This window comes from Streptomyces sp. NBC_00019, from assembly GCF_045041015.1.
Classification (GTDB): Bacteria; Actinomycetota; Actinomycetes; order Streptomycetales; family Streptomycetaceae; genus Streptomyces.
In genome coordinates this window covers 2,262,931-2,319,070 of the sequence record NZ_CP108302.1, presented here as the reverse complement: position 1 = coordinate 2,319,070, position 56,140 = coordinate 2,262,931, and the positions used below count along the sequence as shown (strand labels likewise).

Sequence of the window (56,140 nt, the reverse complement as noted above, 5' to 3'; positions counted from 1 at the left end):
CCACCGCCGGCACGGTCACCGTCGCCGGCCGGGACCTCACCGCCCTCGCGGGCCGCGGTCCGCGGGCCGGCCGGGAACTGCGCCAGGCCCGCAGCCGTATCGGCATGGTCTTCCAGCACTTCAACCTGCTGTCCTCCCGGACCGTCCAGGACAACGTCGAGCTGCCGCTGGAGATCCTCGGCACGTCCGGCAAGGACCGCTCCCGCAAGGCGCTCGAACTCCTCGACCTCGTCGGTCTCTCCGACAAGGCCAAGGCCTACCCCGCCCAGCTCTCCGGCGGCCAGAAGCAGCGCGTCGGCATCGCCCGCGCCCTGGCCGGCGACCCCAAGGTCCTCCTCTCCGACGAGGCCACCAGCGCCCTCGACCCGGAGACCACCCGCTCGATCCTCCAGCTGCTGCGCGACCTGAACCGCCAGCTCGGCCTCACCGTCCTCCTCATCACCCACGAGATGGACGTCGTGAAGTCGATCTGCGACTCCGCCGCCCTCATGGAGAACGGCCGCATCGTCGAGTCCGGCACCGTCAGCGAACTCCTCGCCATCCCCGGCTCCGAGCTCGCCACCGCGCTCTTCCCGGTCGGCGGCGAGGCCACCGGCGACGACCGCACGGTCATCGACGTCACCTTCCACGGCGAGGCCGCGACCCAGCCGGTCATCTCCCAGCTGTCGCGCACGTACAACATCGACATCTCGATCCTCGGTGCCGCCATCGACACCGTCGGCGGCCTCCAGGTCGGCCGGATGCGCATCGAGCTGCCCGGCCGCTACGAGGACAACGTCGTGCCGATCGGCTTCCTGCGCGAACAGGGTCTTCAGATCGACGTCGTGGGCCAGGAGCCCCTGCTGGTGAAGGAAGGTGCCAAGTGACCTGGTCCGAGATGCAGCCCCTGCTGGAGCAGGCGTGTTGGGACACCCTCTACATGGTCGGCTGGTCCACCGTCATCGCCGTCGTCGGCGGCCTCCCGCTCGGCATCCTCCTCGTCCTCACCGACCGCGGCGGACTGCTCCAGAACGTCGTCGCGCAAAAGGTCATCGGACAGGTGGTGAACGTCGCCCGCTCGATGCCGTTCATCATCCTGATGGTCGCGCTGATGGGCTTCACCCGCTCCATCACCGGCACGACCATCGGCCGCGAGGCCGCGATCGTCCCGCTCGCCATCGGCGCCATCCCGTTCTTCGCGCGCCTGGTCGAGACGGCGGTCCGCGAGGTGGACGGCGGACTCGTGGAGGCCGTGCAGTCGATGGGCGGCAACACCTGGACGATCGTCCGCAAGGTCCTCGTACCGGAGTCGCTGCCCTCGCTGATCGCCAGCACCACGACCACGATCGTCGCCCTCATCGGCTACTCCGCGATGGCCGGCACCGTCGGCGCCGGCGGCCTCGGCGACATCGCCATCCGCTACGGCTACCAGCGCTTCGAGACCGAACTCATGTGGATCACCGTCGCGATCCTCGCGGTCGTCATCTCGCTGATCCAGTTCGCCGGGGACTACGCCGCCCGCTCGCTGCACAGCCGCGGTGGACGCGGCGGTCCGGCGCCGAAGCTACGGCTGCTGAAGGCCTCGACGGCCGAGACCAACACCGCCTGAGCCTCGCGCAGGCCACCCTCCAGATGTCCCGTGCACCCCTTCACGGGACAGCTCCACCCAAAAGGAAAGGCACTTTTCGTGCGTAACACCGCAAAGCTCACCACCGCCGTCCTCGCCGCCGGAGCCCTCACCTTCGGGCTCACCGCCTGCGGCTCGGAGGACGCCTCCTCCACGTCCGCCTCCTCCGACACCAGCGGCCCGCTGGTCGTCGCCGCGAGCCCCGTCCCGCACGCCGAGATCCTGAACTACGTGAAGGACAACCTGGCGAAGAGGGCGGGCCTCGACCTGGAGGTCAAGGAGTTCACGGACTACGTCACGCCGAACACGGCGACCGAAGACGGTTCGGTGGGCGCCAACTACTTCCAGAACCAGCCGTACCTCGACGACTTCAACAAGAAGAACGGCACCCACATCGTGCCCGTCGTGACGGTCCACCTGGAGCCGCTCGGCCTCTACTCGAACAAGGTGAAGAGCGCCGACGGCCTCAAGAGCGGTGCGACGATCGCCGTCCCGAACGACAGCGTCAACGAGGCCCGTGCCCTCAAGCTGCTCGACGCCAACGGGATCATCACCCTCAAGGACGGCGTGGGCAACGACGCGACCCCGGCCGACATCACCAAGAACCCCAAGAACCTCGAGTTCAAGGAGCTGGAGGCGGCCCAGACCCCGCGCTCCCTGGACGACGTCGACGCCGCGGTCGTCAACGGCAACTACGCCATCGAGGCCGACCTCTCGCCCGCGAAGGACGCCCTCGTCCTGGAGTCCGCCAAGGACAACCCGTACGGCAACTTCCTCGCGGTGAAGGACGGCAACGAGGACGACCCGCGCGTGAAGAAGCTCGCCGAGCTCCTCACCTCCGCCGAGGTCAAGAAGTTCATCGAGGACAAGTACGACGGCTCCGTCATCGCGTCCTTCTGAGCGCACTGATCAACAGGGGGACCGATCCACATGCGCAAGCTCGTCATACCCGCGGCCGCCCTGGCCCTCGGCCTCACCGCCTGCGGCTCGGGCTCGGACTCCGGCGGGAGCGGTGGTGGTGACGACGCCCTGGTCGTCGGCGCCACCGCCGTCCCGGCCGGCGAGGTCCTGACGTACATCGAGGACAACCTCGCCGAGAAGGCTGACTTGGGCTGAAGATCAGGGAGTTCACGGATACGGCATGCGTAACGCAGCGTGCTGGTATGGTTACCACACCAGTCGCGAGCCCTTGAAGGCACGAACCGGGCATCCCGGGGACACGGTTGTAGTTGGCGCTGACCGGTCTGGTGTCGGCGTGGCCTCTAGGGGGCACGTCGTGGGGCCCAGTCAACGGTCCCGCGCTGTACGGTCCGTCAGGGCCGCACGGCGGATGCGATCCGTGGCCGTCCTGTCGTCGGGGGTAGCCGGAAGCGCGAATCGATGAGGGAGCGGCACCAGTTGCCGTGGCCCCGGCCGAGAAGTTGACGGACTACGCCCTGCCCAGCCGAGGCAGGTGACTGTGGCCCCGCGTCCTCACGCCAACTACGCCCAGGACGCGGGCTACAGCCCCACCGAGGACGCGATCCTCCTGGAGTCGGCGAAGGGCAACCCCTACGCCAGCCTCCTGGCCGTCAAGAAGGGCGACGAGGGCGACCCCCGGGTCGAGAAGCTCGCGAAGCTCCTCGTCTCGTCCGACGTGAAGAAGTTCATCGAGGACAAGTACAAGGGTTCGGTCCTGCCGGTCACCTCCGGCTGACCGCGCGTATACCGCGTATCGCCACGCACAGGGTCCACTCGCTCACCCCGGGTGGACCCTGTAGTGCGGTTCAGTGCTTTCATGCTGCATGCTGGGCAGTTCAGCAGGAGCTCAGCAGGACTTGAAGGTTTTCCGAAGGTTACGGAGCGGCGCATGACTAGCACCTTCCCCAACATCTCCATCAGCACGGAGCGGTTGGTGCTGCGTCCCCTCGACGAGGACGATGTGTCGGCGCTGGCCGAGATGATGAACGACGAGCAGGTCGCCGCCTGGACCCACGTCCCCCAGCCCTTCACCGAGGACGGCGCCCGCACCTGGATCACCGATCACGCGCCCACCGAACGCGAGGCGGGCCGTGGACTCGACCTCGCCGTAACGGAGTTCCTCACCCAGCGCCTGGTGGGTATCGTCCAGCTGACCAAGACGAACTGGTACATCCGCGCCACCGAACTGTCGTACATCATCGCCCCCTGGGCCCGCGGCGAGGGCTATGCCTCCGAGGCGGCGCTCGCCACGGCCCAATGGCTGTTCACGGATCAGAAGTTCGAGCGCATAGAGCTGCGCACGGCGGCCGACAACACCGCCTCCCAGCAGGTCGCCCAGAAGATCGGCTGCATCAGCGAGGGCGTCCTGCGCAACGCCTGCATAGCGCGAGTCCGCACCGAGGACGACACCTGGAGCGACGTCCGCACCGACTTCATCGTCTGGAGTCTGCTGCCGGAGGACATCGAGGGCTCGGGAGAGCAGCTGACCGATTCCGACGGTTTCACCTCGTACGGCGACTGGAACTGAACCAGGGGAGGCAGCGGGACCGCCGCCGTGTTCGCCGGGTCGACCAGGTACCCTCACGGAGCCCGCCCCTGACGACCTGCGCAAACCCTCTGGAGACTGACGACGATGGCCGACCGGGTCACGGTGATCGGCTGGGACGGTTCGCCGCTGACCGCCGCGGCACGCTCCGCCCTCGGTGCCGCCACGCTGGTGGCGGGCGCCGCCCACCACCTGGCACTGCCCGAGGTGCCCCCCACCGCCGAACGCGTCCGACTCGGCAGCGTCTCCCTGGCCGCCCGCCGGATCGCGGGCCATCGCGGCACGGCGGTCGTGTTCGCCGAAGGGGACCCCGGGTTCTTCGGGGTCGTACGAACCCTGCGCGCACCCGAGTTCGGCCTGGAGGTCGAGGTCGTCCCCGCCGTCTCCTCGGTCGCCGCCGCCTTCGCCCGCGCCGGTATGCCCTGGGACGACGCACAGGTGGTCGTCGCACACCGGCGCACCCTGCGACGCGCGGTGAACGTGTGCCGCGCCCACACCAAGGTCGCCGTCCTCACCTCACCCGGCGCAGGGCCCGCAGAACTCGGCCTGCTGATGGAGGGCGTCCACCGCACCTTCGTCATCTGCGAGGAACTCGGCACCGAGCGTGAACAGGTCACGATCCTCACCTCCGACAAGGCCGCCGACCACAGCTGGCGGGACCCGAACGTCGTCATCGTGATCGGCGGCCCGGTGACCGCGGGGGAGGGCGGCGGCTGGATCTCCGGCCGCGAGCCGGCCGCCGGACCCCGTGGCTGGGCACTGCCCGCCGAGGCGTACGACGGTCCGCTCGGCGAGGGCGAGTCGGATCTGCTGCGCGCGGCCCAACTCGCCCGCCTCGGACCCCGCGTCGGCGACCTCGTGTGGGACATCGGCTGCGGCAGCGGCGCCTTCGCCGTCGAGGCCGCCCGGGCCGGTGCCGCCGTCATCGCCGTCGACCGGGACCTCATCGCCTGCGGCCGCACCGACGCCGCCGCCCGCCGCTTCGGCGTCCAGCTCCAGATCATCCGCGGCACCGCCCCGCACGTGCTGGAGAACCTCCCCGAGCCGGACGTCGTCCGTGTCGGCGGTGGGGGAGCGGCCGTGGTCTCCGCGGTCGCCGACCGCCGCCCGCAGGGCATCGTCGCCCACGCCATGACGCGCGACGAGGCCGAACTCGTCGGACGCGACCTGACCGAACACGGCTACCGCGTCGAGTGCGCCCTGATCCAGTCCGTCGAACTCGACACACGGGCCTGGACGGAGAAGGAGCGGAGCGTAGCGTTCCTGCTCAGCGGGGTTCTGCCGGACCGTGCGACGTGACCCCATTTGTTGGTCCCGTGATCCTGTTGTCGTACTGCGCGCGGTAGGCTGGCCGACTGTTGTACCGCTTCGGTGGACCGGCCTTTCGTTCGTCAATGTCCGGAAAACGCGCCCGTTTTGGGGTGGGTGTGGTACGGCAGAACCGGAGGACGCGCAACGTGGCGCAGTCCACAGCGGGCTGTCGCGGATCAAGCTGTCGCGACGGGGGAACGGCCGGGACAATGCCAGTTAATGGCTTTGTCGTCTTTCTCGGCGGGACGTTCGTGCCGCTGGGCACGCACGCTCGTTCTTCACTGCGGGGGCGGTCGGTGCGCCGTCCCCGGTGAGCTGGTCGTAGAAGCACTAACCGATGGGCGAGGGGTACGCATGACCGACACCGGCCAGGTCCCGGGCGAGGGACTGCCGGAGAACGCAGGCATGGTGGAACAGCCGGGCGTTCCCGCGCACGGTGCGTACACCTACCTCTCCGAGACCACCGCCGAGGACGAAGACCTGTTGCTGCTGCCGGGCGCCCAGGGGGCTTGGGGCAACGAGGTCGCCCCACCCGCGCCGGAGCCGGTCGTCGAGACGGTCCACGCTCCCGGTCCGCACGAGATGGCCGGCCGCGACAGCGGCGCGCACGACCTCAGTGCGGTCCGCGCGCCCGACCCGGTGGCGGCCCCGTCGCTGCCGATCCCGCCGATCACCCCGCGCCGGCCCCTGCACCTCGGCCCGCCCATCCCCGACGCCTCCGCCAGCCCGGTCCGCTCCCTCGCCGACCGCGGTCCCGCGGGTGCGCCGGTCCGCCAGTCGGGCCCGCCCACCGCTGGCCCCGAGTACCTCGATGTCCCGCAGCCGCTGCGTGAGATGTCCCCGCAGGGCGCGGCCCCTTGGGGCGCCCCGACTCCGGTGGGCACCATGGCCCCGGCTGCCGAAACGGTTGTCCCGGTGCCGGAGCAGGGCCCCGAGCCGGTGGGCGCGGCCCAGGCAGCGGTGGCCCGTCTTGCGACGGACGCGGTCGCGGCGACCGGCGTACCGCAGCCCCAGGAGGACGTGTACGCCGAGCAGGTCATGGCGGGCGCCGACGGTGTGCCGGTCGCCGGGGTGGCGTACGGCGAGCCCGTCGTTGCCGAGCATGCGCCGGAAGCCGGGGGCGTTCCCGGCTCCGAGGGGCTCCCCGTGGCCGGGGTACCGGGCGCCGACGGGTTCCCGGGTGCTGAGGGTGTCCCCGGAGATTCATACGCGCCGGGTGCCGAGACTGTTCAGAGCGATGTGAACGTGCCGGGGCCCGTGGTGTTCCCGGAGGGCGGTGCCGTGAACGCGCCCGAGGCGAACGGCATCCCGGTCGCCGCGCACACGCCGGACGGAATCGTGCCGGAGGTCGCCGAGGGTCCCGCCGTGGTGTCCGCTCCGGAGGGCGGGGAAGCTCCCGCGGCCGGGCAGATCGACGGTCCCGAGTTCGCCGGTGAGGCCGGACAGGACGTCGGTGTCGCTCCGGCTCCGGAGGCCGTGCAGGTCCCGGGCGCCGTGGATGCCGCCGCCGCCGCTCAGGGTGCCGTTGCCGAGGACCTTGCCGGTGCCGGCCAGGTGCCGGGTGCCGTTGAGGTACCGGACGCCGCTCCCGTGCCGGACGCCGTGGAGGTGGCGGACTTCGCCCAGATCCCGGTTCCCGCCGCAGTGCCCGACGCCGATCAGGCCCCGACTGCCGTGCCGCTGCCGGACCTCGCGCAGACCCCCGAGGCGCCGCTCGCGCCCGAGCCCGCCGAGCTCCAGGCCGTACCGGAACCGGAAGCACCCGGTCCGGAGGTCGCTCAGGTCCCCGAGCCCACCGCCTTCGTAGTTGAGGTCGCCGAGCCCGCAGCCGTCCTGGCCGAGCCCGCCGAACTCCAGGCCGTGCCGCTCCCGGACACCCCCGGCCCCGAGGCCGGCCAGGTCGCAGCGCCCACCCCCGTCGTGGCCGAGACCGTCGTACCGGAGCCCGTGCCGGCCCCCGAGAACGTACTGGCTTCCGAGCCCGTGCCGGCCCCGGAAGCCACGGTTCCGGCACCCGCTCCCGAGCCTGTCGAGGCCGCAGCCCCGCCGGCCCCCGAACCTCCCCTCCTGGAGACCCCCGCTCCTGCGCCGTCCCCCGAGCCCACCGAAGCGGAGCAACTGCCGCACCCCGTGGACACAGAGGCCGCCGCGCAGCCGGAGCCGCCCGCTGCCGTAGCCGAACAGCTCGCACAGCCGGAGGGCATCCCCACCCCCGTGGACGTCACGCAGGAGCAGCCCGAGCAGCCTGCCCTCGTCGAGGCTGCCCCGCAGTTCGCCGACGCCCCCGGCCCCGCGCCGGTCCCGGAGGCGCCTCAGCCGATGCCCGCCGCGGCAGACGCACCCGCCGACGACCTGCAGGTCGTCCCCGCGCCTGTCGCACCGGTCGACCCGGCCCCCGCCCCGTCGCTCGTCGCCGAACCCGCGGGCCCCCAGGTCCTGTTCGTGGACCAGGACCAGCCGATCGCGGCGGCTCCGCAGCCCGTGGGCCAGTTCGTCCCCGTCGAGGGCTCGGTACCGACGACCCCGCACCTTGCCCCGACCCCGCCCCAGGCCCTCGTCCTCCCCCCGGAGGAGCACCCCGCCGTCCCCGCTCCTCGTGACGGCGACCCCGAACTCGTACAGCACGCCGACGACCTGGACACCCGGGGCGCGGATCAGGAAGAAAGCACGGCCCCCGTGGCAGAAGTACGCCAGTCCACCGGCCCGGCCGCGCCCGCCTACGACGACGCCGAGCGCGAGGCCGTCCTCAAGGTCATGCGCGAGCGCCGCGACATCCGCAACGGCTTCCGCGGCGACCCCATCCCGCACGAGGTCCTGCTCCGCGTCCTGGAGGCAGCCCACACCGCACCGTCCGTGGGCCACTCCCAGCCGTGGGACTTCGTCGTCATCCGCTCGGCCGAGACGCGCCGCACCATGCACGAACTGGCCATGCGCCAGCGCGACGCGTACGCCAAGTCCCTTCCCAAGGGCCGGGCCAAGCAGTTCAAGGAACTGAAGATCGAGGCCATCCTCGACACCCCGGTGAACATCGTCGTCACCGCGGACCCCACGCGCGGCGGGCGCCACACCCTCGGCCGGCACACCCAGCCACAGATGGCCCCGTACTCCTCCGCGCTCGCCGTCGAGAACCTCTGGCTCGCCGCCCGCGCCGAGGGCCTCGGCGTCGGCTGGGTCAGCTTCTTCGACGAGCGCGAGATGGTCCGTTCCCTCGGCCTGCCCGAGCACCTGGAGGTCGTCGCCTACCTCTGCGTCGGCTATGTCGACGAGTTCCCGGACGAGCCCGAGCTGCTGCAGGCCGGCTGGTCCAAGCGCCGCCCGCTGTCGTGGGTCGTCCACGAGGAGACGTACGGCCGTCGCGCGCTGCCCGGCGAGGAGCCGCACGACCTGCTCGCCGAGACCGTCTCCCAGATCCGTCCGCTGGACGCCAAGGCGCTCGGCGAGGCCTGGGAGCGACAGAAGCGGATGACCAAGCCGCCCGGCTCGCTCGGCATGCTGGAGATCATCTCCGCGCAGCTGTCGGGCCTGTCCCGGCAGTGCCCGCCGCCGATCCCGGAGCCCGCGGCAGTCGCGATCTTCGCGGGCGACCACGGCGTCCACGCCCAGGGCGTCACCCCCTGGCCGCAGGAGGTGACGGCCCAGATGGTCGCCAACTTCCTCGGCGGCGGCGCGGTCTGCAACGCCTTCGCCGCCCAGGTCGGCGCCGAGGTGTGTGTGGTGGACGTCGGCGTGGCGGCGGACCTGCCCGCCACCCCCGGTCTTCTGCCCCGCAAGGTCCGCGCGGGCACCTCCGACATGACCACCGGCCCCGCGATGACCCGCGAGGAGGCCAAGCAGGCCATCGAGGTCGGCATCGAGACGGCCCGCGACCTGGTGGCGGCCGGCAACAAGGCCCTGCTCACGGGCGAGATGGGCATCGCGAACACCACCGCGTCCGCCGCCCTGATCTCGGTCTTCACGGACACCGACCCGGCCGATGTGACCGGCCGTGGCACCGGCATCAACGACGAGACCCTCGCCCGCAAGACCGAGGTCGTCCGCCGCGCCATCGAGGTCCACCAGCCGGACCCGGCCGACCCCATCGGCGTACTCGCCGCGATCGGCGGCTTCGAGCACGCGGCGATGGTCGGCCTCCTGCTGGGCGGCGCGTCCCTGCGCACCCCGGTGATCCTGGACGGCGTCAGCGCCGGCGCCGCCGCCCTGGTCGCGCGTGCCATCGCCCCCGAGGTCCTCGCGGCCTGCATCGCGGGCCACCGCAGCGCGGAGCCCGGACACGTGGCCGCCCTGAACAAGCTCGGCCTGCGCCCCCTGGTCGACCTCGACCTCCGCCTGGGCGAGGGCACGGGCGCCCTGCTGGCCCTGCCCCTGGTACAGAGCACCGCGCGCGCGATGCACGAGGTCGCGACATTCGACTCGGCGGGAGTCACCGAGAAGTAGGCCGGAACCGGGGGTGGTCGGGGTACGCGTTCCTGCGAGCCCCCCACCCCCGCCGTACGCTGAATCCGAAGCTTAAAATCCGCACGTCAGGGCAGCTCCAGAGCCGTAGCGCCCATCGCATCGCCCGTACGAGGAGCCGCACCCTCATGGCCGAAAACCCCGCCTACCCCGTAGGCCTCCGCCTCACCGGCCGCAAGGTCGTCGTCCTCGGCGGCGGCCAGGTCGCCCAGCGCCGCCTCCCGGCACTGATCGCAGCGGGCGCGGACATCCTCCTCGTATCCCCCGAAGCGACCCCCTCGGTCGAAGCGATGGCGGACGCGGGTGAGATCACCTGGTCGAAGCGGCCGTACACCGAAGGCGACCTCGCCGACGCCTGGTACGCCCTCATCGCCACCAGCGACCCCGAGGCCAACACCGCGGCCTCCACCGAAGCGGAGCGGCACCGCGTCTGGTGCGTCCGCTCGGACGACGCCGACCAGGCGACGGCCTGGACCCCGGCCACCGGCCACAGCGAGGGCGTCACGGTCGCCGTCCTCACCACGAACGCCAAGGGCCGCGACCCCCGCCACACCGCCGCCATCCGCGACGCGGTGGTGGAGGGTCTCCGCGACGGAACCCTGGTGGCGCCCCACCACCGCAGCCGCACCTCCGGCGTCGCCCTCGTCGGCGGCGGCCCCGGCGACCCGGACCTCATCACGGTCCGCGGCCGCCGCCTCCTCGCCGAGGCCGATGTCGTCATCGCCGACCGCCTCGGCCCGCGCGACCTCCTCGCCGAACTCCCGCCGCACGTCGAGGTGATCGACGCGGCGAAGATCCCGTACGGCCGTTTCATGGCCCAGGAGGCCATCAACAACGCCCTGATCGAGCACGCCAAGCAGGGCAAGTCGGTCGTACGGCTGAAGGGCGGCGACCCCTATGTCTTCGGCCGCGGCATGGAGGAACTGCACGCCCTCGCCGAGGCCGGCATCCCCTGCACCGTCGTCCCCGGCATCTCCAGCTCGATCTCGGTCCCGGGCGCGGCCGGCATCCCCGTCACCCACCGCGGTGTCGCACACGAGTTCACGGTGGTCAGCGGCCATGTCGCCCCTGACGACGAGCGCTCCCTGGTCGACTGGCCCTCGCTCGCCAAGCTCACGGGCACGCTGGTGATCCTGATGGGCGTCGACAAGATCGGGAAGATCGCCGAGACGCTCGTCGCGCACGGCAAGCCGGCGGACACTCCGGTGGCTCTCGTCCAGGAGGGCACGACGGCGGCCCAGCGCCGCGTCGACGCCACCCTCGCGACGGTCGCCGAGACGGTCCGTACGCAGGAGGTCAGGCCGCCGGCCGTCATCGTCATCGGTGCGGTCGTGAACGTCGGCCCCGGGGCAACCGCGTAACCCCGGGTAACCCAACTCGTACCTAGCCGTTGGCACCGCACCCAGAGCAAGGCAGTATCACCCTGTGGCCGATCTCATCACCGTCGAGGACCCCGACGACCCGCGCCTGCGCGACTACACAGGCCTGACCGACGTCGAACTGCGCCGCAAACGAGAACCCGCCGAGGGCCTGTTCATCGCCGAGGGCGAGAAGGTCATCAGAAGGGCCAAGGACGCCGGGTACGAGATGCGTTCGATGCTGCTGTCCGCCAAGTGGGTCGACGTCATGCGCGACGTCATCGACGAGCTCCCGGCGCCGGTCTACGCGGTCAGCCCGGAGCTCGCCGAGCAGGTCACCGGTTATCACGTGCACCGCGGCGCGCTCGCCTCCATGCAGCGCAAGCCGCTCCCGACGGCGACCGACCTGCTCCAGACCGCCCGCCGCGTGGTGGTCATGGAGTCGGTCAACGACCACACCAACATCGGCGCGATCTTCCGCTCGGCGGCGGCCCTCGGCATGGACGCGGTCCTGCTCTCCCCGGACTGCGCCGACCCGCTGTACCGCCGTAGCGTCAAGGTCTCGATGGGTGCGGTCTTCTCGGTCCCCTACGCCCGACTCGACACCTGGCCCAAGAGCCTGGAGTCCGTCCGCGAGGCCGGCTTCTCCCTCCTCGCCCTCACCCCGGACGAGAAGGCCAAGACCCTCGACGAGGCCGCCCCCCACAAGATGGACCGGGTCGCCCTGATGCTCGGCGCGGAGGGCGACGGCCTCTCCACCCAGGCCCTGGTCGCCGCCGACGAATGGGTCCGCATCCCCATGGCCCACGGCGTCGACTCCCTCAACGTCGGCGCGGCGGCCGCGGTCGCCTTCTACGCGGTGGCCACGGGCCGCCCCGAGCTCTAGGAGCCCGATGCCCCAGGGCGAGGCGATCGTCGCGGTCCTGCTCCGAGCCGACCGACTGCTGGTCATCCGTCGCGGCCCCACCATCTCCCGCCCCGGCTACTGGCAACCCCTCAGCGGCCGCATCGAACCGGGGGAGACCCAACGGGAGGCGCTGCTCCGCGAGGTACGCGAGGAAGTCGGCCTCACCGCCGTACCGCTCGCGAAGGTCTGGGAGTCCGAGACCGACGACGGCCGCTTCCGCCTCCACTGGTGGACCGCCCGCGCCGACGACGGCGAAGTGGTCCCCGACCCCGTGGAAGTGGCCGAGGCCCGCTGGATCACCCCGCAGGAGTTCCCGGCCCTGGACCCGATCTTCGAAGGGGACCTGGAGTTCTTCGACCGGATCCTGCCGAGCCTGTGACCCGCTAGTCGGCCGACCGGTCCGGCGGTGTCACGTGCACCTGCTCATGGCGTACGACACCACGGTCGCCGTCGAGGCCTCGCGCCGGCCCCTGACATCCCTGGGCCGCGGCGATACCGAGCGCCGCCAGCAGCGTCACCACGACGAACACGAACAGCCGCTGACGCAGCAGCCGTGGATTGGCGGGCCGTCGCCCCGTCCCCGTCGTTCTGGGGCCCGGACGACCGGTACCGCTGCGGGGCGCCGGACGGTTGCCGGAGCGCGTCGTGTTCCGCGAGGCGGGCGTGGGCCGCGCCCCGCTCCGGGACGGAGAGCCGTTGCGCGACGGCGCGGGCCCGCGCGAGGACGTGCCGCGGGGCGCGGGAGTGCGCTGCGTGGGTCCCGGCGTCTGCCCCTGCGGCCGCCGCTGGGCGCGCTGCTGCTCCGGATAGCTCGGCTCGGCGAGCCGTCCCGTGGGCCGGTCGCTCTCGCCCGCACGCGGCGCGGGCGGCCGAACGTCGGCAAGCCCCTGAGCCTCCCGCGCGGCGATCTCCTTGAGCCGCAGCGACAGTTGGAGCGTGCTCGGCCGCTCCTCGGGATCCTTGGCCAGACAGGCACGCACGAGCGGAGCCAGCGCGTCGGGCACCCCGCCCAGATGCGCCTCCTCGTGCACCACGCGGTACAGCATCACCTCGGAACTGCCGTGCCCGAAGGGCGAGTCACCCATGGAGGCGTACGCCAGGGTCGCCCCCAGCGAGAACACGTCCGTGGCCGGGGTGACGGCGGCCCCGCGCACCTGCTCGGGCGCGAGGAAGCCGGGCGACCCGACGGCCGTACCCACATGCGTGAGCGTGGAGGCCCCGGTCGCCCAGGCGATGCCGAAGTCGATGATCCGCGGCCCCTTGGGGGACAGCAGGATGTTGGAAGGCTTGAGATCCCGGTGCACGACCCCCGCCTCATGCACCGCGACGAGCCCCTCCGACAGGGCGGCCCCGATGGCGGCGACCTCGGCCGCGCCCAGCGAGCCCTCGTCGGCGACCTTGTCGTGCAGAGAGGGACCGGGCACGTACTGCGTGGCGAACCACGGCCGTTCCGCGTCGAGATCGGCGGCCACGAGCCGTGCCGTGCACCCGCCGCGAATCCGCCGGGCCGCCGAGACCTCACGCGCGAACCGCGAACGGAACTCCTGGTCCTCCGCCAGATCGGGCCGGATCACCTTCAGCGCGACCCGCTGCCCCTTCTTGTCGGAGCCCAGATAGACGACGCCCATCCCGCCCGCGCCGAGCCGTCTGTGAAGCCTGAACGAGCCGACGACGCGCGGGTCCTCGCGCCTCAGGCGCATCATCGCCATGTTCATCCCCGCTGCCCGGTCCGTGTGACGAGCCACAGCTTACGTTTCCACGGCCGCCCGCGCGCAGAGGCCGCGCCCTCTCGTCCCGATGGATTGTCAGTGCTGGGTGGGAGAATTGAGGGGTGGTCAGGGAGCGGGAGAGCGGGGTGGGTTCGCTCTGCCGGTGATCCCAACCACCTTTCGTCGAAGGGGGATTGAACCCGTGAAGGGTGATCGCGTGGAGATAGTCGTGGACGCAGGGGACACGACGCGCACATACGAGGTGGTGGCGAGCAGGGCGGGCCGCTGGGTGGAGACAGCGGTACGCCGAGGCGTGGTGGAAGTGAGCGAAGTCACCCGCAACGGCTCCGTCGTCCGCACGGCCCGCTTCATGGCGACCCGGGTCCTGGCGCTGGTCGAGCAGCCGGTGCCGCGTGAGGACGGCTCGGAGAAAGCGGGATAGACCGGGCACCCCCTCCGGGAAGACCCGGAGACCTAGGTCTTCGTCTCCACCCAGGGGAGTACTCCCCAGGTCATGGCTCATCCTCCGGGAGGCCCGCCAATCGGTACGAGGGCATGACGTGCGGCGGGCGCCGTCCGCCTAGATTTGAGGTCAAGCGGCGGGTGCAGCACTCGTCCCCCGAGGTCAGACACCCGCCGCTGCCAAAGACAACGCAGAACGGTCAGGAGAGGGACCATGGCCCACACGGCACCGCGGACGATGATCCGCACCAAGGAGCGCACCGCGCTCCACCCCCGCCGGCAGGGCCGTCGCCACCCCTTGGTGGCGACGCTCATGGCCCTTCCCCTGGCGGCCCTGCTCCTCCTCGTCTTCGACGGCTGGGAGACAGTGGCCATACAAGCGTCGTCCGTGGGAGTGATGCTGGGGCGCTGAGCGGCGACCCCAGGCCCGGAAGAGCGGTCCGGGCGGGGACATCCACCCATGAAACCCCGTGGGGACGGGGGTGCGGCGGACGGCAAAAATGCCGGCGCAGCTGGGGAGCTGCGCCGGCATTGCTGTGCCCGCACCTTTCGGCGTCCCAGGACGGGGTCTGTCTTTCAGCCCGTCCGGCGTTTGAGGACGAGGCCCTTTAGGGGCCGACGGGGGTCCGGGGGCGGAGCCCCCATGGACGGGGTCGAAGGGGCAGCGCCCCTGGAGGATGGGACGGGTAGGGGCGGCGGGGGCGAAAACAGCCTGAGGCCAGCCACAACACCGAGCACCCGACGGCCACCCCGCGGCTCCCCGTACCCTCACGACCAGACAACGCACCACCGCCCAGGGAGTCCCGTGACCACCACCCCCTTGCTCTCCGAGCTCACCGCCCGAGTCAAGGCCAGGGCCCACTCCCACACCGCCACCTGCCCCTGCGGAGCAACGAGCGTCCTGGCCGACCGCCCCGACGCCACAGTCGTCCGCCACGCCGACACCGTCGCCAAGGCCCACGCCCCGGACACACCCCCCACCGAGCTGACCTCCCGCCTCACCACGGCGACAGCCCTCCCCGACGTCCTCCTCCCCCCACTCACCCCGACGCCGGTCACCCTGCACGGCCGCCTGGTCACGTTCTGGCCCTACGGCACCCCCGTGGACCCGGAGACCCCGGACAAGGCTCCCTGGGAGGAAGCCGCGACCCTCCTCGCCCACCTCCACCGCACCCCCGCCCCACCCGGCACCCCCCTCATGCGCGGCCCCGCCAAGGCGGCCCGGTCCATCGCCCGCCTCCGCGCCACACCCGCAGCCCCCGAACCCCTCGTACGCCCCGTCCTCGCCGCCTGGTCCGCCCTCCCCGCCTGGGCCCGCGCCGAGACCCCTATGCCGGACACCAACACCCTGTGCCACGGCGACCTCCACCTCGGCCAGCTCGTCCGCCACCCCGCCCCAGACGGCCCCTGGCGTCTCATCGACGTGGACGACCTCGGACGAGGCGTCCCCGCCTGGGACCTCGCCCGCCCGGCCGCCTGGTACGCCTGCGGCCTCCTCCACCCCGACGAGTGGACCCGCTTCCTCGACGCCTACCGCGCGGCAGGCGGCCCGGCCGTCCCCGCGGACGGCGACCCCTGGCCCGCCCTGGACGTCCCAGCCCGCGCCCTCACCGTGCAGACTGCGGCCCGCGCCCTGACCAAGGCCGCCGCGGCGGACCGCTCCCTGGACGAGGTCGAACAGCTCCTCGTCGACGCCTGCGCACGAATGGGTTCCGCCCCACCCGAGTTGACCCGCACCGACGCGAAGTAGGGTGCAACCGACCGGAGCCGGACAGTGTCTGTCCTGGCGTAACGCGAAGCAGGACCAACCGGCGAGGAGTTGAGCCGACGATGCAGTGTCCGAAGTGTCACGCACCCATGCACACGTACAACCGCAACGGTGTTCAGATCGAGCAGTGCAGCGGCTGCCGCGGGATTTTTCTCGACTACGGCGAGCTGGAGGCGCTGACCCGCCTCGAGACCCAGTGGACCCAGCCCGCCCCGCCGCCCCCGGCCGCCCCGCAGGCCTACCCCGCGGCGCCCGCGGCCCCCATGGCCCCCGCCTGGGGCGCCCCGCAGCACGGCGGTCACGGTGGCCACTACGGCCACAAGCGTCACAAGAGCTTCGGCCACATGCTGTTCTCCAGCTGACAGCCGGCAGGCACGAAGAAGCCCCCGGCCGCAGGGCCGGGGGCTTCGGTGTGTGGACGATACTGGGATTGAACCAGTGACCTCTTCCGTGTCAGGGAAGCGCTCTCCCGCTGAGCTAATCGTCCAGGTCAGCCACCCCGTGAGAGGGGCTGCGTGCGCGATACTGGGATTGAACCAGTGACCTCTTCCGTGTCAGGGAAGCGCTCTCCCGCTGAGCTAATCGCGCGGGTTCGGACCTTGCCGTAGGAGCTGGAAGATCCAGTGGACGATACTGGGATTGAACCAGTGACCTCTTCCGTGTCAGGGAAGCGCTCTCCCGCTGAGCTAATCGTCCTTGGAGGTGGAGACGGGATTTGAACCCGTGTAGACGGCTTTGCAGGCCGTTGCCTCGCCTCTCGGCCACTCCACCAGGAGTGTAGGGGGTCGGGAAGATCCCCTTGCTCTTTCGAGCGAACGACGAGGTTCGAACTCGCGACCTCAACCTTGGCAAGGTTGCGCTCTACCAACTGAGCTACGTTCGCCTGTCTTTCCGATCCGCTCTCGCGTCCGGGCGACGTGTTGAACTCTAGCGGATTCCGGGGCCAGCACAAAAACGCGTTTGTGCAGCGTGCTGCGCTGCACCCGCTCGCGCACATGGTCACAGGCTCCCGAGGGACATGACCAGGTCACCCGCAGGACACCCGCCATAGACTCGACGCGTGCTCGACCTCGCCCCTCTCGCCCGCTTCGGCGGCCGCACAGCCACCGGACTCCTCGATGTCACCAGCGACCCCGCGGCCCTGGACTCCAGCGGCTTCTGGGCGGTCTGCGCCGACTTCGAGGGCCGTCTGACCTGCGCCCGCTTCCAGGATGTACGGAAGGAGCGGGTGCCCGCCCCGGTGCCGGGGGCGTGGCACGGCCCGGCGGCCGACGGCTGGACGTCCTCCCTGGACCGCGCCGGATACACGGCGGGCGTCCGCCGGATCCGCGAGCACATCGCGGCCGGCGAGGTCTACCAGGCCAATCTCTGCCGGGTGCTGACCGCGCCCGTCGCGCCCGACGCCGACGTGGACGCGCTGACCGCCCTGCTGGCCCGCGGCAACCCGGCACCGTACGCAGGAACGATCCGGCTGCCGGAGCACGGTGTGGAGATAGCCACCGCCTCCCCCGAGCTGTTCCTGCGCCGCGACGGTCGGATCGTCGAGTCGGGCCCGATCAAGGGCACCGGGCGGACCGAGGCGGACCTCCTGGAGAAGGATTACGCCGAGAACGTGATGATCGTGGACCTGGTCCGCAACGACATCGGACGGGTCTGCGCCACCGGCAGCGTCAGCGTCCCCGACCTGTGCGCGGTCGAGAAGCATCCGGGCCTCGTCCACCTCGTCTCGACGGTCCGCGGCGAACTGCGCGAGGGCGCCGGCTGGCCCGAACTGCTCGACGCCGCCTTCCCGCCCGGCTCGGTCACCGGCGCCCCCAAGTCCAGCGCCCTGCGGATCATCGACGCCCTGGAGCCGGCGCCCCGCGGCCCGTACTGCGGAGGCATCGGCTGGGTCGACGCCGACCGGGGCACCGGCGAGCTGGCCGTCGGCATCCGCACCTTCTGGATCGACCGCGCGGAAGGCGTGCTGCGGTTCGGCACCGGCGCCGGCATCACCTGGGGTTCGGACCCCGAGGGGGAGTGGCGGGAGACCGAGCTGAAGGCGGCCCGGCTGCTCGCGGTAGCGTCGGGTACGTACGAGGTGAGTGAAGGGACCATCAGGTGAAGATCTGGCTCGACGGCGGGCTGCAGGACATCGGGTCCGCCCGTGTCTCCGTCTTCGACCACGGGCTGACCGTGGGCGACGGCATCTTCGAGACGGTGAAGGCGGTGGACGGCGAGCCGTTCGCGCTCACCCGGCACCTCGACCGGCTGACCCGCTCCGCGCGCGGTCTCGGCCTGCCCGACCCCGATCTCGACGAGGTGCGCCGCGGCTGTGTGGCCGTCATCGAGGCCAACCCGATGCCGCTCGGCCGGCTCCGCATCACCTACACCGGCGGCCACGGCCCCCTCGGGTCCGACCGCGGCGAACACGGCCCGACCCTGGTCGTCGCCCTCGGCGAGACCACCCGCCGCCCCGACTCCACCTCCGTGATCACGGTCCCCTGGACCCGCAACGAACGCGGCGCCCTCACCGGACTCAAGACCACCTCGTACGCCGAGAACGTCGTGGCCCTCGCCCGGGCCCGCGAGCACGGCGCCTCCGAGGCGCTGTTCGCCAACACCGTCGGGCAGCTCTGCGAGGGCACCGGGTCGAACGTCTTCGTCGTCCTCGACGGTGAGATCCACACCCCGCCGGTCGCCTCCGGCTGCCTCGCGGGCATCACGCGCGCGTTGACGGTCGAATGGACCGGCGCCAAGGAGACCGACCTGCCGCTGGACGTCCTGGAGCGGGCCGACGAGGTCTTCCTCACCTCCACCCTGCGGGACGTACAGGCCGTCCACCGCCTCGACGACCGGGAACTGCCGGGCACCCCGGGCCCGGTCACCACCAAGGCCATGCGGATCTTCGACGAGCGGGCCGGGAACGACCTCGATCCGTAAAAGCCCTCGAAATTGAGCTGACGCAGCGGGGCGCGGCGGGTAGAACACCCCTGATGACCACGACCCTGCGGCCGACCGAGCCGCTCCAGCACAACGCCGACGGCACGCGTTCACGCCACTACCAGGTGTGCGTGAACAGCCGCCCCGTCGGCGCGATACACCTCGGCACGTCCCCCTCCTTCGGCGACTCGGTGGCCCGCATCCACGAGCTGCGGATCGAGGAACCCGACCAGCGGCGTGGCCGAGGCACGGTGGCCGCGCTCGCCGCCGAGGAGGTGGCACGTGGCTGGGGCTGCCGCGAGATCGAGGCGGTCGGCGTACCAGCCTCCGCCGAGGCGGCCCTGCGGCTGGTCAACGCGCTGGGCTACGTCCTGCGCAATCGCGGCATGGTGAAGGAACTCGGCGACACCCCGCCGGAACTGCCCGCCGGCAGTCAGGCCCGCCCCATGACGCAGGCCGACTTCGACGCCTGGCTGGAGCACGAGTCGGAGGACTACGCGCGCACCTGGATGGCACGGGGCGTGCCGGAGCCCGAGGCGCGCGCCAAGTCGCAGCGCGACCACGACACGCTCCTGCCGCAGGGCCTCACCACCGAGAACATGCAGTTCAGCATCCTGGAGCACGAGGGCACACGCGTGGGTGTCCTCTGGCTCGCCCTGCGCGACGGCAAGCCCTACATCTTCGACGTCGAGGCGGACGAGGCCCACCGCGGCCGTGGACACGGCCGCACGCTCATGCTGCTGGCGGAGACCCAGGCACACGCCCTCGGCAGGCGGACCCTGGGCCTGAACGTCTTCGCGGGCAACACCGCGGCCGAGCGGCTGTACGAGTCACTGGGCTACGAGACGACGCAGTACGCCTTCTACAAGTCGCTGCTGTAGGCGTACGAGGGGTCAGGCGCCCGGCGCGGCCAGCAGCCGGTCCGCGATCCCCTCGATGCGCTCGCGCAGCCCCTCCTGGCTCTTGCCGCCGTCGAGGCGCTCGCCGTCGATGACGTACGTCGGGGTGCCGGTCACGCCGATCGCCTTGCCCTCGGCATGGTCGGCGTCCACGATCAGGATGTGCCGGCCGTCGATCAGCGCGGTGTCGAACTCCTCGGCGTCCAGCCCCAGTTCGCCGGCCACCTCGACCAGGAAGGGTTCTCCCTCGCGGCCCAGCTCCTCGACCCGGCCCAGTACGGCCTCGACGTAGTCCCAGCCCTTCCCCTGCTCCGCGGCCTCCTCTGCGGCCTGCGCGGCGGCGAAGGCGTGCTTGTGCTTCTCCAGCGGGAAGTGCCGCAGCCGCAGCTCCAGCCGGTCGCCGTAACGCGCACGCAGGGCCCGGACGTCCTCCAGGGCGCTCCGGCAGTCCGGGCACTGGAGATCGCACCAGACGTCGAGCACGGGGGCGACGGGACGCACGGGGGAGGAGTCACTCATGTCCCCAGTCTCCCAGCCGCGCCCCGGACGACCCAATCGGCCCCGGAACGCAGCAGGGGAGACACACCTCGACCGGCACCTACGGAGGATCCGACCCGGAGATGTCCCTGATGTCGGCTCGGAGCATGGCCCCGCGGGGTGGGGGCGGTGCAGGATGGAAGGGACGAAGTGCCCTGTCGAGCCCTGCCTGGAGGACCGGATGATTGCCGAGACCGTCTGTTCCGCCGCCGCCGTGGCCGGCCTGGGCATCGCGGCGGTGACGGCGTACCGCAAGCGCTTCCTCGCCGCCGCCCGTCTCGCCGCGTACTCTCTCGTGCCCCTCGGCCTGGTGATGACCGGTGTCGTCGAGTGGGTGGCGGACACCGCGTTCAGTCCGACGGCCTGGGCCGGCTTCGGTGTGCTCGGTGTCTCCTGGCTGCTCTTCGTGAGCACGCGCGCGGTGGAGCGCAGGCGCGGCGGCACCCGCAAGGAGCGCAAGGCGGCCCGGGCCGCGCAGAGCGAGGCGATCGCCCCGGCGGCCTCGGCGCCCTCGCTGGGCCAGGCCTCCCGCCCGGCGACCCGTCCCGCCGCCACACCCCGCGCCGGTGCCGGGGAGGACTTCAGTGACATCGAGGCCATCCTGAAGAAGCACGGCATATGACGGGTGCAGACGGACTGAAACGACACAGTCGGCCCGCACCTGTCCCGGAGCCGTCCACGTCTTGAACCGTTCGTCACGGGATCCGGCGAACTGCCGTTCTTTCCTGGCGTGTTGGTCACCCGACCGGTGCCGACTGCGTCATCATCGCCCGCGAGATGCTGGACACGACACAGAGCGACGCCGCGCCGCCGCAGGACGAGCCGCGCGGGTGCCTTTTCGCCCTTTCCCAGCCACCGCTGATGATCTTTCTTGCGGTGATCGGGTGTCTACTGCTCATGGCTGCGCTGCACGATCTGCTGCTGCTCTGAGCCGTACCCGCGGTGCCCGGCGTCACCCGCCGGGTACCGCGTCGACACCACCGTGGGCCGGAGCTCAGCCCGCCGCCTCCTTGCGGCGCGCCCGGTACGCGGCCACATGCAACCGGTTCCCGCACGTACGGCTGTCGCAGTAGCGACGCGACCGGTTGCGGGAGAGGTCGACGAAGGCGTGCCGGCAGTCGGGGGCCTCGCAGCGCCGCAGCCGCTCCTGCTCCCCGGCGACCACGAAGAAGGCCAGCGCCATGCCGCAGTCCGCCGCCAGGTGGTCGGCGATGGAGGCGCCGGGCGCGAAGTAGTGCACATGCCAGTCGTAGCCGTCGTGGTCGGTGAGCCGGGGTGTGGTGCCCGCCGCGGCCACCAGCTCGTTGATCAGCCCGGCCGCGGCCCGGGGGTCCGAGGCGGAGAAGATCGAGGCGAACCGGCCGCGGATCTTGCGCACCGCGGAGAGATCGAACTCCGAGAGCACCCCGACATCGCTGATCTCGTGCTTTTGTACGAAATCCGCGAGAGCCGGGACGTCCGGCAGCGCGTCCGGGGTCGTGGTGTCCTCCGGTGCGGTGTTCACCAGATCCACCACGGCATCGAGGGCGCACCGGGTGTCATGGGTGATCAGCACGTTTCGCTCCCTGGCCTGGGGGGTCGGGCGGGCGCCCGCCGATGCTGGCCGATGGTAGTGGCTCCACGAGCGCCCGTACCGGCCCCGGACCTCCCGAACCGGTGATAACGGGCACACGCAACGGCGCCGCCCCGCGAGAATCCGCGGTGACGGCGCCGGTGTGTACCCATATGCGGTTGTCTAGGCCCGAGCCGTCACCCCGAGTCGACGGCGCCGGGCGGCTTGGTGGGACCTCTCGCCCTAGCTCTCCGCCAGGATGTGCGAGAGCTCCTGATCGAGGTCGAAGTGCCGGTGCTCCGTGCCAGGGGGCACGGCGGCGTCCGTTCGCTTCAGGAACGACTCCAGGGCCCGGGCCGGGGCCTCGAGCAATGCTTCACCTTCCGGGGAGCTCAGGGCGATGCACACGACGCCCTGACCGTGACTGCGCGACGGCCAGACTCGGACGTCGCCGGTTCCGGTGGGCCGGTGGAGGCCCTCCGCGAGGAGGTCGCGGGCGAACACCCACTCGACGGTCTCCTCGGCTCCGGTGTGGAAGGTGGCGTGCACGGCGTAGGGGTCGGCCGTGTCGTACCGCAGGCCTGCGGGGACAGGCAGGGAGGACTCGCTCGACACAACGAGGCGCAGGTGCAGCTCGCAGCTGACCGTGGTGTTCATAAGCGCCAGGGCCTTTCGCTCAGTGTGCGCTCGGGGATTCGCACGTCGGCGAAATCGACATGCCACCTACGGTGCCGTTGTAAACCCCTCTGAGTGTTTTGCGTGCCTTTACGTAACTCTTCCGGCCGAGACCCTGTTCGCGAGGTACGACCATTTCGGTGACCGGTTTCCCTCGGGTAAAGTTTGGCCGTATGAATACGGGGAGTGACGAGCAGGCCGAGGTGGCCGTGGCATCGGACGAGTCGAAGACGAGCGGGGCGCAGAGCGGGCACGGGCTCGGCTCCAAGGCGCCGGAATTCATCAAGGCGCGCCGAGCGCTGCACCTGAGCTGGCAGGTCGGGATCTTCATCATCGGCCTTGCCGTCGTGGTCCTGGGCATCATCATGCTTCCGCTGCCGGGACCGGGCTGGGTCGTGATCTTCGGCGGCATGGCGATCTGGGCGACCGAGTTCGTCTGGGCCCAGCTGGTGCTGCGCTGGACCAAGCGCAAAGTGACCGAGGCGGCCCAGAAGGCGCTCGACCCCAAGGTGCGCCGGCGCAACATCATCCTGACGTCGATCGGCCTGGTGATCGTGGCCGCGATCGGCGCGGTCTACCTCTACAAGTTCGGCTTCGAGATGCCGTGGAACATCAAGAACCAGTGATCGGCGGCCCTGCGGGGGGTGCGGAAGCACCCCCTGACATGGGGTAATGTTCTTCCTGCGTCCGGGCGATTAGCTCAGTGGGAGAGCGCTTCGTTCACACCGAAGAGGTCACTGGTTCGAACCCAGTATCGCCCACCCGGACCGTCGGCCCGTCTGCCTCAGTGCAGACGGGCCGACGTCGTTCCGGGCCCTCCGCATCGCCGACGAGTTTCGGCCGGACAACGTCCGGGTGCGACAGGCCAGTTCGCGTTCGATCCGTCGAATTCCCGCGCCTCACCTGCGACTTCGTCCCCTTGACGGGATCACTCGGCCCCGACGTGTCGTCAACTCGCCCGGCGGCTCCACAAGAAAATCCTGTCCGAATCATTGACGCATTCCTAGGCCCCTCGTAGCTTGTGCCAGCAAGCGCTTACTTGAAACGATTCATGCAGGCGGCAATGACGCTGCGGGGAGGGGGCCCAACCATGGGAACCAGCAAGAATGTTGAGAGGCGTACGATCCTGAAGGTGGCCGGGGCCTCGGCCACCACCATCGGGCTGGGAGCAACGACCGCGTGCGGCGGTGACAGCGGTTCCGGAGACGGGACGGTGACACTCCGTTACGCATGGTGGGGTGGCGAGCCGCGCACCATCGCCATGAAGAAGGCGATCGCGGCCTTCGAGAAGAAGTACCCGAAGATCAAGATCAAGCCTGAATTCACCGACTACCAGGCGTTCTGGGAGAAGTTCCAGACACAGGCCTCCGGCGGGAATCCGCCGGACGTATTCCAGAATGCTGTCGGCTTCCTGCGCAAGTACGACAAGCGCGGCATTCTTCTGGACCTCAAGGCGCAGGCGGACGCCGGGAATCTGAGCCTGGAGAACTTCCGCAACGGCGTTCTGGCGAACGGTCAGGTCGACGGCAAGCAGCTCGGCGTCCCCGTCGGCGCCAACACCATGGCGCTCGTCATCGACCTCAAGGCCTTCAAGAAGGCCGGTGTCGAGGCGAAGATGGGCTGGACCTGGGACGAGTACTTCGACGCCCTCCAGACGATCCAGGACAAGCTGAAGATCGCCGGTGACACCGGCTACTTCGGCATCATGTACCTGTACGACCTGTATCTGCGTCAGAACGGCAAGGCGTTCTTCACCGACTCCGATCTCGGCTTCACCGAGGACGACCTGACGCAGTGGTGGTCGGACGGGTACAAGCGTGTGAAGTCCGGGCTTGTCACCGACCCCAAGAAGATCGAGCAGGTCCAGCCCAAGTCCGGTCTTTCGGCAGGGCTCGCCGCGTCCGAATTCACCTGGGACAACTTCTCCATCCGTTACGAGGGCGAGGGCGAGTCGGACTACGGGCTCGCGCCGATCCCCACCACGGACGGCAAGCAGACCGGCCAGTACCTCGGTTCGCTGATGCTCAGCGCCTTCTCCGGGACCAAGCACCCCAAGGAAGTCGCCCAGTTCATCTCCTTCATGGTCCACGACCCCGAGGTCGGCAAGATCATGGGCTACGACCGCGGCATCCTGCCCACCACCGAGCAGTACGACGCGTTCAAGCCCACCGACGCCAACAACAAGGGCGTCGCGGCCTACGAGGCCGAGGTCGCCAAGGCCGGTGTGCTCGGGAAGATCACCCCGCACCCGTCCGGGGCGGATGTCATCGAGGCGGCGTTCCTGCGCATCGGCGGCGAGGTCTCCCAGGGCAAGACCAAGCCGGCCGACGCCGCCAAGGCGCTGTTCAGCGAGGCCAAGGCCGCGTTCGCGGGCTGAGGGGACGTACCACCATGACGCTCGTCAAGGAAGCGCCCGCGCGTCCGGCGAAGAAGCGGTCCACCGCTCCTTCCGCCGGGCGGCGCGGGCGGCGCCGCGAGAACATCGTCGGCTATCTCTTCATGTCGCCGTGGATCGCGGGATTCCTGGTGCTCACGGCGGGGCCGATGATCGCGTCGCTGTACTACGCGTTCACCCGCTACAACCTCTTCACTCCACCGGAGTGGGTGGGCTTCGACAACTTCACGACCATGTTCCAGGACCCGCGCTGGCAGAAGTCGGTCGAGGTCACGCTGAAGTACGTCGTCGTGGCCACCCCGCTGAAGCTCCTGCTCGCGCTCGGTGTCGCACTGCTCCTCGCGCAGAAACGGCTCGGGCAGGGGCTGTACAGGGCCGCGTTCTACATGCCCTCGCTCATCGGCGCCAGCGTCTCCGTCGGCTTCGTGTGGCGGGCGCTGTTCTCGGACGACGCGATCGTGGATCGTACGCAGAAGGTCTTCGGGCTGGACGTGGGCGGCTGGATCGGCAACCCGGACTACGTCATCTACGCGCTGGTCGCCCTGAGCATCTGGCAGTTCGGCGCGCCGATGGTCATCTTCCTGGCCGGTCTCAAGCAGGTTCCGCAGGAGCTGTACGAGGCCGCCGAGATGGACGGGGCCGGACCCCTGCGGCGGTTCTGGAACATCACGCTGCCGATGATCTCCCCGGTGCTGTTCTTCAACGTGCTGCTGGAGTCCATCCACGCGTTCCAGGTGTTCGGGTCCGCCTATGTGGTCTCCAACACCCAGTGCGGGCCGGCCGACGCCACCCTCGTCTACACCTGTTACCTCTACCAGAAGGGCTTCAAGGAGGCCCAGATGGGCTTCGCCTCCGCGATGGCCTGGACGCTGGTGGTCGCGGTGGCGCTGGTCACGGCGGTCCTGTTCTGGTCGCAGAAGAAGTGGGTGCACTACGAGGAGGCCGCCAAGTGACCAGTGTCAGCACCCCCGCCGTGCGCACCGCGAACGAGCGGAAGCGCACCGGTTCGATCGCCTGGCACGTGGGCTCGCTCGCCGTCCTCGCGGTCGTCCTGTACCCGGTGATCTGGGTGATCGGTGCCTCGTTCAAGCCGAGCAAGGACATCATCGCCAGCATCGACCTGCTGCCCGTCAAGCCGGTCTGGGAGAACTTCTCCGCGCTCGCCGATGGCATATCCGGCATCTCCATCGGCACGTTCTTCACGAACTCGCTGATGTACGCGGGGCTAGCCGTGGCCGGTGTCGTGCTGTCCAGCTCGCTGACCGCGTACGCCTTCGCCAAGATCCGGTTCGCCGGGCGGAACCTGCTGTTCACGCTGATGATCGGCACGCTGCTGCTGCCGTATCACGTCCTGCTCATCCCGCAGTACGTGATGTTCCGCAAGCTTGAACTCACCGACACCCTGGTGCCGCTCGTCGCGGGCAAGTTCCTGGCCACGGAAGCGTTCTTCGTCTTCCTGATGGTGCAGTTCATGCGCGGCCTCCCCAAGGAACTGGACGAGGCCGCCAAGCTCGACGGCTGCGGGCATCTGCGGACCTACTGGTCCATCGTGCTGCCGCTGTGCCGGCCCGCCCTCATCACCAGCGCGATCTTCACCTTCATCAACGCGTGGAACGACTTCATGGGGCCGTTGATCTACCTCAACACCCCCGACAAGTACACCGTCTCGCTCGGCCTGATGATGTTCCGCGATCAGGAGGGCATCTCCAACTACGGCAGCATGATCGCGATGTCGCTGGTGGCGCTGGTGCCGGTCATCGCCTTCTTCATGGCCTTCCAGCGGTATCTCATCGACGGTATGGCGACGTCCGGACTGAAGTGAGCGGAAAGGACTGAGGCGGTCACCATGGCGGAAGCACGAGTGAAGGCCCGCTCCCGGCGCAGGGAGTCCATGTTCGGCGAGCGGTTCGCGGTCTTCGCCGAGTCCCTGCTCACCGGGGTGTGGATCGCCGTGGCCTGTCTCGGGGTCGTCAGCTATCCCGCGGCCTTCGCCGCCGGCGCACGGCATCTGCGGCGTCGTACGACGCACGAGAGCGGTGGCTGGCGGGAGTTCGTCGCGGACTTCCGTACGGCCCTGCGGGGTGGGTGGGTCGTCGGGCTCGCCGGATGGGCGGTGGCCGCCGCGGTCTGGGTGGACGTCCTGGCCGCGCGGGCCGGCCTGCCCGGCGGGCCGTTCGTCGGAGCCGTCGGCATCTTCGCGCTGATCGGACTCGCCGTGGCCCTGCTGCGCGCGGCGGCGCACTGGACGCCCGGTGACGCCTGGCGGCTGCTGCTCGCGGACGCCGTGCGGCGGACCGCGCTCGATCCCGCAGGGTCCTTCCTGATCGTCTGCGGGCTGGGCGTCGTGGCCCTGTCCGCCATGTTCATCGCACCGCTGGCGGTCCCCGTCCTCGGGGCCGTCGCGGCGGCGGCCGTCGCCGTCGAGGAGCGCTACCGGCGCCGCTGACGCGCGGTGCCCTCGCACCAGGTCGGCGCCCCGGGCGTCGCACCTCTCTCTGTCATGCCCCTGACCACCTGCACGGAAAAAGCTTCCCGCACGGAAGGAAAGGCAGGACCCCTATGTCTCCCATCCCCCGCAGGTCCATCCTCAAGGCGGCCGCCGTGGCCGGCGCCGCCGCACAGTTCAGCTGGGCCCTAGGAGCCAAGGACGCGCAGGCCGCGCCGAGAGCCGCGGAGGCCGACGCCGATCCCGTGCCCCTGGACTGGCTGGAGGACGGCGGGCTGGGTGCCGCACCCGGCTCCACCCTCGGCGTGCCCTGGCCCAAGGGCACCTACCAGGAGGACCAGACCTTCGCGCTGACGGACGCGGACGGCAAGTCCGTACCCGTGCAGTCCTGGCCGATCGCCTACTGGCCGGACGGATCCCTCAAGTGGACCGCCCACGCCGTGAGTTCGGGCGACGGCAAGCTCACCCTCGCCGCCGGCGAGGCCGCCGTACCGGACAAGAAGGTCACCGTCGACAAGAGCGGTGGCACCATCACCGTCTCCACCGGTGTCATCACCGCGAAGATCGGCAAGTCCGGCGCCACCCTGATCAAGTCGGTCACCCGCGGCTCCACCGAGATCGCCAAGAACGGCAAGCTCGTGCTGATCCGCCAGCCCGAGATCGAGGACGAGGACCAGGGCGCGGTCAAGACCGAGCGCTTCGACGGCGTCATCTCCGAGGTCACCGTCGAGCAGGACGGCCCGGTCCGCGCGGTGGTCCGCATCGACGGCAAGCACCGCAAGGGCAACCGGAGCTGGCTGCCGTTCTCCATCCGTCTGTACTTCTACGCCGGCGCCGATTCCTTCCGCATGGTGCACACCATCACCTTCGACGGCACCCAGGAGCCGGGCAAGGCCAGCGGCGACTTCATCCGCGGCATCGGCGTCCGCTTCACCGTGCCGATGCGCGACCAGTCCTACGACCGTCACATCCGCATCGGCGGCGACGGCACCGGTCTGCTGCGCGAGGCCGTCAAGGGCATCACCGGTCTGCGCCGGGACCCGGGTGCGGCCGTGCAGGCGGCGCAGTACGCGGGCGAGAAGCTGCCCGACCCGTCCACCTGGGACCAGCGGGTCACCACCCGGCTCCAGTACATCCCCGAGTGGGGCGACTACACCCTCTCCCAGCTCTCCGCCGACGGCTTCAACCTGCGCAAGCGCACCAAGAAGGGCCACGGCTGGATCGGAGCCGGCGGCGGCAAGCGGGCGTCCGGCTTCGGCTACGTCGGCGGCGCGAGCGGCGGACTCTCCTTCGGCCTGCGGGACTTCTGGGAGAAGTTCCCCGCCCAGCTCGACATCCGCGACGCCCAGACCGACGAGGCCGAGGTCACCCTCTGGCTCTGGTCGCCCGAGGCACAGCCGATGGACCTGCGCTTCTACCACGACGGCATGGGCCAGGACACCTTCGCCGAGCAGCTCGAAGGCCTCAACATCACCTACGAGGACTACGAGCCCGAGTTCGGCACGCCGTACGGCATCGCGCGTACGTCGGAGCTGTTGTTCTGGGCCAACGAGACGACACCGGCCCCGGCGAAACTCGCCGAACAGGTCGAGGCCGTCCGGGTGCTGCCGCAGCTCGCCGCGCCGCCCAAGCAGCTCATCAAGGCCAAGGTCTTCGGCCCGGGCCTGTACTCCGAGCCCGACCGCTCCACGCCCGCCAAGGCGAAGATCGAGGACCACCTCGACTTCCTCTTCACCTACTACAAGGACCAGGTGGAGCAGCGCCGTTGGTACGGCTTCTGGGACTACGGCGACATCATGCACACCTACGACACGGTGCGGCACCAGTGGCGGTACGACATCGGTGGCTACGCCTGGGACAACTCCGAGCTGTCGCCGGACCTCTGGCTCTGGTTCGCGTACCTGCGCTCGGGCCGCGCGGACATCTTCCGCTTCGCCGAGGCGATGACCCGCCACACCGGTGAGGTCGACGTCTACCACCTGGGCAAGTGGGCCGGGCTCGGCACCCGGCATGGAGTGCAGCACTACGCCGACAGCGCCAAGCAGCAGCGCATCGCCAACACGACGTACCGCCGCTACTACTACTTCCTCACCGCGGACGAACGCGTTGGCGACCTCATGCACGCCAACGTCGACTCCGACGAGACCTTCCTCGTCCTCGACCCGATCCGCAAGATCCGCACCGAGCCGTACACCCCCGACCGGCACGCGCTGTCGATCGGCTTCGGCACGGACTGGAGCGGGCTCGTGTCGGCGTGGCTGACGGAGTGGGAGCGCAAGGGGCCGAAGTGGGAGAAGGCCAAGGCGCGCGTGCTGTCGACCATGGAGACGATCGGCGCCCAGCCGAACGGGTTCGTGCAGGGGACCGGGCTGTACGACCTCGACACCGGCAAGTTCGCGGTCGCCTCGGCACCAGTGGTCGGGGTCTCGCACCTCTCCGCGGTCTTCGGGCTCAACGAGCTGTGCGCCGAGCTCATCGACCTCGTCGACATCCCGAAGTTCAACGAGGCGTACTTCGACTACTGCCGCTACTTCAACGCCACCAAGGCCGAGCAGGCGGCGCGGTACGGGTCCAACTTCGGCTCGCTGCTGCTGTTCCAGGGGCATTCGCGGCTCGACGCGTACGCGGCTGTGCAGACCGGGGACGAGAAGCTCGCCAAGCGGGCGTGGGAGAAGTTCTACAACTCCGACGGGTACAAGGAGTCGGCGCCCTGGAAGACGGAGAAGCTGAGCGGGCCGGTGGCGTTGGTGCCGGGTAGTGAGGCGGCTTGGGTGTCCACGAACGACACCGCGTTGTACGGGCTTGCGGCCATTGAGAATCTGGCGCTGCTCGGGGACAAGATGCCTTCGTAGGGGTTGAGGTCGTGGGGAACTGCGCGACCGTTGTGGCTGGTCGCGCAGTTCCCCACGACCCTGGGTCAGTTCATCCTCCCCAGGATCTCTCGCGCCCTGCGGACATTCCTGATGCGCTGCTCGTACGTCGCTCCCAGCGCGAGCAGCAGGAGGCCGGCGAGGGCGGGAAGTACCCAGCGGGGGAGGGCGTCGGTCACCTGGACGATGTACGGGGCGAGTTCGTGCAGCGCGTCCAAGGCGAGGACCGTGCCGCCCAGCAGGAGGGGTGCGCGGAGGTTGTAGCCGGCGCCCAGCAAGGTCAGCGACAGTGCGGCCAGGCCCAGCAGCAGCGGGCGGGTCCAGTGCGGGTCGGTCCAGGCCGCTGCGAGGCTCGGCAGGAGCGTGGCGGCGAGGCCGGGGCCGAAGGCGGTCCAGGACGAGGTCAGCGGGTCGCGGCGCAGCCGCAGGAAGCCGACGACCAGCGCAGGGACGGTCACCGGGATCGTGTACGCCTCGGGCATGTCGACCTCCCAGGCCGCCAGGCGTACCCAGGTCGCCAGGACGAACAGGACGGCGGCCGCGTAGCCGACGGGGCGGCGGTCCGGGCGGATCGCCGTGCCCGCGGCGATCACCGCGCACAGGGCCAGGACCAGGGCGAGCATCGGCAGGTCGGTCGCGGCGAGCCCGATGGCGAGCAGTCCGGCGACGGCACCCGCCACCTCGAGGGGAATCCGCTCGGTCACGCGCGGTGCGATCAGGGCGGCGGCCACCGGGACCACCAGGACCAGCAGCGCGGTGTGCTGCGGCTGCCAGTCCGCGGCCGCTCCCGTCGCGCAGGCCAGCGCGGTGGCGTAGGCGAGGGCGGCCGGGGCCGTGATGGACGTGAGCCGCCAGGAGACGGCCGCGAAGAACGCGGTGAGGGCGCCGAGCGCGGTGAGGGTTGCCGTCTGTGAGGCCAGCGCGGTGAAGGCGAGGTCGGCGGAGGTGGCGAGGGCGAGGATCGTCGCCGTCGGCTGCCCGTACGGGGCGGCGAGCGCGACCGCGGTCAGAGCGCCGAGCGTCAACAGGCCGGTCGTGTAGGGGAGTTCGAGGACCGCCGGGACCGTCAGGGCCGCGGCCCAGGTGAGCACCAGCGCGCCGGTCAGGGCCTGGGCGTGCCGGTCGGTGTTCCTGAACGCCAGGGCGAGCACCGCCGCGACGGCCACCAGGACGAGCGGAGCCGCGGCCATGTCCGGCGGCCAGGGCACGTCCACCGTCACCGTCTCACGCATGTTCGCCGGTGCCCCGGACCATGCCCGGAACGTCCAGGCGACCGGCCCCAGCAGGGTGAGCGCCACGAGCGGCAGCGCCCACAGCACCGCGAGCCCTTGTACGGCGGCGGAGGACCAGGCCAGTCCGTTGCGTACCGTCTCCGGCAGCCGCCCGGTCCGCACGGCCGCCAACAGGGCGATCCCGCAGGCGAGATGCACCGGAACCGTCCACGCGTCCGGCACCGCGGGGCGGACCGCGCCGCCCAGCGCGGCGACCGCGAGGAGACCCGAGGTCACGGCGAGGCCGACGGCGTGGCCCTTGCCCAGGCCGCCGCGCCAGGCCGCGCCCAGAGCGATCGCCGCCGCGAGGAGGATGAGCGCCGCCGCACGGGCGGCGGCGCTCGGACCGGTGGCCGTCCAGGACAACCAGCCGGCCGTCAGTGCGCCCGAGGAGCCCAGGCCGTACGCGCCGACGGCGGCGACGACACGTACGGCCCCGATCGTCACCCGGAGGGCGACAACTGTGTCGAATGCGGCTGTCACCAGCAGCGCGGCCGCGATGCCGTGGGCGCCCACGGAGGACGAGATCGCCCAGAACGACAACGGGAGTTGGGCCGCGGCCAGCGCGGCCGGGAGGGGCAGACGCAGCTCCGCCGCCCGCGGCAGCAGGCCGTAGGCCAGCCAGAGCCCCGCCAGCAGCGCCGACGCGGCTGCTGTGTAGCCCGCACCGCCCATACCGGGCAGGGCGACCTCGTACAGCGCGTACGCGTCGAGCACCGTCAGCGCCAGACCCAGGCCCGCCACCGCCTCGGCCGTCGAGCGCAGCCCGCGCTTCACCAGGGGCAGCGGAGCGGCGAGCGCGGCCAGCGTGAGTGCGCCGAGCACCAGACCCCGGCCGGCGATCCCCAGATGCCCCCAGCTGACCAGCGTGAACACCATCGCGGCGATCGTCAGCAGGACACCGCCCAGCAGCAGAAGAAGGTTCTGCACGCCGGGAGCGCTGGTCTCCGGGCGAGGCGAGGCCACAGGGGTCGGGTTCGTCGTCGGCCGCGGCTGCAGCGCGGCGACCAGCCACGCGCGTCGGGTCAGCAACTGGGCCCGGCGGCGGTCGAGTTGCCACAGCTCGGCATCGAGGAGCCGCAGCTCCTCGGCCGGGGGCGGGATGTGCGTCATGCCTTGGAGTGTGGTCCGCGTCACGTCGTAGGGCATGAGTGCGCGTACTCAGAACGTACTCAGATCCGTGCGGGCAGACTCTGTGCATGGACTGGACCCATTATCGCTTCCGTACGCAGTGGGCCCTGAGCGCGTCGCCCGCCACCGTCTACGACGCCCTGGAGCAGGCCGAGGACTACCCCCGCTGGTGGCCCCAGGTCCGCGAGGTCGACCGTCTCGACGACACCACCGGCGTCATCACGATCCGCGCCACCCTGCCCTACGACCTGGTCTTCACCGCGCGAGAGGTGCGGCGCGACCGGGCGGCCGGGGTGCTGGAGATCGCCATGACCGGGGACCTGGAGGGATGGGCGCGCTGGACGATCGACGGGGACGGGGCGCGCAGCCTCGCCCGCTACGAGCAGGTGGTCGACGTGAACAAGCCGCTCCTGAGGCGCCTCGCCGTGCCCGGACGGCCGGTGTTCCGTGCCAACCACTGGCTGATGATGCGGGCCGGACGACGGGGTCTGGCCGCGTACTTGGAAGCGGTTTGAAGGAAGGGCGCGCGGACCTGTATTGTTCAGTCCGTTCCCGGGCGATTAGCTCAGTGGGAGAGCGCTTCGTTCACACCGAAGAGGTCACTGGTTCGAACCCAGTATCGCCCACCGGGAGAAAGCCGGTCCGCGTCACGCGGACCGGCTTCTTTGTGTCGAGACCCTCCTCAGGCGGCCGCCGCGGGCAGCTCCGGACGCAGCGGCCACGCCGTGTTCACCACCTCCGGGGTGCCGCTGCGCGCGAACCACGCCTGCAGCCCCCGCGCCTGCGCCGCGTGCCACCCTGCCTGAAGCGCGTGCAGTTCGCCCGCGCTGAGCCGCTCGAGCCGGGCCGCGAAACGGCGCCCCACGGCTCGTACGACATCCAGCGCGGCCAGCGCGTCCGCGCCCGCGTCGTGCGCGCCGTCCAGCGTGACCTCGTAGTGCGCGCACAGGTCCGTCAGCGTGCGACGGCCCTTGCGGTAGCGGTCCAGATGTTTGTCGAGGACTCTCGGGTCCAGCACCAGCAGCGGCGACGAATCGAACCAGTGGTCCAGCGACGAAGCCCGATGGCGGCGCAACTCCCGGTCCAGGATGGTCAGATCGAACGGCGCGTTCATGACCACCAGCGGGCGGCCCGCGGCGGCCTGTTCGGTCAGGTGTTCCGCTATCTCGTACATCACCGGCGCCGGCCAGCGGCCGTTGCGCTGCAGATGGTCGTCCGTCAGTCCATGTACCGCCGTCGCCGCCTCCGGCACCGGAACACCCGGGTTCACCAGCCATCGGGTCACCCGCGGCCGGGTACCCGGGGCGTCCTGGACGACGACGGCGGCCGACACGATCCGGTCGGTCTCGACGTCGACGCCCGTGGTCTCCGTGTCGAAGGCGGCCAGGGGCCCTTCGTACCAGCACGTCATTCCAACTCAACCCCTCGTTCACCCACGGCAGCTGACGCACCGTCTTCTGCCTGTTTGGTGATACCCGGGCTGTTTGCGCCGTACGCCGGAAGGACACAACAGGAATACGGGTCCTTGCAGTTCAGCGACCCGCGGCGCGGATTCACCGAACGTGGAAGGCTGTTGGTCATGGCGATAGCGCAGCCCGAGCGGGGCGGGCTGCTGCCCGAGCGCACGGGCCCCCTTCGCGGCACACTCGCCACCACCGCCTGCATGGAAACCCTGCAGGTGGGCTATCTGCACGCCGTCGCTGCGGCGGCCGGCTGCTCGTTGTCGCAACCCTTCCCGGACAACGGCATCGACTGGCACGTCAGCCACGGCTCGCCCGGGCACACCGTCGACGACGAGGTCACCATCAAGGTGCAGCTCAAGTGCACGTACCAGGTCCCGCCGAACCCCCCGGGACGGTTCTTCTCCTTCACGCTCGACAACGACCATCTGCGCAAGCTCGCGCGCACCCCCGTCTCGGTGCACAAGGTCCTCGTCGTCATGCTCGTGCCGAGATCCCAGGACGACTGGCTGCGCGCCAGCCACGACCGGCTCGACCTCAGGCACTGCTGCTACTGGGTCAACCTGGCCGGCCACCCGATCACCGGCCGGACCCGCACCACCGTGCGGATACCGACCTCACGCATCTTCGACGACCGGGCGCTGTGCGAGATCATGACGCGGGTCGGGACGGGAGGCAGACCATGACCCACCGCCCCTTGGAGGAGGCGCTGCGGCCCGTGCGGCCGCACCCGGTCGACGCCGCCTGGGACCGCGCCCCCGAACCCGACGAGGTCGACCCCGCGGTCCTCGCCGCCCTGCTGCACCGCCACGGCTGGCAGCGCCGCGGCGGCGCCCCCGGACGCTACGGCCGCTGGACCCCGCCCGGTCAGGGCACCGGCGGGACGAGCCTGCTGGTGCCCGAGAGCCGCGCCTTCCCCGACAGCGACGACCTGCTCGGCGAGGCGCTCGTCGCCCTCGCCCGCAGCGGCACGCCCTCCGCCCGCGAGGTCCTCGTCGGCCTCGCCGTGCCCAGCGACGAGATCCGCTGGTGGCGGGACGCGCCGACCGGACCGGGCGGCACCGCGCCCTGGACGGTGGAGGAACAACTGCGCGCCGCCGCCCGCCAGATGCTGCTCGCCGGCGCGCTCGCCACACGCGCGCGTGCCGGGTACTACGGCGCACGACACCGCCGCGCCGCCGCCACCCTCATGGAGAGCGTGCTCGTCGGTACGGCGACCGGCGGCGGCCTCACCGCCTTCGTGCCCGTCGGCAACGGGCGCCCCCTCGCCGTACGCCTCCACCAGGCCCTGTACGCCGCCCGCGAGGCCATCGACTACCAGCGCGCCACCGGTGGCATGGACGCCTTCGACGGCGCCGTCGAAGCGGGCGTCAGCCGTGAGCTCACCGAGGCGCTGATCGCCCTCGTGCGCGGGACCGAGGGCGCGCGCATCGCCGTCGAGTGGGCGCCGGCCGCCGGGGTGCCGGCGGGCTGTGCCGCGGGGGGCGAGCCCGTCGAGTTCTCGCCCGGCGATCTGCCCGTGCTGCGCGAGGCCGGGGCCCGCTATCTGCGCGAGGAGCCGTCCGTGCCGGTGCGGATCACCGGCGCGGTGGTGCGGATGCGCAGGTCGGGTCCGCGCGGGGACGGCAGCGTACGGCTGCGGGTGATCGCCGGCGCCGAGGTGCCGCACATCCGGCTCACCCTGGACGAGGAGGCGTACCGGATTGCCGGGCACGCGCACCTCGTCGGGCTGCCGGTGCGGGTGCACGGGAGGCTGGAGAGCCGGGGCGGGTTCCGCCGGCTCACCGGAGCCTCCGGGGTCGCGCCCGTGCAGGTGGACGAGGCGGAGCGGGACCGGCTGATGAAGTCCCTCCAGGAGAATCTCGACTTCTTCGAGGAGGCCTGCGGGGAGGCCCCCGCAGGGGACTGATTTCGCGGAGGTGGGTCCGGGGTCGGTACGATCCCCTATTGCGCGCGCTCACGGTACGGCGCCCGCATCCACCTTCAGTCAGGAGAGACCGGTGTCAGACGTCCGTGTGATCATCCAACGCGATTCCGAGCGGGAAGAGCGCACGGTGACGACGGGCACTACGGCCGCCGAGCTCTTCGCCGGCGAGCGCTCGATCATCGCCGCGCGCGTGGCCGGTGAGCTGAAGGACCTCGCGTACGTCGTCGCCGAGGGCGACGCGGTCGAGGGCGTCGAGATCTCCTCCAAGGACGGTCTCGACATCCTGCGCCACTCCACCGCCCATGTCATGGCACAGGCCGTGCAGGAGCTCTTCCCCGAGGCCAAGCTGGGCATCGGGCCGCCGGTCAAGGACGGCTTCTACTACGACTTCGACGTGGAGAAGCCGTTCACGCCCGAGGATCTCAAGGCCATCGAGAAGAAGATGCAGGAGATCCAGAAGCGTGGGCAGCGCTTCTCCCGCCGTGTGGTGACCGACGAGGACGCCCGCGAGGAGCTGGCCGCCGAGCCGTACAAGCTGGAGCTGATCGGCCTCAAGGGCTCGGCCTCCTCCGACGACGGCGCGGATGTCGAGGTCGGCGCCGGTGAGCTGACGATCTACGACAACCTCGACGCCAAGACCGGCGACCTGTGCTGGAAGGACCTCTGCCGCGGTCCCCACCTGCCCACCACCCGGAACATCCCGGCGTTCAAGCTGATGCGCAACGCGGCCGCCTACTGGCGCGGCAGCGAGAAGAACCCGACGCTCCAGCGCATCTACGGCACCGCCTGGCCCTCCAAGGACGAGCTGAAGGCGCACCTCGACTTCCTCGCCGAGGCCGAGAAGCGCGACCACCGCAAGCTCGGTTCCGAGCTGGACCTGTTCTCCATTCCGGAGCAGATCGGCTCCGGCCTCGCCGTCTTCCACCCCAAGGGCGGCATCATCCGCCGGGTCATGGAGGACTACTCGCGCCGCCGCCACGAGGAGGAGGGCTACGAGTTCGTCTACACCCCGCACGCGACGAAGGGGAAGCTCTTCGAGACGTCCGGGCACCTGGACTGGTACGCCGACGGCATGTACCCGCCCATGCAGCTCGACGAGGGCGTGGACTACTACCTCAAGCCCATGAACTGCCCGATGCACAACCTGATCTTCGACGCGCGCGGCCGCTCGTACCGTGAACTGCCGCTGCGTCTCTTCGAGTTCGGGACCGTGTACCGGTACGAGAAGTCCGGCGTCGTGCACGGACTCACCCGTGCCCGCGGCTTCACGCAGGACGACGCGCACATCTACTGCACCCGTGAGCAGATGTCGGAGGAACTCGACAAGACGCTCACCTTCGTCCTCGGCCTGCTGCGGGACTACGGTCTGGAGGACTTCTACCTGGAACTCTCCACCAAGGACCCGGAGAAGTTCGTCGGCTCCGACGAGGCCTGGGAGGAGGCGACCGAGACGCTGCGCGAGGTCGCCGAGAAGCAGGGCCTCCCGCTGGTCCCGGACCCGGGCGGCGCCGCGTTCTACGGTCCGAAGATCTCCGTCCAGACCAAGGACGCGATCGGCCGGACCTGGCAGATGTCGACGATTCAGCTCGACTTCAACCTGCCGGAGCGCTTCGACCTGGAGTACACGGGCCCCGACGGCTCCAAGCAGCGCCCGGTCATGATCCACCGTGCGCTGTTCGGCTCCATCGAGCGGTTCTTCGCGGTCCTCCTGGAGCACTACGCGGGCGCCTTCCCGGCGTGGCTGGCCCCGGTCCAGGCGGTGGGCATCCCGATCGGTGACGCGCACGTCGAGTACCTGGAGAAGTTCGCGGCCGCGGCCAAGAAGCAGGGTCTGCGCGTCGACGTGGACTCCTCCTCCGACCGGATGCAGAAGAAGATCCGCAACGCCCAGAAGCAGAAGGTGCCCTTCATGGTCATCGCGGGCGACGAGGACATGGCGGGCGGCTCGGTCTCCTTCCGCTACCGCGACGGTTCGCAGGAGAACGGCATCCCGTTCGACGAGGCCCTCGCGAAGATCGCGAAGGTCGTCGAGGAGCGGGTCCAGGTCTGATCCCTCGCAGGGTCGGCGAAGGCCTTTGAGAGGCCCCCGGGAGGCTCAGCTTCCCGGGGGCCTCTCGTCGTCCTCCCGCGAGAACACCTGAAGCAGCCAGGAGGCGAAGGTGCCGGTGACCGCGCCCAGCAGTGCCAGTCCGATGGTCATGATCCCGACCGCGATCAGGCGTCCCGTCGGCGTGACGGGGGCGACGTCGCCGTAGCCGACGGTCGCGAGGGTGGCGCAGGTCCACCAGACGGCGTCCCCGAAGGTGCGGATGGTCGCTCCGGAGGCTCCGTGTTCCTGCTGGTAGACGGCGAGGGCGCCCGCGAAGCCGAGCAGGAGCGTCGACAGACCGGCGTACACCATCACGCGTGCGTGCAGGGCGAGCCGGGGCCGGCCGTGCCGCCGCTGGACGGCCTCGTAGACCTTCACCACCTGAAGGGGGCGGAGCAGGGGCAGCACCAGCACGACCGTGTCCAGCCAGTGCGTTCGTACGAAGCGCAGCCGCTGTCCGCTGAGCCGCCAGCGCACGGCGTAGTCGGCGGCGAACAGCGCCCACGCGGCCAGCGTCGCGGCGAGGCACAGGTTCCGCCCGCGGTCCGGCAGATCATGCGCCAGGACCTGGATCGCGTACGAGGCGAGGAACACCAGTGACGCCACGGCGAGGGGGGCCTCGGTGCGCCGCTCCCAGCGCGCCTTGGAGCTGTCATCGTCCACCGGCCCAGCTTGGTCTCAGAGGGTTTCGCCGCAACCCCGCCGACACGCCGCGAACGGGCGAAGCCATATGCTTCCCTGCATGACGAGTGAGCCGGAGCAGCAGTGGGGAGTGGGGACCCAGGACGCGTTCCAGCGTCTGTGGACGCCCCATCGGATGGCCTACATCCAGGGCGAGAACAAGCCGACCGGCCCAGGCGCCGACGACGGATGCCCCTTCTGCTCCATCCCGGCCAAGTCCGACGAGGACGGTCTGATCGTCCGGCGCGGTGAGCAGGTCTACGCCGTGCTGAATCTGTATCCGTACAACGGCGGCCACCTGATGGTCGTGCCCTACCGGCACGTCGCCGACTACACCGACCTGACGGAGCCGGAGACCATCGAGCTCGCCGCTCTCACCAAGCAGGCGATGACCGCGCTGCGCACCGCGTCCGGCGCCCACGGTTTCAACATCGGCATGAACCAGGGCACGGTGGCCGGCGCCGGTATCGCCGCCCACCTCCACCAGCACATCGTCCCGCGCTGGGGCGGCGACACGAACTTCATGCCGGTCGTCGGGCACACGCGGGTGCTGCCGCAGTTGCTCGCCGACACCCGGAAGATGCTGGCGGAGGCCTGGCCCTCGTAAGGGGCTACGCGTCGTACAGGTCGGCCTTCCTCGGCGACGGGTCCTGCACCGCGGTGCTGAGGAACGCCGACCGGTTGCCGAACTTCTCCGTGTCCACGCCGTTGTCCTCAAGGACCTTGATCGCCGCCGCGTGCACCACGCGCAGCACGGGCGTCGCGGCGCGCATGGCGTCGTCGGCCATGAAGCGGTGGCGCCACGGCTTGTCGGCCCAGACGTGCCGCAGACCGAACGGCTCGGGGAGGGCGATCGTCCCGCCGAGCCAGTTCAGCAGCGGCGGGTACCAGGAGAGCGGCGCGCGGACGGCGAGACGTACGACCTCGTTGGTGGGGACCAGCGGGAGCTTCACCTTGCGGGTCTCCCAGGGCCGGAACGACTTCTGGACGTCCTTGGTCGGGTCCTCGGGCTTGCCCATGAACAGTGGGTTGACCGGGCCCAGAGCGTGTCCGGTGACCTCGATGCGCAGCGTCTGGTGCAGCACGGTGACGGTGATCATCATCGTGATGATCAACTGGCCGTCCCACAGCGTCCACTGCACCCCGAGGTAGTGCCGGTCCCCGCTGCCGAACTGCTGCTTGTTGCAGATGTCCTGTATGGAGTGGGCCCTGTGCTGGAAGGCCTCGATGTCCGTCGACTGCTCGGTGCGGGCCACCGCCTTGGCGTTCTCCCCGACCGGCGTGACGATCCAGTGCCGTATGGAGGCCTTCGGGAAGCCGCCGGTGTTGATCGTGTTCCGCTCCAGCATGCCCAGCTGCTTGTGGATGGCGCGGATGACGTCCCAGCTGCGGAACGGGTGGATCTCCCGGTCCGGGTCGGCCGGTGTCAGGTCCTCGGCGAGCTGCCAGCTGGCCCAGCGCGTGCCCATGCCCAGGATGCCCTTGGGGCCGGCGTAGAAGACGGAGTTGGACTGCTGCTCGGTGCTCAACCTGGCCAGCGACTGGCGCAGTTGCTCGGCCTGGGTCTCACCGGGGCTGCTCGGCACCGCCTCGGGGACCTGGGCTCCGACGCTGCTGCCCGCGATCAGTCCGTCCCAGCGGCCCCGCAGGTCCCTCGTCGAGCGATCGCAGATCTGCTTGGCCCAGAACCAGCCGATGACGGGAAGGACCACGCATGCGCGTGCGTACCAGCCCCAGAAGCCCGTGAACGGCATCTTGACCAGGAAGAGGACGGCGAGTGCGCCGACGCCGACGAGCAGGGCCGTGGCGAGGGCGGAGGCCTTCTTGTTGGGGTTCTTGTCGATGGTGGTGCGGATCGTGAAGACCAGCAGCCAGACCAGGAGTCCGGGCAGGAACAGCACACCGCACAGCACCATGACGGCGGACAGCCGTTTGTCCCGCTCCCGGCGGAGGCGGTAGGCCGCCAGACAGTGGTCGACGACGACCTGCGGTTCGGTGCCGAAGGACTGGATGAGGGGCTTGCGTCCCGGGCCGATCATGCGCTCGATCACGGCCCGGGAGAACGCCTCACCGAGGTTGGGCTTGAAGAGACCGCCGGTCCACTTCTGGCCCTCCTTGACCGTGGTCTCGTGCCATTCGCTGTTGGCCTTGGTTATGTCCTCGACCGGATTGTCCCGGTATGCGGCTGAAGCGAGGGCGAACGTGGCTGTCTGGCTCTCGTCGCCCGAGCGCGGAACCTGTGGTCCGAAGACGCTTTCGTAACCGATTCCAACGGTCATGCCCGCCCCCGATCGCCGCCTGGTCGCTCCTGCGGCCTTCCCGACTTCCTTGCCCCGCACACCTGTTGATCAGGCCGTCCCGGCATCCGGGCCCGACTTGATCACCACCATCAGCGTATCCGCCGCCACCGACATTCGTCGGCGGACGGCCGAAGCCGCCCGCCGACTCGGAGGGGAGCGTTCCAGGAAAGCCACTTGTAGTGTGCCCAGCGCCAACTCCTAGGAGTCGCGCGCCTCTTCACGGATCCTCTCGGCGATCTGCGGCGGCATGGGTTCGTGCCGTGCGTAGGAGCGGTTGAAGCGTGCCGTGCCGTGCGACAGGGAGCGCAGGTCGACGGCGTACCGGCCGATCTCGATCTCCGGCACCTCGGCCTTGACGACCGTGCGGTTCCCGCTGGTCTGCTCGGTGCCGAGCACCCGGCCGCGCCGCCCGGACAGGTCGCTCATCACGGCGCCCACGTAGTCGTCGCCGACCAGAACGCTCACCTCGGCCACCGGTTCGAGGAGATGGATCTTCGCGTCCGCCGCGGCCTCCCGCAGCGCCAGCGCGCCGGCCGTCTGGAACGCGGCGTCGGAGGAGTCCACCGAGTGCGCCTTGCCGTCGAGCAGCGTGATCCGTACGTCGATGAGCGCGTAGCCGGCCGCGACGCCCTTGGCGGCCTGGGCCCGCACGCCCTTCTCGACGGAGGGGATGAACTGCCGGGGCACCGTGCCACCGACGACCTTGTCCACGAACTCGATGCCCGAGCCGCCCGGCAGCGGCTCCACCTCGATCGCGCAGATGGCGAACTGCCCGTGCCCGCCGGACTGCTTGACATGCCGGCCGCGGCCCGCCGACTTGTCGGCGAACGTCTCCCGCAGGGTGACCTTGTGCGGTACGACGTCGACCTGGACGCCGTACCGGCTGCGCAGCCGCTCCAGCGCCACGTCGGCGTGGGCCTCGCCCAGGCACCACAGGACCACCTGGTGGGTGTCCTGGTTCTGTTCGAGCCGCATGGTCGGGTCCTCGGCCACCAGCCGGCTCAGGCCCTGTGAGAGCTTGTCCTCGTCGGCCTTGCTGTGTGCCTCGATGGCGAGCGGCAGCAGCGGGTCGGGCATCTCCCAGGGCTCCATCAGGAGCGGGTCGTCCTTGGCCGAGAGGGTGTCGCCGGTCTCCGCGCGGTTCAGCTTGGCCACGCACACCAGGTCGCCGGCGATGGCGTGCGTCACCGGGCGTTGTTGTTTGCCGAACGGGGTGGACAGTGCGCCGACGCGTTCGTCGACGTCGTGGTCCTCGTGCCCGCGGTCGGCCAGACCGTGCCCGGAGACGTGCACCGTCTCGTCGGGGCGCAGGGTGCCGGAGAAGATACGGACGAGGGAGACCCGGCCGACGTAGGGGTCGGAGGACGTCTTGACGACCTCCGCGACCAGCGGGCCGTCCGTGTCGCAGGCCTTCACCTCGCGCGGTTTGCCGTCGATCGTGGTGACGCCCGGCGTGGGGTGTTCGAAGGGGGTCGGGAAGCCCCGGGTGATGAGCTCCAGCACCTCGACGGTGCCGAGCCCCTGCTTGGCGCCCTCGGCCGCGGGGGCGGCGGCGAGGACGGGGAAGAAGACGCCGCGCGCGACGGCCCGCTCCAGATCCTCGATCAGTGTCTTGACGTCGACCTGTTCACCGCCGAGGTAGCGGTCCATGAGGGTCTCGTCCTCGCTCTCGGCGATGATCCCCTCGATCAGCCGGTTGCGGGCCTCCTCGATCTCCGGCAGCTGGTCCTCGCCCGGCTCGGACTCCTTGCGCTCACCGGAGGAGTAGTCGAACAGCTTCTGCGACAGCAGGCCCGTCAGACCGGTCACGGGCGCGTGCCCGTCCGGCCCCTGCGGGCCGTGCAGCGGCAGATACAGGGGGAGCACGGCGTCGGGGTCGTCCCCGCCGAACGCCTCCGCACAGGTCCGTGTCATCGCCTCGAAGTCCGACCGCGCGGACTCCAGGTGCGTGATCACGAGCGCGCGCGGCATGCCGACGGCCGCGCACTCCTCCCACACCATGCGGGTCGAGCCGTCCACGCCGTCGGAGGCCGAGACGACGAAAAGGGCCGCGTCCGCCGCTCGCAGACCGGCCCTCAGTTCACCGACGAAGTCGGCGTATCCGGGGGTGTCGAGAAGATTGACCTTGATGCCGTCCCATTCGACGGGCACCAGGGAGAGCTGCACCGAACGGTTCTGCCGGTGTTCGATCTCGTCGTAGTCGGAGACGGTGCCGCCGTCCTCCACGCGGCCCGCCCTGTTCACCGCCCCCGCTGTCAGCGCGAGAGCTTCCACCAATGTCGTCTTGCCCGATCCGGAGTGGCCGACCAGCACCACATTCCGTACGGACGCGGGGTGGTCGGCCGCTGTTGCCCTGCCGGCGGCTCCGGGGTGTGCGTTCGCCTTGTCGCCCATGGCCTTGCCTCCCGTGCACGGTGAGGTCACTGTGGGCGCGGACATGCGGATCCGCGTGCGATGGCGGCTCCGGTGACGCCCGCGGTTCTTCGAGCTTTCCACTCCGGTCACGGTGCGTCCATACGGCGGACGCGATCGTGCCGTTACCCGTATGCCATGCCGCCGTGACACGGGGCGCGAGTGCCCGGCGTTCGCACATGCGCGCGCGTGGCTACGATGGGCCAGCCGGTGGCCAGCAGGGGCCGCGCGGCCACACCGACCCTCGGGAAGGCCATGCTGAACAAGTACGCGCGTGCATTCTTCACGCGTGTCCTCACGCCGTTCGCCGCATTTCTCATCAGAAGGGGCGTCAGTCCCGACACGGTGACGCTGCTGGGTACCGCAGGGGTGGTCGTGGGGGCGCTGGTCTTCTTCCCCATGGGCGAGTTCTTCTGGGGCACGATCGTGATCACGCTGTTCGTGTTCTCGGACCTGGTCGACGGCAACATGGCCCGCCAGCTCGGCCGGTCCAGCCGCTGGGGCGCCTTCCTGGACTCCACGCTGGACCGGGTCGCCGACGGCGCGATCTTCGGCGGCTTCATCCTCTGGTACGCCGGTGGCGGCGACGACCTCGTCCTGTGCGCTGTCTCGATCTTCTGTCTGGCGAGCGGCCAGGTGGTGTCGTACACCAAGGCCCGGGGCGAGTCGATCGGTCTGCCGGTCGCCGTCAACGGTCTCGTCGAGCGGGCCGAGCGGCTGGTGATCTCCCTGGTCGCGGCCGGTCTCGCGGGTCTGCACAAGTTCGGTGTGCCGGGCATCCAGTACCTGCTTCCGGTCGCCCTGTGGATCGTCGCCGTCGGCAGCCTCGTCACGCTGATCCAGCGCGTCGTCACGGTCCGCCGCGAGGCGGCGGAGGCCGACGCGGCCACCCCGCAGGAGACCCAGGGGAGCGAGGCGGCGAAGTGAGTGCCCAGGACCGGCTCACCGACGCGCTGTACGGCCTCGGCTGGGGAGCGGTGAAGAAGCTCCCCGAGCCGGTCGCCGTACGCCTCGGCCGGACCATCGCCGATCTCGCCTGGAAGCAGCGCGGCAAGGGCGTGCAGCGGCTGGAGAGCAACTACGCGCGCGTGGTGCCCGACGCGACCCCTGAGCGCCTCGCCGAGCTCTCCCGCGCGGGCATGCGCTCGTATCTGCGCTACTGGATGGAGTCCTTCCGGCTGCCCGCCTGGAGCAAGGAGCGCATCAGGGGCGGCTTCGACCCCAAGGACGTGCACCACCTGACCGAGGCCCTCGCCTCCGGCCGGGGCGTCGTTCTGGCGCTGCCGCACATGGCCAACTGGGACCTCGCCGGCGCCTGGGTCACCACCAAGCTGGAGACGCCGTTCACCACCGTCGCGGAACGGCTCAAGCCGGAGACGCTGTACGACCGGTTCGTCGCCTACCGCGAGGGCCTCGGCATGGAGGTCCTGCCGCACAGCGGCGGCACCGCCTTCGGCACCCTGGCCCGCCGGCTGCGCGACGGCGGGCTGGTCTGTCTGGTCGCCGAGCGCGACCTGTCCTCCTCCGGCGTGGAGGTCCAGTTCTTCGGCGAGGCGACCCGGATCCCCGCGGGCCCGGCGCTCCTCGCCCAGCAGACCGGCGCGCTGCTGCTGCCGGTGACACTCTGGTACGACGACTCGCCCGTCATGCGGGGAAGGGTGCACCCCCCGGTCGAGGTACCCGAGACAGGTACCCGCGCCGAGAAGACGTCTGTCATGGCACAGGCGCTGGCCGATGCCTTCGCCTCGGGGATCGCCGACCATCCGGAGGACTGGCACATGCTGCAGCGGTTGTGGCTCAAGGATCTCGACCCCAGTAAGGGGCCCTCGTGAAGATCGGCATCGTCTGCCCGTACTCCTGGGATGTGCCGGGCGGCGTCCAGTTCCACATTCGCGATCTCGCCGAGTACTTCATCCGCCTCGGCCACGACGTGTCCGTCCTGGCCCCGGCCGACGACGACACCCCGTTGCCGCCCTACGTCGTCTCGGCGGGCCGCGCGGTGCCGGTGCCGTACAACGGCTCGGTGGCCCGGCTGAACTTCGGCTTCCTCAGCGCCGCGCGTGTGCGCCGCTGGCTGCACGACGGCGAGTTCGACGTCGTCCACATCCACGAGCCGTCCTCGCCCTCCCTGGGCCTGCTGGCCTGCTGGGCGGCGCAGGGCCCGCTCGTCGCGACCTTCCACACCTCGAACCCGCGTTCCAAGGCCATGATCGCCGCGTACTCCATCCTCCAGGCCGCCCTGGAGAAGATCAGCGCACGCATCGCGGTGAGCGAGTACGCCCGCCGCACGCTGGTGGAGCACCTCGGCGGGGACGCGGTCGTCATCCCGAACGGCGTCGACGTCGACTTCTTCGCCAAGGCCGAGCCCAACCCCGAGTGGCAGGGCGACACCCTCGGCTTCGTCGGGCGCATCGACGAGCCCCGCAAGGGCCTGCCGGTGCTGATGAAGGCCCTGCCGAGGATCCTCGCCGAGCGCCCGCAGACCCGGCTGCTGGTCGCCGGGCGCGGCGACGAGGAGGAGGCAGTGGAGAACCTGCCCGCCGAACTCCGCTCGCGCGTGGAGTTCCTCGGCATGGTCAGCGACGACGACAAGGCCCGCTTCCTGCGCAGCGTCGACCTGTACGTCGCCCCCAACACCGGCGGCGAGAGCTTCGGGATCATCCTGGTCGAGGCGATGTCGGCCGGTGCCCCGGTGCTCGCCTCGGACCTGGACGCCTTCGCCCAGGTGCTCGACCAGGGCGCGGCGGGCGAACTCTTCGCCAACGAGGACGCCGACGCACTGGCCGACGCGGCGCTGCGGCTGCTGGCCGATCCGGAGCGGCGGGCCGAACTGCGGGAGCGCGGGAGCGCCCACGTACGGCGGTTCGACTGGTCGACGGTCGGCGCGGACATCCTGTCGGTGTACGAGACGGTGACGGCGGGCGCGGCGGCGGTGGCAGCGGCCGACGACGACCGGACCACGAGCCTGTTGTCGCGGTTCGGGCTGGCGCGGGACTGAGGGGCGCGTAAGGCCGGGGCCGTACGTCGGTAACCTTTGCGACCGTGACCCCAACCCTCATCTGGATCCTCGTCGCCCTGATCGCGATCGGCCTCTACTTGAGCTGGACCGCAGGACGACTGGACCGGCTGCACGCCCGGATCGACGCCGCCCGGGCCGCACTGGACGCGCAGCTGCTGCGGCGCGCCTCGGTGACCCAGGAACTGGCGACCTCCGGTGTCCTCGACCCGGCCGCCTCGATCGTGCTCTACGAGGCGGCGCACGCCGCGCGGCAGGCCGAGGAGGAGCAACGGGAGGTCGCCGAGAGCGAGCTGACTCAGGCCCTGCGAGCCGTCTTCGCGGAGACTCCGCAGGTGGAGACGGTGCGGGAGGCGCCCGGGGGAGTGGAAGCCGTCCGGGAGCTGACCGAGGCGGTGCGCCGGGTGCCGATGGCCCGGCGCTTCCACAACGACGCCGTACGGGCCGCCCGTGCCCTGCGGCGCCACCGCAAGGTCCGCTGGTTCCGGCTGGCGGGACACGCCCCGTTCCCGCTGGCGTTCGAGATGGACGACGAGCCCCCAGTGGCCCTGGTGGACCGGGCCGCGTAGCCGCGTCCGCCCGGAAAACGATCCACCGCCTCTCCATTGGCCCTTGCTGTGGACTGCTCTCTTCACGTTTCCTCGGTGCTGCAGAAATCCTTTTCACATCAGCGAGGTCAATCCGTGTCCATCACCGAGAACCAGGCTCCCGAGACCGGCACCGCCCGTGTGAAGCGCGGCATGGCCGAGCAGCTCAAGGGCGGCGTGATCATGGACGTGGTCAACGCCGAGCAGGCGAAGATCGCCGAGGACGCCGGCGCCGTGGCCGTCATGGCCCTGGAGCGGGTCCCCGCCGACATCCGCAAGGACGGCGGCGTGGCCCGGATGTCGGACCCCACCATGATCGAGGAGATCATCGAGGCGGTCTCCATCCCCGTGATGGCCAAGTCCCGCATCGGCCACTTCGTCGAGGCGCAGGTCCTGCAGTCGCTCGGCGTCGACTACATCGACGAGTCCGAGGTCCTCACCCCGGCCGACGAGGTCAACCACTCCGACAAGTGGGCCTTCACGACCCCCTTCGTCTGCGGCGCCACCAACCTCGGTGAGGCCCTGCGCCGTATCGCCGAGGGCGCGGCCATGATCCGCTCCAAGGGCGAGGCGGGCACCGGCAACGTCGTCGAGGCCGTCCGTCACCTGCGCCAGATCAAGAACGAGATCGCCCGGCTGCGCGGCTACGACAACAACGAGCTGTACGCCGCCGCCAAGGAGCTGCGCGCCCCCTACGAGCTCGTCAAGGAAGTCTCCGAGCTCGGCAAGCTCCCGGTGGTCCTGTTCTCCGCCGGTGGCGTCGCCACCCCGGCCGACGCCGCCCTGATGCGCCAGCTCGGCGCCGAGGGCGTCTTCGTCGGCTCCGGCATCTTCAAGTCCGGCGACCCGGCCAAGCGCGCCGCCGCCATCGTGAAGGCCACCACCTTCTACGACGACCCGAAGATCATCGCGGACGCGTCCCGCAACCTGGGCGAGGCCATGGTCGGCATCAACTGCGACACCCTCCCCGAGGCCGAGCGCTACGCCAACCGCGGCTGGTAACCACCCCATGCCGAACGAAGCCCCAGTCATCGGCGTCCTGGCTCTCCAGGGCGACGTACGGGAGCACCTCATCGCCCTGGCCGCGGCGGACGCCGTGGCCAGGCCGGTGCGGCGTCCCGAGGAACTCGCCGAGATCGACGGTCTGGTCATCCCCGGCGGCGAGTCCACGACCATCTCCAAACTGGCCGTCCTGTTCGGCGTGATGGAGCCGCTCCGCGCGCGTGTACGTGCCGGAATGCCTGTCTACGGCACCTGCGCGGGCATGATCATGCTGGCCGACAAGATCCTCGACCCGCGCTCGGGCCAGGAGACGATCGGCGGCATCGACATGATCGTGCGCCGCAACGCCTTCGGACGGCAGAACGAGTCCTTCGAAGCGACGGTCGACGTCGAGGGCGTTGACGGCGATGCTGTGGAGGGCGTCTTCATCCGCGCCCCCTGGGTCGAGTCCGTCGGCGCCGAGACCGAGGTGCTCGCCGAGCACGACGGCCACATCGTCGCGGTCCGCCAGGGCAACGCGCTCGCCACGTCGTTCCACCCGGAGCTGACCGGCGACCACCGCGTGCACGCCCTGTTCGTCGACATGGTGCGCGCGAACCGGACTCCGGGGTCCTAGTAGGATCTCTGGCGTTCGTAAAGAGTTGGGTTACGCGAAGGAGACAGGCAGATGTCCGGCCACTCTAAATGGGCTACGACGAAGCACAAGAAGGCCGTGATCGACGCCAAGCGCGGCAAGCTCTTCGCGAAGATGATCAAGAACATCGAGGTCGCGGCCCGCACGGGCGGCGCCGACGTGTCCGGCAACCCGACGCTCTTCGACGCCATCCAGAAGGCCAAGAAGAGCTCGGTCCCGAACAAGAACATCGACTCCGCGGTCAAGCGTGGCGCCGGTCTCGAAGCCGGTGGCGCCGACTACGAGACGATCATGTACGAGGGCTACGGCCCGAACGGCGTCGCGGTGCTCATCGAGTGCCTCACCGACAACCGCAACCGCGCCGCCTCGGACGTGCGGGTCGCCATGACCCGCAACGGCGGCAACATGGCCGACCCGGGTTCCGTGTCGTATCTCTTCAACCGCAAGGGCGTCGTGATCGTCCCCAAGGGCGAGCTGACCGAGGACGACGTCCTGGGTGCTGTCCTGGACGCGGGTGCCGAGGAGGTCAACGACCTCGGTGAGTCCTTCGAGATCCTCTCCGAGGCCACCGACCTGGTCGCCGTCCGTACCGCCCTCCAGGACGCCGGGATCGACTACGACTCCGCCGACGCCAACTTCGTCCCGACCATGCAGGTCGAGCTCGACGAGGAAGGCGCCCGGAAGATCTTCAAGCTGATCGACGCCCTCGAGGACAGCGACGACGTGCAGAACGTCTTCGCCAACTTCGACGTCAGCGACGAGGTCATGGAGAAGGTCGACGCGTAGCGCTGTCGCGAACTGAGCGGGTTCGGCGGGCCGGTGGGACACACCCCACCGGCCCGCCGCCGTTGTCGGTGGCAGCAGATAGCCTGCACAAACAGGCGATCGAAGGGAGGGGCGCGGTGCGTGTACTCGGGGTGGACCCCGGACTGACGCGGTGCGGTGTCGGTGTCGTCGAGGGGGTCGCGGGCCGACCGCTCACCATGCTCGGCGTCGGCGTCGTACGGACGCCCGCGGACGCCGAGTTGGGGCACCGGCTCGTCGCCATCGAGCAGGGCATCGAGCAGTGGCTCGACGAGCACCGGCCCGAATTCGTCGCCGTGGAGCGGGTGTTCAGCCAGCACAACGTACGGACCGTGATGGGCACCGCCCAGGCCAGCGCCGTCGCCATGCTCTGCGCCGCCCGCCGCGGCATTCCCGTCGCCCTGCACACCCCCAGCGAGGTCAAGGCCGCCGTCACCGGCAGCGGCCGCGCCGACAAGGCACAGGTCGGCGCCATGGTCACCCGCCTGCTCCGGCTCGACGCACCGCCCAAGCCCGCCGACGCCGCCGACGCCCTCGCGCTCGCCATCTGCCACATCTGGCGCGCCCCCGCACAGAACAGGCTCCAGCAGGCGCTCGCCCTGCACGCAGCCAACGCAACGAAAGGCCGTACGGCATGATCGCCTTCGTGAGCGGCACGATCGCCGCACTCGCCCCCGACGCCGCCGTCGTCGAGGTCGGCGGTGTCGGCATGGCCGTGCAGTGCACGCCGAACACCCTGTCCACGCTCCGCCTGGGCAAGCCGGCCAAGCTCGCCACCTCCCTCGTCGTACGGGAGGACTCGCTGACCCTGTACGGCTTCGTGGACGACGACGAACGCCAGGTCTTCGAGCTGCTCCAGACCGCGAGCGGCGTCGGCCCCCGCCTGGCCCAGGCGATGCTCGCCGTGCACGCTCCGGACACCCTGCGCAGGGCGGTGGCCACGGGCGACGAGAAGGCGCTGATCGCCGTCCCCGGCATCGGCAAGAAGGGCGCCCAGAAGCTGCTCCTGGAGCTGAAGGACCGCCTGGGCGAGCCCATCGGCGCCCCGGCCGTCGGCTCCCCGGTCACCCAGGGCTGGCGCGACCAGCTGCACGCGGCTCTGATCGGCCTCGGCTACGCGACCCGCGAGGCCGACGAGGCCGTGTCCGCCGTGGCACCCCAGGCCGAGGCCGCCGGGGGCACCCCGCAGGTGGGCCAGCTGCTGAAGGCCGCCCTGCAGACCCTGAACCGCGCCCGCTAGGAGAACGTCAGTGAACTGGGACGACACCACCGACGCGACCGCCCCCGAGCGGCTGGTGGACTCTGTCGCCGACCGTGAGGACCAGGCCGTGGAGGCCGCCCTGCGCCCCAAGGACCTGGACGAGTTCATCGGCCAGGAGAAGGTCCGCGAGCAGCTCGACCTCGTCCTGCGCGCCGCACGCGCGCGAGGGGCCACCGCCGACCACGTGCTGCTCTCCGGCGCCCCCGGCCTGGGCAAGACCACCCTCTCCATGATCATCGCGGCCGAGATGGGCGCCCCCATCCGCATCACCTCGGGCCCCGCCATCCAGCACGCCGGCGACCTGGCCGCGATCCTCTCCTCGCTCCAGGAGGGCGAGGTCCTCTTCCTCGACGAGATCCACCGCATGTCCCGGCCCGCCGAGGAGATGCTGTACATGGCGATGGAGGACTTCCGCGTCGACGTGATCGTCGGCAAGGGTCCGGGTGCCACCGCCATCCCCCTCGAACTGCCCCCGTTCACCATGGTCGGCGCCACCACGCGCGCGGGCCTGCTGCCGCCCCCGCTGCGCGACCGCTTCGGCTTCACCGCGCACATGGAGTTCTACGAGCCCGCCGAGCTGGAGCGCGTCATCCACCGCTCCGCGAACCTCCTCGACGTCGAGATCGACACCGACGGCGCCGCCGAGATCGCCGGCCGCTCCCGCGGCACGCCCCGGATCGCCAACCGTCTGCTGCGCCGGGTGCGCGACTACGCCCAGGTCAAGGCGGACGGGTTCATCACACGTGACATCGCGGCGGCCGCGCTGAAGGTCTACGAGGTCGACGCCCGCGGCCTCGACCGCCTGGACCGCGCAGTCCTGGAGGCCCTGCTCAAACTGTTCGGCGGCGGCCCGGTCGGTCTGTCCACCCTCGCGGTCGCGGTGGGGGAGGAGCGCGAGACCGTCGAGGAGGTCGCCGAGCCCTTCCTCGTCCGGGAGGGTCTGCTGGCCCGTACACCGCGTGGTCGCGTCGCCACTCCCGCCGCATGGGCGCACCTCGGCCTCACTCCGCCCGGCTCGGCGGCCACAGGAAACGGACAACAAGACCTGTTCGGGACGTGATGTCTTTGTGACGGTGCGGGATTGGCCGGGCCAGGAACCCGGGTGCCATGCTGAGCGTTGTTCCCTGCACGCGGACTCGCTTAGACTCCGCCGATGCCGCCTTTGTCGGCGGCGCGCACACCCCCAACCATCAGGCCGCTCACCATCGCGGTCACGTGAAGGAAGTACCGACCCGTGAGTCTCGTGACCCTCCTCCCGTTCGTCGTGCTCATCGGGGCCATGTTCCTGATGACCCGGTCGGCGAAGAAGAAGCAGCAGCAGGCCGCCGACATGCGGAACCAGATGCAGCCAGGCAGTGGCATCCGCACCATCGGGGGCATGTACGCCACGGTCAAGGAGGTCAACGACGACACGATCCTCGTCGACGCGGGGCCGGGCGTGGAGCTCCTCTTCGCGAAGAACGCGATCGGTGCCGTCCTGACGGACGACGAGTACAACCGGATCGTCCACGGTGTCGAGCACGACCTGAAGACCGACGTCGTCCCCGACGACGCCTCCTCCCTCACCGAGACCGACGAGTCCGCCGACGAAGCTGCCGCCGCCTCCGACGACGACAAGCCCGTCGACCTCGGCAAGAAGGACGAGCCCGCCGACGAGGCCAAGCCTGCCGACGAGGCCGCCGAGGCGAAGACGGACGACGAGCCGAAGAAGACCGACGGCGACTCCGACGCGAAGTAGCCGTACCTCGGGGCGCGCGGGCCAGGCCTGCGCGCCCTCGGACGTACGCAGCTCGCAGGGGATCCCGACACCATGTCATGGCCGCCCGCCCGATGACCCGGCGCGAGGCGGCCCGAGAGGGAGTACGAGAAGGTGGCAGCACCCAAGAGGGGCCGGAGCTCGAGTGCCCAGAGCAAGCCAGGGCGCTCGCTGGCCCTCATCCTGATCGCCATCGTGGCGCTCACCGGAGGGATGTTCCTCTCCGGTCACACCACGCCGCGTCTCGGCATCGACCTCGCCGGCGGTACCAGCATCACGCTGGAGGCGAAGGCCGACCAAGGGTCCGCGCTCAACAAGGCCAACATGGACACCGCGGTCGAGATCATGAACCGCCGTGTCAATGGCCTGGGCGTCTCCGAGGCGGAGGTGCAGACCCAGGGCGACCGCAACATCATCGTGAACATCCCCAAGGGCACCAACTCCAAGGAAGCCCGGGACCAGGTCGGCACCACCGCGAAGCTGTACTTCCGTCCGGTGCTGGTCCAGGAGGCCACCGGCACCGCCGCGACGCCCTCGCCGAGCGCGTCCTCCAGCGGTTCCTCCAGCGCCTCGCCGAGCCCCTCCACGAGCGAGTCGGCCACCACGGGTGAGAAGGCGACCTCGTCGAGCTCCCCGTCGGCCTCCGCCACCACGCAGGGCCGCGCCGCCTCCGACGCGCTGAAGGCCGACCCGACCCCGTCGGGGTCCGCCTCCGCGAGCCCGTCCGCCTCCGCGAGCACCCCCAGCGCCGCCGACGCCAAGCTCCAGGCCGCGTACACCGCACTCGACTGCTCCAAGCAGACGCAGCGCAACAAGGCCGGCGACGGCGTGAAGCCCGAGGACTCGACCGTGGGCTGCGGCGAGATCCAGGGCGTCTGGTACAAGTACCTGCTCGGCCCGGCCGCCGTAGCCGGCACCGAGGTCGACGAGGCCAAGGCCGTCTACGACACGCAGACCGCCGCTGGCTGGCAGGTCACGATGGACTTCAACAAGAGCGGCGCCAAGAAGTTCGCCGACATCACCGGCCAGCTCGCCCAGAACACCCAGCCGCAGAACGAGTTCGGCATCGTCCTCGACGGCCAGGTCGTCTCCAGCCCGACCGTCAGCCAGTCCATCACCGGCGGCCAGGCCCAGATCTCCGGCAGCTTCACGCAGGAGGAGGCCCAGAGCCTCGCCAACATGCTGTCGTACGGCGCGCTCCCGCTCTCCTTCCAGGAGCAGAGCGTGACCACGGTGACCGCCGCGCTCGGCACCGACCAGCTGCACGCGGGTCTGCTCGCCGGTGCGATCGGCCTCGCGCTGGTCATTCTGTACCTGGTGTTCTACTACCGCGGTCTGTCGATGGTCGCGATCGCCTCGCTGCTCGTCTCCGGCATCCTCACCTATGTGCTCATGGCGCTGCTCGGCCCGGCCATCGGGTTCGCGCTGAACCTGCCGGCCGTGTGCGGTGCCATCGTCGCCATCGGTATCACCGCGGACTCGTTCATCGTGTACTTCGAACGCATCCGTGACGAGATCCGTGAGGGCCGCTCCCTGCGCCCCGCCGTCGAGCGGGCCTGGCCGCGCGCCCGGCGCACCATCCTGGTCTCCGACTTCGTGTCGTTCCTCGCCGCGGCGGTGCTGTTCATCGTCACCGTCGGCAAGGTCCAGGGCTTCGCGTTCACGCTGGGTCTGACCACCGTCCTCGACGTCGTCGTGGTCTTCTTCTTCACCAAGCCGCTGATGACGCTGCTGGCCCGCCGCACGTTCTTCGCGAGCGGCAGCAAGTGGTCCGGCCTCGACCCGAAGAGCCTGGGTGCCAAGGCGCCACTGCGCCGCACCCGCCGTCCCGCCCCCGTTGAGACGAAGGAGGCGTGAGCATGTCGAAACTCGGCAACCTCGGCGCCCGACTGCACCGTGGCGAGATCAGTTACGACTTCGTCGGCCACCGCAAGCTCTGGTACGGCATCTCGATCCTGATCACCATCACGGCCATCGTCGGCCTGGCGGTGCGCGGCCTGAACATGGGCATCGACTTCCAGGGCGGCGCCGTCTTCACCACCGAGAAGACCAGCATCTCGGTCTCCCAGGCCCAGGAGTACGCGGAAGAGGCCTCCGGCCACGACGCCGTCGTGCAGAAGCTCGGCAACGGCACGCTGCGCATCCAGATCGCCGGCATGGACACCACGCAGTCCGACGAGATCAAGAACAAGCTCGCGACGGACTTCAAGGTCGACCCGGAGAAGATCGCCGCCGACCTCGTCGGTCCCAGCTGGGGCGACCAGATCGCCAGCAAGGCCTGGCAGGGCCTGGCGATCTTCATGGTCCTGGTGGTGATCTATCTGGCGATCGCCTTCGAGTGGCGTATGGCCATCGCGGCGCTCGTCGCACTGATCCACGACATCACCATCACCGTCGGCATCTACGCCCTCGTCGGCTTCGAGGTCACGCCGGGCACGGTGATCGGTCTGCTGACCATCCTCGGTTACTCGCTCTACGACACGGTGGTCGTCTTCGACTCCCTCAAGGAGCAGACGAAGGACATCACCAAGCAGACCCGCTGGACCTACAGCGACATCGCCAACCGCTCGATCAACAGCACCCTGGTCCGCTCCATCAACACCACGGTGGTTGCGCTGCTGCCGGTGGCGGGCCTGCTGTTCATCGGTGGTGGCTTCCTCGGCGCGGGCACGCTCAACGACATCTCGCTGTCGCTGTTCGTCGGCCTCGCCGCCGGTGCGTACTCCTCGATCTTCATCGCCACGCCGCTCGTGGCGGACCTCAAGGAGCTCGAGCCGCAGATGAAGTCCCTCAAGAAGCGGGTCCTGGCCAAGCGCGCCCAGGCCGGCGCCGAGGACGAGCAGGCGGAGGCCCGCGGCGAGGACTCGCACGGGGACGAGCCGGAGGACGCCCACGCGGTCGTCGGCCCGCGCACCCAGCCCGCCTCGCGCACCCGGGGCCGCGGCCGACCCTCCGGGAAGCGGCGATGACCGACATCAAGGAGCTGCTGTTCAGCCGCATCCGTGACGTGGCCGACTACCCGGAGCCGGGTGTGATGTTCAAGGACATCACCCCGCTCCTGGCGGACCCGGCGGCGTTCACCGCGCTGACCGACGCGCTCGCGGAGATCGCCGGGCGCACCGGCGCGACCAAGGTCGTCGGCCTGGAGGCCCGCGGCTTCATCCTCGGCGCCCCGGTGGCCGTCCGCGCGGGCCTCGGCTTCATCCCCGTACGCAAGGCGGGCAAGCTCCCCGGAGCCACCCTCGGCCAGGCGTACGACCTGGAGTACGGCTCCGCGGAGATCGAGGTGCACGCCGAGGACCTGTCGGCCGACGACCGCGTCCTGATCGTCGACGACGTCCTGGCCACCGGCGGCACCGCCGAGGCCGCGATCCAGCTGATCCGCAGGGCCGGCGCCGAGGTCGCGGGCCTCGCGGTCCTGATGGAACTCGGCT

Annotated in this window: 53 protein-coding genes, 7 tRNA genes and 1 pseudogene (2 of these 61 running past the window's edge); 47 read left to right on the top strand and 14 right to left on the bottom strand. The window is 70.4% G+C overall.

What is annotated here, in order from left to right:
* From OHU89_RS11150 to OHU89_RS11100, 11 genes and pseudogenes are all read left to right on the top strand, one after another.
* Positions 1–866: the 3' portion of a methionine ABC transporter ATP-binding protein gene (locus OHU89_RS11150; RefSeq protein ID WP_405642067.1), read on the top strand. Its footprint begins 223 nt before the window's first position; 866 of the gene's 1,089 nt are visible here — the last part of the coding sequence; its start codon lies beyond the left edge, outside the window; the stop codon is at positions 864–866.
* Entirely contained in the window at positions 863–1,588 is a 726-nt protein-coding gene (locus OHU89_RS11145; protein ID WP_266833275.1) for a methionine ABC transporter permease, read from the top strand. The genes OHU89_RS11150 and OHU89_RS11145 overlap by 4 nt, the downstream gene beginning before the upstream one ends.
* A gap of 78 nt (positions 1,589–1,666) precedes the next feature.
* Positions 1,667–2,506, top strand: a complete 840-nt coding sequence (locus OHU89_RS11140; RefSeq protein ID WP_405642064.1) for a MetQ/NlpA family ABC transporter substrate-binding protein — start codon at positions 1,667–1,669, stop codon at positions 2,504–2,506.
* 30 nt (positions 2,507–2,536) lie between these two features.
* Complete coding sequence (locus OHU89_RS11135; RefSeq protein ID WP_405642062.1) at positions 2,537–2,722, top strand: hypothetical protein; 186 nt, start codon at positions 2,537–2,539, stop codon at positions 2,720–2,722.
* A 358-nt stretch (positions 2,723–3,080) separates the two neighbouring features.
* Positions 3,081–3,302, top strand: a pseudogene (locus tag OHU89_RS11130) (MetQ/NlpA family ABC transporter substrate-binding protein); the annotation flags it as partial.
* Between the two features lie 153 nt (positions 3,303–3,455).
* A complete protein-coding gene (locus tag OHU89_RS11125; protein ID WP_405642060.1) occupies positions 3,456–4,094 on the top strand; it encodes a GNAT family N-acetyltransferase in 639 nt (212 codons plus the stop codon).
* Positions 4,095–4,199: 105 nt separating this feature from the next.
* The gene (gene cbiE / locus OHU89_RS11120; protein WP_405642059.1) at positions 4,200–5,411 is read left to right on the top strand and encodes a precorrin-6y C5,15-methyltransferase (decarboxylating) subunit CbiE; all 1,212 of its coding nucleotides are present in this window, start codon (positions 4,200–4,202) and stop codon (positions 5,409–5,411) included.
* Between the two features lie 366 nt (positions 5,412–5,777).
* Positions 5,778–9,857, top strand: a complete 4,080-nt coding sequence (gene cobT / locus OHU89_RS11115) for a nicotinate-nucleotide--dimethylbenzimidazole phosphoribosyltransferase (RefSeq protein ID WP_405642058.1) — start codon at positions 5,778–5,780, stop codon at positions 9,855–9,857.
* Positions 9,858–10,003: 146 nt separating this feature from the next.
* Positions 10,004–11,236: a uroporphyrinogen-III C-methyltransferase gene (gene cobA / locus OHU89_RS11110; RefSeq protein WP_405642056.1), complete on the top strand. Its 1,233-nt coding sequence runs from the start codon at positions 10,004–10,006 to the stop codon at positions 11,234–11,236.
* Positions 11,237–11,300: 64 nt separating this feature from the next.
* A complete protein-coding gene (locus OHU89_RS11105) occupies positions 11,301–12,119 on the top strand; it encodes an RNA methyltransferase (protein WP_267017961.1) in 819 nt (272 codons plus the stop codon).
* 7 nt (positions 12,120–12,126) lie between these two features.
* Positions 12,127–12,519 (top strand): NUDIX domain-containing protein, encoded by a 393-nt coding sequence (locus tag OHU89_RS11100; RefSeq protein WP_405642055.1) that lies wholly within the window; start codon positions 12,127–12,129, stop codon positions 12,517–12,519.
* A 4-nt stretch (positions 12,520–12,523) separates the two neighbouring features.
* Here OHU89_RS11100 and OHU89_RS11095 read toward each other — a convergent pair whose 3' ends face one another.
* The gene (locus OHU89_RS11095; RefSeq protein WP_405654423.1) at positions 12,524–13,855 is read right to left on the bottom strand and encodes a protein kinase domain-containing protein; all 1,332 of its coding nucleotides are present in this window, start codon (positions 13,853–13,855) and stop codon (positions 12,524–12,526) included.
* Positions 13,856–14,051: 196 nt separating this feature from the next.
* Here OHU89_RS11095 and OHU89_RS11090 point away from each other — a divergent pair, with 196 nt between their 5' ends.
* From OHU89_RS11090 to OHU89_RS11075, 4 genes are all read left to right on the top strand, one after another.
* The gene (locus tag OHU89_RS11090; protein ID WP_405642053.1) at positions 14,052–14,291 is read left to right on the top strand and encodes a hypothetical protein; all 240 of its coding nucleotides are present in this window, start codon (positions 14,052–14,054) and stop codon (positions 14,289–14,291) included.
* A gap of 234 nt (positions 14,292–14,525) precedes the next feature.
* On the top strand, positions 14,526–14,723 hold the full coding sequence (locus OHU89_RS11085; protein ID WP_405642051.1) for a hypothetical protein: 198 nt from the start codon (positions 14,526–14,528) through the stop codon (positions 14,721–14,723).
* Between the two features lie 393 nt (positions 14,724–15,116).
* On the top strand, positions 15,117–16,061 hold the full coding sequence (locus tag OHU89_RS11080; RefSeq protein WP_405642049.1) for a phosphotransferase family protein: 945 nt from the start codon (positions 15,117–15,119) through the stop codon (positions 16,059–16,061).
* Positions 16,062–16,141: 80 nt separating this feature from the next.
* The gene (locus OHU89_RS11075) at positions 16,142–16,441 is read left to right on the top strand and encodes a zf-TFIIB domain-containing protein (protein WP_266894929.1); all 300 of its coding nucleotides are present in this window, start codon (positions 16,142–16,144) and stop codon (positions 16,439–16,441) included.
* A 53-nt stretch (positions 16,442–16,494) separates the two neighbouring features.
* Here OHU89_RS11075 and OHU89_RS11070 read toward each other — a convergent pair.
* From OHU89_RS11070 to OHU89_RS11050, 5 genes are all read right to left on the bottom strand, one after another.
* Positions 16,495–16,566 (bottom strand) — tRNA-Val (locus OHU89_RS11070).
* 29 nt (positions 16,567–16,595) lie between these two features.
* Positions 16,596–16,667, bottom strand: a tRNA-Val gene (locus OHU89_RS11065).
* 36 nt (positions 16,668–16,703) lie between these two features.
* Positions 16,704–16,775 (bottom strand) — tRNA-Val (locus OHU89_RS11060).
* Position 16,776: 1 nt separating this feature from the next.
* Positions 16,777–16,850 (bottom strand) — tRNA-Cys (locus OHU89_RS11055).
* 39 nt (positions 16,851–16,889) lie between these two features.
* Positions 16,890–16,962 (bottom strand) — tRNA-Gly (locus OHU89_RS11050).
* Positions 16,963–17,139: 177 nt separating this feature from the next.
* Between OHU89_RS11050 and OHU89_RS11045 the strand changes: the two genes are divergently transcribed.
* The 3 genes from OHU89_RS11045 to OHU89_RS11035 are packed head-to-tail and all read left to right on the top strand — an operon-like array spanning position 17,140 to position 19,882.
* Positions 17,140–18,183, top strand: coding sequence for a chorismate-binding protein (locus OHU89_RS11045; protein ID WP_266894931.1), 1,044 nt, complete (start codon positions 17,140–17,142; stop codon positions 18,181–18,183).
* Positions 18,180–19,001: an aminotransferase class IV gene (locus OHU89_RS11040; protein ID WP_405642046.1), complete on the top strand. Its 822-nt coding sequence runs from the start codon at positions 18,180–18,182 to the stop codon at positions 18,999–19,001. Before OHU89_RS11045 ends, OHU89_RS11040 begins: the two co-directional genes overlap by 4 nt.
* 53 nt (positions 19,002–19,054) lie before the next feature.
* On the top strand, positions 19,055–19,882 hold the full coding sequence (locus OHU89_RS11035; protein WP_405642044.1) for a GNAT family N-acetyltransferase: 828 nt from the start codon (positions 19,055–19,057) through the stop codon (positions 19,880–19,882).
* Positions 19,883–19,894: 12 nt separating this feature from the next.
* On the opposite strand, the gene OHU89_RS11030 is transcribed toward OHU89_RS11035, so the two are convergent.
* Positions 19,895–20,419 carry a DsbA family protein gene (locus OHU89_RS11030; RefSeq protein WP_405642042.1) on the bottom strand — a complete coding sequence of 175 codons (525 nt, stop codon included), beginning with the start codon at positions 20,417–20,419 and terminating at the stop codon, positions 19,895–19,897.
* 199 nt (positions 20,420–20,618) lie between these two features.
* On the opposite strand from OHU89_RS11030, the gene OHU89_RS11025 reads away from it, so the two are divergent.
* Positions 20,619–21,059, top strand: coding sequence for a hypothetical protein (locus tag OHU89_RS11025; protein WP_405642040.1), 441 nt, complete (start codon positions 20,619–20,621; stop codon positions 21,057–21,059).
* A 155-nt stretch (positions 21,060–21,214) separates the two neighbouring features.
* Positions 21,215–21,367, top strand: a complete 153-nt coding sequence (locus OHU89_RS11020) for a hypothetical protein (RefSeq protein WP_020138043.1) — start codon at positions 21,215–21,217, stop codon at positions 21,365–21,367.
* A 64-nt stretch (positions 21,368–21,431) separates the two neighbouring features.
* Here the strand turns inward: OHU89_RS11020 and OHU89_RS11015 are convergent, their stop codons facing one another.
* Positions 21,432–21,992: a CGNR zinc finger domain-containing protein gene (locus OHU89_RS11015; RefSeq protein ID WP_405642038.1), complete on the bottom strand. Its 561-nt coding sequence runs from the start codon at positions 21,990–21,992 to the stop codon at positions 21,432–21,434.
* 240 nt (positions 21,993–22,232) lie between these two features.
* Complete coding sequence (locus OHU89_RS11010) at positions 22,233–22,646, bottom strand: SsgA family sporulation/cell division regulator (protein WP_004002642.1); 414 nt, start codon at positions 22,644–22,646, stop codon at positions 22,233–22,235.
* A gap of 191 nt (positions 22,647–22,837) precedes the next feature.
* Between OHU89_RS11010 and OHU89_RS11005 the strand changes: the two genes are divergently transcribed.
* From OHU89_RS11005 to OHU89_RS10975, 7 genes are all read left to right on the top strand, one after another.
* On the top strand, positions 22,838–23,290 hold the full coding sequence (locus OHU89_RS11005; protein ID WP_266894939.1) for a TIGR02611 family protein: 453 nt from the start codon (positions 22,838–22,840) through the stop codon (positions 23,288–23,290).
* Between the two features lie 63 nt (positions 23,291–23,353).
* Positions 23,354–23,425, top strand: a tRNA-Val gene (locus OHU89_RS11000).
* Positions 23,426–23,754: 329 nt separating this feature from the next.
* Entirely contained in the window at positions 23,755–25,041 is a 1,287-nt protein-coding gene (locus tag OHU89_RS10995; RefSeq protein ID WP_405642036.1) for an ABC transporter substrate-binding protein, read from the top strand.
* A 14-nt stretch (positions 25,042–25,055) separates the two neighbouring features.
* Positions 25,056–26,012 carry a carbohydrate ABC transporter permease gene (locus OHU89_RS10990; RefSeq protein ID WP_405642034.1) on the top strand — a complete coding sequence of 319 codons (957 nt, stop codon included), beginning with the start codon at positions 25,056–25,058 and terminating at the stop codon, positions 26,010–26,012.
* Positions 26,009–26,881 (top strand): carbohydrate ABC transporter permease, encoded by an 873-nt coding sequence (locus tag OHU89_RS10985; protein ID WP_405642032.1) that lies wholly within the window; start codon positions 26,009–26,011, stop codon positions 26,879–26,881. Before OHU89_RS10990 ends, OHU89_RS10985 begins: the two co-directional genes overlap by 4 nt.
* A gap of 24 nt (positions 26,882–26,905) precedes the next feature.
* Positions 26,906–27,505 (top strand): hypothetical protein, encoded by a 600-nt coding sequence (locus tag OHU89_RS10980; protein WP_405642031.1) that lies wholly within the window; start codon positions 26,906–26,908, stop codon positions 27,503–27,505.
* Positions 27,506–27,618: 113 nt separating this feature from the next.
* A complete protein-coding gene (locus OHU89_RS10975) occupies positions 27,619–30,357 on the top strand; it encodes a Tat pathway signal sequence domain protein (protein ID WP_405642030.1) in 2,739 nt (912 codons plus the stop codon).
* A 65-nt stretch (positions 30,358–30,422) separates the two neighbouring features.
* Here OHU89_RS10975 and OHU89_RS10970 read toward each other — a convergent pair whose 3' ends face one another.
* A complete protein-coding gene (locus tag OHU89_RS10970; RefSeq protein WP_405642028.1) occupies positions 30,423–32,795 on the bottom strand; it encodes an SCO7613 C-terminal domain-containing membrane protein in 2,373 nt (790 codons plus the stop codon).
* A gap of 50 nt (positions 32,796–32,845) precedes the next feature.
* On the opposite strand from OHU89_RS10970, the gene OHU89_RS10965 reads away from it, so the two are divergent.
* Positions 32,846–33,292 carry an SRPBCC family protein gene (locus OHU89_RS10965; RefSeq protein WP_405642026.1) on the top strand — a complete coding sequence of 149 codons (447 nt, stop codon included), beginning with the start codon at positions 32,846–32,848 and terminating at the stop codon, positions 33,290–33,292.
* Between the two features lie 39 nt (positions 33,293–33,331).
* Positions 33,332–33,403, top strand: a tRNA-Val gene (locus tag OHU89_RS10960).
* 56 nt (positions 33,404–33,459) lie between these two features.
* Here the strand turns inward: OHU89_RS10960 and OHU89_RS10955 are convergent.
* Positions 33,460–34,188: a 3'-5' exonuclease gene (locus OHU89_RS10955; RefSeq protein WP_365403420.1), complete on the bottom strand. Its 729-nt coding sequence runs from the start codon at positions 34,186–34,188 to the stop codon at positions 33,460–33,462.
* A gap of 168 nt (positions 34,189–34,356) precedes the next feature.
* Between OHU89_RS10955 and OHU89_RS10950 the strand changes: the two genes are divergently transcribed.
* From OHU89_RS10950 to thrS, 3 genes are all read left to right on the top strand, one after another.
* The gene (locus OHU89_RS10950; RefSeq protein WP_266894954.1) at positions 34,357–34,923 is read left to right on the top strand and encodes a DUF4365 domain-containing protein; all 567 of its coding nucleotides are present in this window, start codon (positions 34,357–34,359) and stop codon (positions 34,921–34,923) included.
* Complete coding sequence (locus OHU89_RS10945) at positions 34,920–36,146, top strand: hypothetical protein (RefSeq protein WP_405642023.1); 1,227 nt, start codon at positions 34,920–34,922, stop codon at positions 36,144–36,146. Before OHU89_RS10950 ends, OHU89_RS10945 begins: the two co-directional genes overlap by 4 nt.
* A gap of 91 nt (positions 36,147–36,237) precedes the next feature.
* On the top strand, positions 36,238–38,214 hold the full coding sequence (gene thrS, locus OHU89_RS10940) for a threonine--tRNA ligase (RefSeq protein ID WP_405642022.1): 1,977 nt from the start codon (positions 36,238–36,240) through the stop codon (positions 38,212–38,214).
* A 45-nt stretch (positions 38,215–38,259) separates the two neighbouring features.
* On the opposite strand, the gene OHU89_RS10935 is transcribed toward thrS, so the two are convergent.
* Entirely contained in the window at positions 38,260–38,916 is a 657-nt protein-coding gene (locus OHU89_RS10935) for a potassium channel family protein (RefSeq protein WP_405642020.1), read from the bottom strand.
* A 67-nt stretch (positions 38,917–38,983) separates the two neighbouring features.
* On the opposite strand from OHU89_RS10935, the gene OHU89_RS10930 reads away from it, so the two are divergent.
* Positions 38,984–39,541: an HIT domain-containing protein gene (locus OHU89_RS10930; protein ID WP_266833230.1), complete on the top strand. Its 558-nt coding sequence runs from the start codon at positions 38,984–38,986 to the stop codon at positions 39,539–39,541.
* Positions 39,542–39,545: 4 nt separating this feature from the next.
* On the opposite strand, the gene OHU89_RS10925 is transcribed toward OHU89_RS10930, so the two are convergent.
* Complete coding sequence (locus tag OHU89_RS10925; RefSeq protein ID WP_405642018.1) at positions 39,546–41,213, bottom strand: hypothetical protein; 1,668 nt, start codon at positions 41,211–41,213, stop codon at positions 39,546–39,548.
* Positions 41,214–41,432: 219 nt separating this feature from the next.
* Positions 41,433–43,628 (bottom strand): elongation factor G-like protein EF-G2, encoded by a 2,196-nt coding sequence (locus OHU89_RS10920; RefSeq protein ID WP_405642016.1) that lies wholly within the window; start codon positions 43,626–43,628, stop codon positions 41,433–41,435.
* A 216-nt stretch (positions 43,629–43,844) separates the two neighbouring features.
* Here OHU89_RS10920 and pgsA point away from each other — a divergent pair, with 216 nt between their 5' ends.
* The 14 genes from pgsA to OHU89_RS10850 form a co-directional block, all read left to right on the top strand.
* Positions 43,845–44,573, top strand: coding sequence for a phosphatidylinositol phosphate synthase (gene pgsA / locus OHU89_RS10915; RefSeq protein WP_405654420.1), 729 nt, complete (start codon positions 43,845–43,847; stop codon positions 44,571–44,573).
* On the top strand, positions 44,570–45,478 hold the full coding sequence (locus OHU89_RS10910) for a phosphatidylinositol mannoside acyltransferase (RefSeq protein ID WP_266894966.1): 909 nt from the start codon (positions 44,570–44,572) through the stop codon (positions 45,476–45,478). Before pgsA ends, OHU89_RS10910 begins: the two co-directional genes overlap by 4 nt.
* A complete protein-coding gene (locus OHU89_RS10905; RefSeq protein ID WP_405642014.1) occupies positions 45,475–46,644 on the top strand; it encodes a glycosyltransferase family 4 protein in 1,170 nt (389 codons plus the stop codon). Before OHU89_RS10910 ends, OHU89_RS10905 begins: the two co-directional genes overlap by 4 nt.
* Positions 46,645–46,688: 44 nt before the next feature.
* Positions 46,689–47,231, top strand: coding sequence for a hypothetical protein (locus OHU89_RS10900; RefSeq protein WP_405642012.1), 543 nt, complete (start codon positions 46,689–46,691; stop codon positions 47,229–47,231).
* A 114-nt stretch (positions 47,232–47,345) separates the two neighbouring features.
* Entirely contained in the window at positions 47,346–48,251 is a 906-nt protein-coding gene (gene pdxS, locus OHU89_RS10895; RefSeq protein ID WP_266833219.1) for a pyridoxal 5'-phosphate synthase lyase subunit PdxS, read from the top strand.
* A gap of 7 nt (positions 48,252–48,258) precedes the next feature.
* Positions 48,259–48,867 (top strand): pyridoxal 5'-phosphate synthase glutaminase subunit PdxT, encoded by a 609-nt coding sequence (pdxT, locus tag OHU89_RS10890; RefSeq protein WP_405642010.1) that lies wholly within the window; start codon positions 48,259–48,261, stop codon positions 48,865–48,867.
* 51 nt (positions 48,868–48,918) lie between these two features.
* Positions 48,919–49,671: a YebC/PmpR family DNA-binding transcriptional regulator gene (locus OHU89_RS10885; RefSeq protein WP_266894976.1), complete on the top strand. Its 753-nt coding sequence runs from the start codon at positions 48,919–48,921 to the stop codon at positions 49,669–49,671.
* Between the two features lie 116 nt (positions 49,672–49,787).
* On the top strand, positions 49,788–50,327 hold the full coding sequence (gene ruvC, locus OHU89_RS10880; protein ID WP_405642008.1) for a crossover junction endodeoxyribonuclease RuvC: 540 nt from the start codon (positions 49,788–49,790) through the stop codon (positions 50,325–50,327).
* Positions 50,324–50,929 (top strand): Holliday junction branch migration protein RuvA, encoded by a 606-nt coding sequence (ruvA, locus tag OHU89_RS10875; protein WP_307033232.1) that lies wholly within the window; start codon positions 50,324–50,326, stop codon positions 50,927–50,929. Before ruvC ends, ruvA begins: the two co-directional genes overlap by 4 nt.
* A 10-nt stretch (positions 50,930–50,939) precedes the next feature.
* Positions 50,940–52,010: a Holliday junction branch migration DNA helicase RuvB gene (gene ruvB, locus OHU89_RS10870; RefSeq protein WP_405642006.1), complete on the top strand. Its 1,071-nt coding sequence runs from the start codon at positions 50,940–50,942 to the stop codon at positions 52,008–52,010.
* Positions 52,011–52,184: 174 nt separating this feature from the next.
* The gene (gene yajC / locus OHU89_RS10865; protein ID WP_266894984.1) at positions 52,185–52,688 is read left to right on the top strand and encodes a preprotein translocase subunit YajC; all 504 of its coding nucleotides are present in this window, start codon (positions 52,185–52,187) and stop codon (positions 52,686–52,688) included.
* Positions 52,689–52,820: 132 nt separating this feature from the next.
* On the top strand, positions 52,821–54,563 hold the full coding sequence (gene secD / locus OHU89_RS10860; RefSeq protein WP_405642004.1) for a protein translocase subunit SecD: 1,743 nt from the start codon (positions 52,821–52,823) through the stop codon (positions 54,561–54,563).
* Positions 54,564–54,565: 2 nt separating this feature from the next.
* The gene (secF, locus tag OHU89_RS10855; RefSeq protein ID WP_266894988.1) at positions 54,566–55,675 is read left to right on the top strand and encodes a protein translocase subunit SecF; all 1,110 of its coding nucleotides are present in this window, start codon (positions 54,566–54,568) and stop codon (positions 55,673–55,675) included.
* Positions 55,672–56,140, top strand: the 5' portion of a protein-coding gene (locus OHU89_RS10850) for an adenine phosphoribosyltransferase (RefSeq protein ID WP_266894990.1). 71 nt of this gene lie beyond the right edge of the window; 469 of the gene's 540 nt are visible here — the first part of the coding sequence; the start codon lies at positions 55,672–55,674; the stop codon falls past the right edge of the window. The genes secF and OHU89_RS10850 overlap by 4 nt, the downstream gene beginning before the upstream one ends.

Excerpts from the sequence above, each read along its gene's own strand:
- cobT (WP_405642058.1), top strand. The coding sequence starts at position 5,778 with ATGACCGACACCGGCCAGGTCCCGGGCGAGGGACTGCCGGAGAACGCA.
- OHU89_RS11020 (WP_020138043.1), top strand. The coding sequence starts at position 21,215 with ATGCTGGACACGACACAGAGCGACGCCGCGCCGCCGCAGGACGAGCCG.
- OHU89_RS11075 (WP_266894929.1), top strand. The coding sequence starts at position 16,142 with ATGCAGTGTCCGAAGTGTCACGCACCCATGCACACGTACAACCGCAAC.
- OHU89_RS10980 (WP_405642031.1), top strand. The coding sequence starts at position 26,906 with ATGGCGGAAGCACGAGTGAAGGCCCGCTCCCGGCGCAGGGAGTCCATG.
- OHU89_RS11085 (WP_405642051.1), top strand. The coding sequence starts at position 14,526 with ATGGCCCACACGGCACCGCGGACGATGATCCGCACCAAGGAGCGCACC.
- OHU89_RS10885 (WP_266894976.1), top strand. The coding sequence starts at position 48,919 with ATGTCCGGCCACTCTAAATGGGCTACGACGAAGCACAAGAAGGCCGTG.
- OHU89_RS11005 (WP_266894939.1), top strand. The coding sequence starts at position 22,838 with ATGAATACGGGGAGTGACGAGCAGGCCGAGGTGGCCGTGGCATCGGAC.
- secF (WP_266894988.1), top strand. The coding sequence starts at position 54,566 with ATGTCGAAACTCGGCAACCTCGGCGCCCGACTGCACCGTGGCGAGATC.
- OHU89_RS10995 (WP_405642036.1), top strand. The coding sequence starts at position 23,755 with ATGGGAACCAGCAAGAATGTTGAGAGGCGTACGATCCTGAAGGTGGCC.
- pgsA (WP_405654420.1), top strand. The coding sequence starts at position 43,845 with ATGGGCCAGCCGGTGGCCAGCAGGGGCCGCGCGGCCACACCGACCCTC.
- OHU89_RS11095 (WP_405654423.1), bottom strand. The coding sequence starts at position 13,855 with ATGAACATGGCGATGATGCGCCTGAGGCGCGAGGACCCGCGCGTCGTC.
- cbiE (WP_405642059.1), top strand. The coding sequence starts at position 4,200 with ATGGCCGACCGGGTCACGGTGATCGGCTGGGACGGTTCGCCGCTGACC.
- OHU89_RS10975 (WP_405642030.1), top strand. The coding sequence starts at position 27,619 with ATGTCTCCCATCCCCCGCAGGTCCATCCTCAAGGCGGCCGCCGTGGCC.
- OHU89_RS10955 (WP_365403420.1), bottom strand. The coding sequence starts at position 34,188 with ATGACGTGCTGGTACGAAGGGCCCCTGGCCGCCTTCGACACGGAGACC.
- pdxT (WP_405642010.1), top strand. The coding sequence starts at position 48,259 with ATGCCGAACGAAGCCCCAGTCATCGGCGTCCTGGCTCTCCAGGGCGAC.
- OHU89_RS11030 (WP_405642042.1), bottom strand. The coding sequence starts at position 20,419 with ATGAGTGACTCCTCCCCCGTGCGTCCCGTCGCCCCCGTGCTCGACGTC.
- OHU89_RS11010 (WP_004002642.1), bottom strand. The coding sequence starts at position 22,646 with ATGAACACCACGGTCAGCTGCGAGCTGCACCTGCGCCTCGTTGTGTCG.
- OHU89_RS10950 (WP_266894954.1), top strand. The coding sequence starts at position 34,357 with ATGGCGATAGCGCAGCCCGAGCGGGGCGGGCTGCTGCCCGAGCGCACG.
- OHU89_RS10970 (WP_405642028.1), bottom strand. The coding sequence starts at position 32,795 with ATGCCCTACGACGTGACGCGGACCACACTCCAAGGCATGACGCACATC.
- OHU89_RS11035 (WP_405642044.1), top strand. The coding sequence starts at position 19,055 with ATGACCACGACCCTGCGGCCGACCGAGCCGCTCCAGCACAACGCCGAC.
- OHU89_RS10990 (WP_405642034.1), top strand. The coding sequence starts at position 25,056 with ATGACGCTCGTCAAGGAAGCGCCCGCGCGTCCGGCGAAGAAGCGGTCC.
- OHU89_RS11025 (WP_405642040.1), top strand. The coding sequence starts at position 20,619 with ATGATTGCCGAGACCGTCTGTTCCGCCGCCGCCGTGGCCGGCCTGGGC.
- cobA (WP_405642056.1), top strand. The coding sequence starts at position 10,004 with ATGGCCGAAAACCCCGCCTACCCCGTAGGCCTCCGCCTCACCGGCCGC.
- OHU89_RS11100 (WP_405642055.1), top strand. The coding sequence starts at position 12,127 with ATGCCCCAGGGCGAGGCGATCGTCGCGGTCCTGCTCCGAGCCGACCGA.
- OHU89_RS11135 (WP_405642062.1), top strand. The coding sequence starts at position 2,537 with ATGCGCAAGCTCGTCATACCCGCGGCCGCCCTGGCCCTCGGCCTCACC.
- ruvA (WP_307033232.1), top strand. The coding sequence starts at position 50,324 with ATGATCGCCTTCGTGAGCGGCACGATCGCCGCACTCGCCCCCGACGCC.
- OHU89_RS10965 (WP_405642026.1), top strand. The coding sequence starts at position 32,846 with ATGGACTGGACCCATTATCGCTTCCGTACGCAGTGGGCCCTGAGCGCG.
- OHU89_RS10920 (WP_405642016.1), bottom strand. The coding sequence starts at position 43,628 with ATGGGCGACAAGGCGAACGCACACCCCGGAGCCGCCGGCAGGGCAACA.
- OHU89_RS10925 (WP_405642018.1), bottom strand. The coding sequence starts at position 41,213 with ATGACCGTTGGAATCGGTTACGAAAGCGTCTTCGGACCACAGGTTCCG.
- OHU89_RS10945 (WP_405642023.1), top strand. The coding sequence starts at position 34,920 with ATGACCCACCGCCCCTTGGAGGAGGCGCTGCGGCCCGTGCGGCCGCAC.
- OHU89_RS11125 (WP_405642060.1), top strand. The coding sequence starts at position 3,456 with ATGACTAGCACCTTCCCCAACATCTCCATCAGCACGGAGCGGTTGGTG.
- OHU89_RS10930 (WP_266833230.1), top strand. The coding sequence starts at position 38,984 with ATGCTTCCCTGCATGACGAGTGAGCCGGAGCAGCAGTGGGGAGTGGGG.